The organism is Rhodococcus spongiicola, assembly GCF_004011835.1.
GTDB classification, from domain to species: Bacteria; Actinomycetota; Actinomycetes; order Mycobacteriales; family Mycobacteriaceae; genus Prescottella; species Prescottella spongiicola.
Genome location: NZ_RKLN01000005.1, coordinates 342908 through 400578 on the forward strand (window position 1 = coordinate 342908; position 57671 = coordinate 400578).

The 57671-nt window shown below is 67.9% G+C and carries 50 protein-coding genes, 1 tRNA gene and 1 pseudogene (2 of these 52 running past the window's edge); 28 read left to right on the plus strand and 24 right to left on the minus strand.

Features of this window, described 5'->3' with window-relative positions; translation table 11 throughout:
- Positions 1–878: the start of a dipeptidyl-peptidase 5 gene (locus tag EF834_RS15095; protein ID WP_127948142.1), read on the minus strand. 1072 nt of this gene lie to the left of the window's left edge; the window shows 878 of its 1950 coding nt (coding positions 1–878); it begins with the start codon at positions 876–878; its stop codon lies beyond the left edge, outside the window.
- A 37-nt stretch (positions 879–915) separates the two neighbouring features.
- Between EF834_RS15095 and EF834_RS15100 the strand changes: the two genes are divergently transcribed.
- The 4 genes from EF834_RS15100 (at position 916) to EF834_RS15115 (ending at position 4723) form a co-directional block, all read left to right on the plus strand.
- Positions 916–1329 carry a TIGR03668 family PPOX class F420-dependent oxidoreductase gene (locus tag EF834_RS15100; RefSeq protein WP_127948036.1) on the plus strand — a complete coding sequence of 138 codons (414 nt, stop codon included), beginning with the start codon at positions 916–918 and terminating at the stop codon, positions 1327–1329.
- 162 nt (positions 1330–1491) lie between these two features.
- Positions 1492–1671, plus strand: a complete 180-nt coding sequence (locus EF834_RS15105; RefSeq protein WP_127948037.1) for a hypothetical protein — start codon at positions 1492–1494, stop codon at positions 1669–1671.
- Positions 1672–1854: 183 nt separating this feature from the next.
- Entirely contained in the window at positions 1855–3117 is a 1263-nt protein-coding gene (locus EF834_RS15110) for a pyridoxal phosphate-dependent aminotransferase (protein ID WP_127948038.1), read from the plus strand.
- 283 nt (positions 3118–3400) lie between these two features.
- Complete coding sequence (locus EF834_RS15115; RefSeq protein ID WP_127948039.1) at positions 3401–4723, plus strand: YibE/F family protein; 1323 nt, start codon at positions 3401–3403, stop codon at positions 4721–4723.
- Positions 4724–4775: 52 nt separating this feature from the next.
- Here the strand turns inward: EF834_RS15115 and EF834_RS15120 are convergent, their stop codons facing one another.
- Together EF834_RS15120 and dcd are read right to left on the minus strand one after the other, a co-directional pair.
- Positions 4776–5681 carry a hypothetical protein gene (locus tag EF834_RS15120; RefSeq protein ID WP_127948040.1) on the minus strand — a complete coding sequence of 302 codons (906 nt, stop codon included), beginning with the start codon at positions 5679–5681 and terminating at the stop codon, positions 4776–4778.
- A gap of 161 nt (positions 5682–5842) precedes the next feature.
- A complete protein-coding gene (gene dcd, locus EF834_RS15125; protein WP_127948041.1) occupies positions 5843–6430 on the minus strand; it encodes a dCTP deaminase in 588 nt (195 codons plus the stop codon).
- Between the two features lie 171 nt (positions 6431–6601).
- Between dcd and EF834_RS15130 the strand changes: the two genes are divergently transcribed.
- Positions 6602–6672: transfer RNA gene (locus EF834_RS15130), tRNA-Gly, on the plus strand.
- A gap of 522 nt (positions 6673–7194) precedes the next feature.
- Entirely contained in the window at positions 7195–7617 is a 423-nt protein-coding gene (locus tag EF834_RS15140; protein ID WP_127948043.1) for a hypothetical protein, read from the plus strand.
- 24 nt (positions 7618–7641) lie between these two features.
- Here the strand turns inward: EF834_RS15140 and EF834_RS15145 are convergent, their stop codons facing one another.
- Complete coding sequence (locus EF834_RS15145; protein WP_127948044.1) at positions 7642–8610, minus strand: GmrSD restriction endonuclease domain-containing protein; 969 nt, start codon at positions 8608–8610, stop codon at positions 7642–7644.
- Positions 8611–8742: 132 nt separating this feature from the next.
- Positions 8743–9762 carry a beta-ketoacyl-ACP synthase III gene (locus EF834_RS15150; RefSeq protein WP_127948045.1) on the minus strand — a complete coding sequence of 340 codons (1020 nt, stop codon included), beginning with the start codon at positions 9760–9762 and terminating at the stop codon, positions 8743–8745.
- Between the two features lie 393 nt (positions 9763–10155).
- Here EF834_RS15150 and EF834_RS15155 point away from each other — a divergent pair, with 393 nt between their 5' ends.
- From EF834_RS15155 to EF834_RS15165, 3 genes and pseudogenes are all read left to right on the plus strand, one after another.
- Positions 10156–11286, plus strand: coding sequence for a DUF4185 domain-containing protein (locus tag EF834_RS15155; protein WP_127948046.1), 1131 nt, complete (start codon positions 10156–10158; stop codon positions 11284–11286).
- 25 nt (positions 11287–11311) lie between these two features.
- A pseudogene (locus EF834_RS15160) lies at positions 11312–11930 on the plus strand (class I SAM-dependent methyltransferase).
- 97 nt (positions 11931–12027) lie between these two features.
- Entirely contained in the window at positions 12028–13863 is a 1836-nt protein-coding gene (locus EF834_RS15165; RefSeq protein ID WP_127948047.1) for an acyl-CoA dehydrogenase, read from the plus strand.
- A gap of 130 nt (positions 13864–13993) precedes the next feature.
- On the opposite strand, the gene EF834_RS15170 is transcribed toward EF834_RS15165, so the two are convergent.
- The 3 genes from EF834_RS15170 to EF834_RS15180 form a co-directional block, all read right to left on the minus strand.
- Positions 13994–14668 carry an SGNH/GDSL hydrolase family protein gene (locus EF834_RS15170; protein ID WP_164874145.1) on the minus strand — a complete coding sequence of 225 codons (675 nt, stop codon included), beginning with the start codon at positions 14666–14668 and terminating at the stop codon, positions 13994–13996.
- A gap of 186 nt (positions 14669–14854) precedes the next feature.
- A complete protein-coding gene (locus tag EF834_RS15175; protein ID WP_456238938.1) occupies positions 14855–17020 on the minus strand; it encodes a VanW family protein in 2166 nt (721 codons plus the stop codon).
- 593 nt (positions 17021–17613) lie between these two features.
- On the minus strand, positions 17614–18951 hold the full coding sequence (locus EF834_RS15180) for an acetyl-CoA C-acetyltransferase (protein ID WP_127948049.1): 1338 nt from the start codon (positions 18949–18951) through the stop codon (positions 17614–17616).
- Between the two features lie 164 nt (positions 18952–19115).
- Here EF834_RS15180 and EF834_RS15185 point away from each other — a divergent pair, with 164 nt between their 5' ends.
- The 3 genes from EF834_RS15185 to EF834_RS15195 all read left to right on the plus strand — a co-directional run bounded on the left by EF834_RS15185 (position 19116) and on the right by EF834_RS15195 (position 21816).
- Positions 19116–20462: a 3-oxoacyl-ACP reductase gene (locus EF834_RS15185; protein ID WP_127948050.1), complete on the plus strand. Its 1347-nt coding sequence runs from the start codon at positions 19116–19118 to the stop codon at positions 20460–20462.
- Entirely contained in the window at positions 20462–21334 is an 873-nt protein-coding gene (locus EF834_RS15190; protein ID WP_127948051.1) for a MaoC/PaaZ C-terminal domain-containing protein, read from the plus strand. Before EF834_RS15185 ends, EF834_RS15190 begins: the two co-directional genes overlap by 1 nt.
- Before the next feature lie 191 nt (positions 21335–21525).
- A complete protein-coding gene (locus EF834_RS15195; RefSeq protein ID WP_127948052.1) occupies positions 21526–21816 on the plus strand; it encodes a WhiB family transcriptional regulator in 291 nt (96 codons plus the stop codon).
- A 40-nt stretch (positions 21817–21856) separates the two neighbouring features.
- Here EF834_RS15195 and EF834_RS15200 read toward each other — a convergent pair whose 3' ends face one another.
- Positions 21857–22453, minus strand: coding sequence for a TetR/AcrR family transcriptional regulator (locus EF834_RS15200; RefSeq protein ID WP_127948053.1), 597 nt, complete (start codon positions 22451–22453; stop codon positions 21857–21859).
- Between the two features lie 79 nt (positions 22454–22532).
- Positions 22533–23711 (minus strand): glycoside hydrolase family 3 N-terminal domain-containing protein, encoded by a 1179-nt coding sequence (locus EF834_RS15205; RefSeq protein WP_127948054.1) that lies wholly within the window; start codon positions 23709–23711, stop codon positions 22533–22535.
- A 130-nt stretch (positions 23712–23841) separates the two neighbouring features.
- On the opposite strand from EF834_RS15205, the gene EF834_RS15210 reads away from it, so the two are divergent.
- Genes EF834_RS15210 through EF834_RS15225 form a run of 4 tightly spaced genes read left to right on the plus strand, consistent with a single transcriptional unit; the run spans position 23842 to position 30054 of the window.
- Entirely contained in the window at positions 23842–24309 is a 468-nt protein-coding gene (locus EF834_RS15210) for a universal stress protein (protein WP_127948055.1), read from the plus strand.
- Between the two features lie 54 nt (positions 24310–24363).
- Complete coding sequence (locus tag EF834_RS15215; RefSeq protein ID WP_127948056.1) at positions 24364–25536, plus strand: isochorismate synthase; 1173 nt, start codon at positions 24364–24366, stop codon at positions 25534–25536.
- 17 nt (positions 25537–25553) lie between these two features.
- Entirely contained in the window at positions 25554–25727 is a 174-nt protein-coding gene (locus EF834_RS15220; protein ID WP_127948057.1) for a DUF2613 domain-containing protein, read from the plus strand.
- A 10-nt stretch (positions 25728–25737) separates the two neighbouring features.
- Complete coding sequence (locus EF834_RS15225; protein ID WP_408014522.1) at positions 25738–30054, plus strand: alpha-(1->3)-arabinofuranosyltransferase domain-containing protein; 4317 nt, start codon at positions 25738–25740, stop codon at positions 30052–30054.
- On the opposite strand, the gene EF834_RS15230 is transcribed toward EF834_RS15225, so the two are convergent.
- Complete coding sequence (locus EF834_RS15230; protein WP_206615294.1) at positions 29961–31160, minus strand: acyltransferase family protein; 1200 nt, start codon at positions 31158–31160, stop codon at positions 29961–29963. The two genes, EF834_RS15225 and EF834_RS15230, sit on opposite strands and share 94 nt — an antisense overlap.
- Before the next feature lie 205 nt (positions 31161–31365).
- Here EF834_RS15230 and EF834_RS15235 point away from each other — a divergent pair, with 205 nt between their 5' ends.
- Positions 31366–32523 (plus strand): DUF3068 domain-containing protein, encoded by a 1158-nt coding sequence (locus tag EF834_RS15235; protein WP_127948058.1) that lies wholly within the window; start codon positions 31366–31368, stop codon positions 32521–32523.
- A gap of 109 nt (positions 32524–32632) precedes the next feature.
- Here EF834_RS15235 and EF834_RS15240 read toward each other — a convergent pair whose 3' ends face one another.
- A complete protein-coding gene (locus tag EF834_RS15240; RefSeq protein ID WP_127948059.1) occupies positions 32633–33292 on the minus strand; it encodes an MIP/aquaporin family protein in 660 nt (219 codons plus the stop codon).
- Between the two features lie 187 nt (positions 33293–33479).
- A complete protein-coding gene (locus EF834_RS15245) occupies positions 33480–34691 on the minus strand; it encodes a polysaccharide biosynthesis protein (RefSeq protein WP_127948060.1) in 1212 nt (403 codons plus the stop codon).
- 32 nt (positions 34692–34723) lie between these two features.
- Between EF834_RS15245 and EF834_RS15250 the strand changes: the two genes are divergently transcribed.
- Positions 34724–36499: a hypothetical protein gene (locus EF834_RS15250; RefSeq protein ID WP_127948061.1), complete on the plus strand. Its 1776-nt coding sequence runs from the start codon at positions 34724–34726 to the stop codon at positions 36497–36499.
- On the opposite strand, the gene EF834_RS15255 is transcribed toward EF834_RS15250, so the two are convergent.
- On the minus strand, positions 36404–37651 hold the full coding sequence (locus EF834_RS15255) for a glycosyltransferase family 4 protein (protein ID WP_127948062.1): 1248 nt from the start codon (positions 37649–37651) through the stop codon (positions 36404–36406). The genes EF834_RS15250 and EF834_RS15255 overlap by 96 nt on opposite strands.
- Positions 37652–37811: 160 nt before the next feature.
- Between EF834_RS15255 and EF834_RS15260 the strand changes: the two genes are divergently transcribed.
- The 3 genes from EF834_RS15260 (at position 37812) to EF834_RS15270 (ending at position 41098) form a co-directional block, all read left to right on the plus strand.
- Positions 37812–38567, plus strand: coding sequence for a class I SAM-dependent methyltransferase (locus tag EF834_RS15260; protein WP_127948146.1), 756 nt, complete (start codon positions 37812–37814; stop codon positions 38565–38567).
- Positions 38568–38674: 107 nt separating this feature from the next.
- On the plus strand, positions 38675–39586 hold the full coding sequence (locus tag EF834_RS15265; RefSeq protein ID WP_127948063.1) for an ROK family protein: 912 nt from the start codon (positions 38675–38677) through the stop codon (positions 39584–39586).
- A gap of 63 nt (positions 39587–39649) precedes the next feature.
- Positions 39650–41098 carry an aldehyde dehydrogenase gene (locus tag EF834_RS15270; protein WP_127948064.1) on the plus strand — a complete coding sequence of 483 codons (1449 nt, stop codon included), beginning with the start codon at positions 39650–39652 and terminating at the stop codon, positions 41096–41098.
- A gap of 96 nt (positions 41099–41194) precedes the next feature.
- Here the strand turns inward: EF834_RS15270 and EF834_RS15275 are convergent, their stop codons facing one another.
- A complete protein-coding gene (locus EF834_RS15275; RefSeq protein ID WP_127948065.1) occupies positions 41195–42079 on the minus strand; it encodes a sigma-70 family RNA polymerase sigma factor in 885 nt (294 codons plus the stop codon).
- A 90-nt stretch (positions 42080–42169) separates the two neighbouring features.
- On the opposite strand from EF834_RS15275, the gene EF834_RS15280 reads away from it, so the two are divergent.
- Positions 42170–42466 carry a hypothetical protein gene (locus EF834_RS15280; protein ID WP_127948066.1) on the plus strand — a complete coding sequence of 99 codons (297 nt, stop codon included), beginning with the start codon at positions 42170–42172 and terminating at the stop codon, positions 42464–42466.
- The gene (locus EF834_RS15285) at positions 42463–42822 is read left to right on the plus strand and encodes a DoxX family protein (protein WP_127948067.1); all 360 of its coding nucleotides are present in this window, start codon (positions 42463–42465) and stop codon (positions 42820–42822) included. Before EF834_RS15280 ends, EF834_RS15285 begins: the two co-directional genes overlap by 4 nt.
- A gap of 137 nt (positions 42823–42959) precedes the next feature.
- Here EF834_RS15285 and EF834_RS15290 read toward each other — a convergent pair whose 3' ends face one another.
- The 7 genes from EF834_RS15290 to EF834_RS15320 form a co-directional block, all read right to left on the minus strand.
- Positions 42960–43283 carry a hypothetical protein gene (locus tag EF834_RS15290; protein WP_127948068.1) on the minus strand — a complete coding sequence of 108 codons (324 nt, stop codon included), beginning with the start codon at positions 43281–43283 and terminating at the stop codon, positions 42960–42962.
- 71 nt (positions 43284–43354) lie between these two features.
- Positions 43355–43933 carry a serine O-acetyltransferase EpsC gene (gene epsC, locus EF834_RS15295; RefSeq protein WP_127948069.1) on the minus strand — a complete coding sequence of 193 codons (579 nt, stop codon included), beginning with the start codon at positions 43931–43933 and terminating at the stop codon, positions 43355–43357.
- Positions 43934–43938: 5 nt separating this feature from the next.
- Positions 43939–44871 carry a cysteine synthase A gene (gene cysK, locus EF834_RS15300; protein WP_127948070.1) on the minus strand — a complete coding sequence of 311 codons (933 nt, stop codon included), beginning with the start codon at positions 44869–44871 and terminating at the stop codon, positions 43939–43941.
- A 231-nt stretch (positions 44872–45102) separates the two neighbouring features.
- Entirely contained in the window at positions 45103–46932 is a 1830-nt protein-coding gene (locus tag EF834_RS15305) for a phosphoenolpyruvate carboxykinase (GTP) (RefSeq protein WP_127948071.1), read from the minus strand.
- A gap of 236 nt (positions 46933–47168) precedes the next feature.
- A complete protein-coding gene (locus EF834_RS15310) occupies positions 47169–47549 on the minus strand; it encodes a DUF6802 family protein (RefSeq protein ID WP_408014515.1) in 381 nt (126 codons plus the stop codon).
- Positions 47550–47652: 103 nt separating this feature from the next.
- Complete coding sequence (locus EF834_RS15315) at positions 47653–49077, minus strand: hypothetical protein (RefSeq protein ID WP_235871229.1); 1425 nt, start codon at positions 49075–49077, stop codon at positions 47653–47655.
- On the minus strand, positions 49074–49778 hold the full coding sequence (locus tag EF834_RS15320) for a hypothetical protein (protein ID WP_127948072.1): 705 nt from the start codon (positions 49776–49778) through the stop codon (positions 49074–49076). The genes EF834_RS15315 and EF834_RS15320 overlap by 4 nt, the downstream gene beginning before the upstream one ends.
- 171 nt (positions 49779–49949) lie before the next feature.
- Here EF834_RS15320 and trmB point away from each other — a divergent pair, with 171 nt between their 5' ends.
- The 3 genes from trmB to EF834_RS15335 are packed head-to-tail and all read left to right on the plus strand — an operon-like array spanning position 49950 to position 54000.
- Positions 49950–50735, plus strand: coding sequence for a tRNA (guanosine(46)-N7)-methyltransferase TrmB (gene trmB, locus EF834_RS15325; RefSeq protein WP_235871242.1), 786 nt, complete (start codon positions 49950–49952; stop codon positions 50733–50735).
- A complete protein-coding gene (locus EF834_RS15330) occupies positions 50735–51427 on the plus strand; it encodes an NYN domain-containing protein (protein WP_127948074.1) in 693 nt (230 codons plus the stop codon). Before trmB ends, EF834_RS15330 begins: the two co-directional genes overlap by 1 nt.
- An 11-nt stretch (positions 51428–51438) precedes the next feature.
- On the plus strand, positions 51439–54000 hold the full coding sequence (locus tag EF834_RS15335; RefSeq protein ID WP_127948075.1) for an MMPL family transporter: 2562 nt from the start codon (positions 51439–51441) through the stop codon (positions 53998–54000).
- A gap of 17 nt (positions 54001–54017) precedes the next feature.
- Here EF834_RS15335 and EF834_RS15340 read toward each other — a convergent pair whose 3' ends face one another.
- Both EF834_RS15340 and EF834_RS15345 read right to left on the minus strand, forming a co-directional pair.
- Positions 54018–54701: a DUF1707 SHOCT-like domain-containing protein gene (locus EF834_RS15340; RefSeq protein ID WP_127948076.1), complete on the minus strand. Its 684-nt coding sequence runs from the start codon at positions 54699–54701 to the stop codon at positions 54018–54020.
- Between the two features lie 14 nt (positions 54702–54715).
- Positions 54716–55921, minus strand: a complete 1206-nt coding sequence (locus EF834_RS15345) for an AI-2E family transporter (protein ID WP_127948148.1) — start codon at positions 55919–55921, stop codon at positions 54716–54718.
- 198 nt (positions 55922–56119) lie between these two features.
- On the opposite strand from EF834_RS15345, the gene EF834_RS15350 reads away from it, so the two are divergent.
- Positions 56120–57577, plus strand: a complete 1458-nt coding sequence (locus EF834_RS15350; RefSeq protein WP_127948077.1) for an adenylate/guanylate cyclase domain-containing protein — start codon at positions 56120–56122, stop codon at positions 57575–57577.
- Between the two features lie 28 nt (positions 57578–57605).
- Positions 57606–57671: the beginning of a lysylphosphatidylglycerol synthase transmembrane domain-containing protein gene (locus EF834_RS15355; RefSeq protein ID WP_408014516.1), read on the plus strand. 1155 nt of this gene lie beyond the right edge of the window; only the first 66 of its 1221 coding nucleotides appear in the window; its start codon is at positions 57606–57608; the stop codon falls past the right edge of the window.

Here is a 57671-nt window from a genome sequence, read left to right on the forward strand (position 1 = left end):
CCATCGTCGAGCACCGTGTACCAGCGGGCACCGAGCTGCCAGAGCGGGGCGCCGAAGTCAGCATCGATCGGGCAGATCGGTTCCACGGCATCGCCGTTCGCCGCGACGCGGTAGAGGTTCCACCAGCCGGTGCGGTCGCTGATCACGTTCAGGGTGGACGCGTCGACCCATTCGGGCTGCAGCACCGATTCCTCCGGGCCACCGAGCAGGACGTCGACCTTGCCCGAAGCCAGCGTCAGCACGCGCAGTTCGGTCCCGTCCCAGGGCATCTGCGGATGCTTCCACGCGATCCAGGCGAGACGCTCGCCGTCCGGCGACAATCGCGGGTAGGCGAGGAAGTCGGAGCCGGCGACGATCGAACGCTGCGTTGCCGGGTTGTCCTCCGCGCGTCCGTCGAGTGGGATCGCGCAGATGTCGCGCTTCGGCGGCCCGTCGCGATAGGACTCGCGCACACACCACACCTCGTCGCCGACGATCGTGAGATCGCCGTAGCGATCCGCTGACGGGGTCGGAGGAATCGGCGTGATGGGCACGGGTGCGGCATCGATGGACGGGTCGAACCGGTACAGCCTCTGGTCACTGAACTCCGCGAATACCAGCACCCCGTCGGCGGTCACCGCCCACGCTCCGCCGCCGTACTCGTGGACGCGAGTTCGCGCGTTCCACGGCGCGGGCAGGACGTCGCCCGGCTCGCCGTCCGGGCCGATACGTCTGATGGCGGACCGACCGCCCTCGGTGGGACGCTGTTCCGACCACCACACGGCGTCGGCAGCGAAAAAACCTCCCTCGACCATGTGCCCGCTGGCGGCGACGTCGGCGGCGGTGATCGGTGAGATCCACGAACCGTAGCTGGCGACGGTTGATGCGTGATGCGCCATAAGGGACACAGTAGCGATCGGGACGTACTGTTCACCCATGTCCGCACATCTACCTCGGCGGTTCACCGACGCCCCCGTGGCGCGGATGGCGACGGTGTCGGCGGACGGCACTCCGCATGTGGTCCCGGTGGTGTTCGTGGTCGTGCGGGACACGGTCTACACCGCGGTGGACGACAAACCCAAGACAACCCGCCGACTGAGGCGTCTGGCGAACATCGCCGCGACGGGGCGCGTGAGTCTGCTCGTCGACCACTACGACGACGACTGGGCGCAGCTGTGGTGGGTGCGTGTCGACGGGACCGCGGAGGTGCTGGCGGCCGACGCCGACGAGTCGACCTCAGCCATCGACGCCCTGGTTGCGAAGTATCGGCAGTATCGGTCGATGCGGCCGTCCGGGCCGGTGGTCGCGATACGCGTGCTTAGGTGGCGTGAGTGGTCGGCGACGTCGTGAAAGTGGCGTCCCGAAAGTGCGGAACGCGGCGTTTGTCCCCGGCTGTAACACACCTGTTCGTTTGACGGTCTTGTGGCACAACGCACATCGGACGACCATGGATATAGTGCGCATCGCGCACAGGAAGCGAAGCGCATGTCATCGGAAGCGAAGGTTCCTCTCATGACACGCAGAATTTCCGCAGCATTGGCCGCTGTCGCGGTCACACTCTCCCTGGGCGCGTTCGGTGCGCCGGCCGCTTCGGCCGCGTCGTTGTCCGAGGCGCAGACTCCCGTTCAGGGTTCGGTGGGGCTCTGCCTCGTCATCCCGTTCGGATCGCTGGTGCTCCCGATCTGTCTCTGATCCAGTGCACGCTGCGAAACCCAGGCCCGTTCGGCGGAGCTCACGAGCTCCGCCGCTGACGGGCTGAGCGCGACGCTCGTTGTGACGCACGCAACACCAAGCCTCCGTCGGAACACCCTCCGGAGGTGGTATTGGCGCCGGGGGAACATGCCGTTCGATACCCGCTTGCACTCGAGTGCAATCATGGGGGCCGTGAGCATTCCAGATTCCCCTCGTCTACGTCGCCCGCAGCGCGCGCTGGAGCAGTCCACCAAACTGCAGAACGTGCTCTACGAGATCCGGGGTCCGGTGCACGCGCATGCGGCACGCCTGGAGGCCGAGGGGCATCGCATTCTCAAGCTCAACATCGGGAATCCTGCCCCGTTCGGATTCGAGGCACCCGATGTGATCATGCGAGACATGATCGCCGCGTTGCCCTACGCGCAGGGATACTCCGAGTCCAAGGGCATTCTGTCGGCCCGACGCGCGATCGTCACCCGCTACGAGCTGGTGCCCGGATTCCCGGAACTCGACGTCGACGACATCTTCCTGGGCAACGGCGTGTCCGAGCTCATCACGATGACGATGCAGGCGCTGCTCAACGACGGCGACGAGGTCCTCATCCCGGCGCCGGACTACCCGCTGTGGACGGCGATGACCAGCCTGTCGGGTGGCACGCCGGTGCACTACCTGTGCGACGAGCAGAACGACTGGAACCCCGACATCGCGGACATCGAGTCCAAGATCACGGACAAGACCAAGGCGCTGCTGGTCATCAATCCGAACAACCCGACGGGTGCGGTGTACTCGGCGGAGGTTCTCTCCCAGCTCGTCGACCTGGCACGCAGGCACCAACTACTGCTGCTGGCCGACGAGATCTACGACAAGATCCTCTACGACGACGTCAAGCACGTCTCGCTGGCCACACTCGCCCCCGATCTGCTGTGCCTCACCTTCAACGGCCTGTCGAAGGCCTACCGTGTCGCCGGCTACCGCGCGGGGTGGGTCGCGATCACCGGACCGAAGGACCACGCGTCCGGCTTCCTGGAGGGTCTCGATCTGCTCGCCTCCACCCGCCTGTGTCCCAACGTTCCCGGTCAGCACGCCATCCAGGTGGCGCTCGGTGGGCACCAGAGCATCGACGACCTCGTCCTGCCCGGCGGTCGGCTGCTCGAGCAGCGCGACATTGCATGGGAGCGGCTCAACATGATCCCGGGCGTCTCGTGCGTCAAGCCGCGCGGCGCCCTGTACGCGTTCCCCCGGCTGGATCCGAACGTCCACGAGATCTACGACGACGAGAAATTGGTCCAGGACCTGCTGCTGCAGGAGAAGATCCTCATGGTTCAGGGCACCGGCTTCAACTGGCCCAACCACGACCACCTGCGGATCGTGACGCTCCCGTGGGCGCGCGATCTGGCCGTCGCGATCGAACGGTTCGGCAACTTCCTGTCCACTTACAAGCAGTAGCCGCGGCCCCCTTGTGGCTGCGGCGCGGCTGAGGCGTGGCCCGCAACGCGCCGGCTCGAGATACGAGAAACGGACACAAGAAACAATTCTGTCCCACAAGATCCACATTCGCGGAAACTTAGGGTAGTCTCACCTCTCGGCCCTCCCTGGAGGGCTCGGAAGCGCCTCGTCTTGCCTCCCCCCTGGGCGGCGAGGTACCGGTGGCGGGGATGCCCCCCTGCTCCCCGTCACCGTCGCTTACCGCAACCTCCCGCTAGCCTGTCCAGGTGCACGGACGAAGCCGATGACAACACGCCTGTCGTCCAGCGGAGAGCACAGTCCAGGCCTCCCGCCTGGCAGCCACGGACACGGCCACGGACATTTCGAGGGACCGGCACCGGTCGGTCCGATCGCAGCCCGAGTCGTCGTAGCGATTCTCGTCGCGGTTGCCATCGCCGTCGTCGGTGCAGCCGTGATCCTGTGGCCGAGCAATGAGCACGTCAGGATCCAGTTACCGTTCCAGAACGCCGACGGCCCCGCCGTCACTACCGAAGCCGGGACGATTGTTGCGCAGGACCTGGCGCCGTGCGGCAGCCCGTCCGCTGGGCGGGCGTTCTCGGGCGATCCCGCACCACCCCCGGGGACGAGCGGCGGCATCGACTGCCAACGAAGCCTCGTCACCATCGAGTCCGGGCCCAATGAGGGAACCCGCACGCTGCTCGAGATCGTGCCGGGAGCCGGCCAACCGGATCTGCGGGTCGGCGATCACATTCGTCTTGTCCGCCAGACGGACGCGACCGGCACCCCGACCTATTCGTTCAACGACTACTCACGGGGACTACCGCTGGCACTCGTCGCCGCCGTGTTCGTGGTGGCGATCGTCGCCGTCGCTCGGTGGCGCGGGTTACGCGCACTGCTGGGACTCGGATTCGCGTTCGGCGTGCTGCTCGTCTTCACTCTGCCCGCACTCCTGGACGGCAAACCCGCGATACCCGTGGCCCTCGTGTCGGGTGCGGCGATCCTCTATATCGTGCTGTACCTGGCGCACGGGGTGAACCTACGGACGAGTTCCGCGTTGCTCGGGACATTGGCGTCGATGCTCGTCGCGGCAGTACTGTCCACCGCCGCGATCGGAATGACGCACCTGACCGGCCTGTCCGAGGAACAGAACGTCAATGTCCAGGCCTACATCCAACAGGTCAGCATCACCGGACTCCTGCTGGCCGGCTTCATCATCGGGTCGCTCGGTGTACTCAACGACGTCACGATCACCCAGGCGTCGGCCGCGTTCGAGATCGCGTCGATGGACGAATCGGCATCCCGTCGGACCATCTTCGCGGCTGCGATGCGGGTGGGACGCGATCACATCGCAAGTACGGTCTACACACTGGTACTCGCGTACGCCGGCGGTGCGCTTCCGCTGCTCCTCCTCTTCAGCGCCTCGGGCGACCCCGTTCGAGACGTCGTGACGGGCGAAGCGGTCGCCATCGAGGTCGCGCGATCCGCTGTGGGCGGTATCGCGCTCGCGCTGTCCGTTCCCCTCACAACTGTGATCGCCGTGCTGCTCGCGCGCCCGCGGTTCGCGACACCGATCGCTCGACGGCGCCGCGGTCGCCACACCCTCTGACCGGAGGCCGTCGGTGCGTCCAAAGGCCGTCAGAAGCGGCCGCAAATACCGCCTACCTCGGCCCCGAATCCACGACGGGCTGCGCGGGTTCCTCCGTCGACGCCACGGTCTCGGGCCCGAAGTACGCGCGGCCGTAGCCCAGGCCGAATCCGATGACCGCGATGGCTAGGAGTGTCGCGCCCGCTGCCACGGCTCCGGCCACCTGCCAACTCGTGCCCGGGCGCGGCTTCGAGGTGCGCGACGGCCGCCGAGGCTTTGCCGCGGGTTTGGCAACCGGAACCGCGAGGAGCGCCGCCCCAGTTGCCGCCGTGAACTCCGGGGCATCCGCGACCAGTATCGGGATGGTGGAGCGTTGCTCGAGTACCGACGGCACCTCGGCGACGTGTGCCCCGCCACCGAGAACCACAACAACGTCGGGCAACAAACCGGACTGCTCGGCGAGCTCCCCGATCAGATCAGCGGAGTCTGCGATCGCCTCGCTGGCGGGAACATTGGTGTTCAGGTCCTCGCCGCGCAGCTGTGTGCTGCGTTCGGAGGCGACGATCGAACCGGTGGACCGGTCGACGACGCTCACTGTGAGCCCCGAGCTTCCGAGATCGTAGAGCACGAGCGTCCGCCGGTCCGCCAGACGCTCGTCGCGGGTCAACCGTTCGAGCACCGCGGCGTGCTCGGGGACCAGCCGGAAATTCGTGACTTCCTGACGGCGCAGCGCTGCGTCCAGTGCGGCGGCCTGGGCCTCGTCACTGTAGGCGATGCTGACGCTGACCGTCGATCCCGACTCAGCGGCGTCCGCGAGGACGATGCCGATCGCTTCTGCGGCGAGTTCCTCGGGCGCCCAGGTGTCGACGACGATCGACCGGCGCTCGGGCCTCGCCGGCGCCCCCGATGACCCGGGCTCGGGGAGCTGCACCATCCGCACGAATCCGGCCCCGACCGACACCCCTAGAACCGCACTCATAATCGCCTTCGATCGATGGCACGCCCGGGCCGAACCTCTCATTCCGGGCGTGTCTGAACCAGTCGAGCTTATAGTGTCGTGCCTACGAGCGCAGACCTGAATCTACTGTCCTCGTGTGCGGAACCCCTCGAGGCCGCGTTCCAAGCTCGCGCGCGAAGGCCTCAGTGCGCACGGCTCCCCGGATGCGTCGCGAAGTTGAGGTACGCCCTCGACGGCGTCGGGCCGCGCTGGCCCTGATACTTCGATCCGACCGCGGAACTGCCGTAAGGGTTTTCAGCGGCGCTGGTCAGTTTGAGCAGGCACAGTTGGCCGATCTTCATGCCCGGCCACAGCGTGATCGGCAGGTTTGCGACATTCGAGAGTTCGAGCGTGATGTGACCACTGAACCCTGGGTCGATGAATCCGGCCGTGGAATGCGTCAACAGCCCGAGCCGACCAAGACTCGACTTACCTTCCAGTCGACCGGCGAGGTTGTCAGGAAGCGTGCACACCTCGAGAGTTGATCCGAGGACGAACTCCCCTGGGTGGAGCACAAACGGCTCACCGGCCGTGGGCTCAACCAGCGACGTCAACTCGTCCTGCCGGAGGGCAGGGTCGATATGCGTGTACTTGGTGTTGTCGAAGACCCGAAACAGGCTGTCGAGTCGGACGTCCACACTGGACGGCTGCACCATCTCTGGTTCGAACGGGTCGATACCCAGCCGTCCGGAGGAAATCTCGGCACGAAGGTCGCGGTCTGAGAGCAGCACAGGGAGAGGCTACCGGTGCCTTCGATGCCGATCGACGGGAACCTGGACAATCGCGCCCTCTACACGAATCCGCGTCGGCCCTGGAGCGCACGTCCTACGGCTTCTGCTACAGTTTGCGCTTGCGGGGGTGAGGTGCCCAAATGGATGGCAGCCGCAGCAAAAGCCCTGCGTGCCGATGTAGTTCAATGGTAGAACATCAGCTTCCCAAGCTGAGAACGCGGGTTCGATTCCCGTCATCGGCTCTCTTGCAGGACCTGGCCGGAGCGTTTTCTCGTCGGGCTTTGCCTGTTGTCGGGCCACCAGCACCTCAAGCGCACATCAGTTGTGGCGAGGCAGGTACGAGTCAGCCAGGATTGGTCCGCAGCCACCGTCACAGCGCTTGCTCCGATTCGCGGCGGGACGCATGGACGATCCAGCCGTCGCTCCTAGCGAAGCCGTTGCGGCACAGTGGTCGTCGGCGAACAGGTGTGCGTACACGCTTGGGGTAGTGGTCACCTTCGCGTCCTCCATGAACCCCGCGAGCTCCACGGGTGGAATGCCCGCCGCCACACATGGGCGTAGGCGCGCCGCACGGCCGTCCCAATCCAGCGCGTCAGGCGGGCTTCGGGCTCGTCCGCCACTCAACGCGGCCAGGGCCTCCCCCCGGCCTCATGCAGCGGCCTGCCGACAAGAAAGATTCCTCGTATCTACATCCATCGTGAGTAACGAAATCGGACGACACACCGAAAAGTAGACCAACCACTACGTACTTGGGGGATGGCCGGATGAAGCGTTCGAGGTTCGTTGTCGCTGCTGTTCTGTTGACAGTCGGGATGGGCATCATCTCCGCGCCGACAGCAGCCGCTGAGGATACGGGGACCGGAGGCCTCGAGTGGCAGCCGTGCAGTGACCGCTTCCGCCTCCCGTGGGAGCCGGCAACGCTTACAACGGATCCCGTACTCAGCCCGTTCGGAACGGCGGACATCTACTGCAAATCATGGCACGGCGTCACCGCGGTCTATCAGCTTGACCCGTCCGGCAACAGGCACGAACTTGTGCGGTCCTTGGGTGCGTTCGAGGGTGCCGGCAGCTTGGTCGACTTGGTCGGCACGGAGGGTGCTTTCGACCTGTACAGCCCAATGGGCAGCATCATGCTCCCGTTGACGCTGCCGCTGCCGTTCTACGTGTGGGATCCGGCAACGTACTGACTCGGTGTTGTCGACCCCGAGATCCTATTCGCAAGCCACCCCGTCGCCATCGCCGTCCATCCCCAAGCGGTATCCCGGCTGCCCGATCCGCAGCGGTGCCGCGCCCGCGGCGCGTGCGGCCGTGCAGTTGGGGTAGTAGACCTCGCCGGTCAGCGTGGACACGCCCATCGGCGAAGTGCCGCTCAGGGTCGGCTGCGACGTCGGGGCTTTGCTCCCAGCGCCTTCCGTGCTCGAAATCCCGGATCCCGCCCCGCCGCATGAGGCGAGCTCGCGCGCCATCGCGTCGTGCTCTGCCTGCGTGACCCATAGGCCGTAGGCAATCTTCACCTCGATCTGCCGCTCGACGTACGTGCAGCGGTACGCCGAATTGGGCGGCAGCCATTCCGACGCGTCGGAGTCGCTCTTGGCCTGATTGGTTGGGCCGTCGACGGCTTGCAGATTGCGCGGATCGTTCGCGAGGTTGCGGCGCGTCGCCTCGTCGAGTTCCTGCGCGCCCTTCTGCCATGCGTCGGACAGCGCGACGACGTGGTCGATCTGGACGGCACTGGGGGTGTCTGGACCGCGGACGAACCGGAGTTGCTTGCCCGTATAGGCGTCCTCGAGGGTGCCCGAGAGCACCGTGCAGTCGCGGGACATGGGATCGGTGGTGGTGTAGACGAGGTCGCGGCCAAGGATGTCGTTGCGGGTGTCGCAACCGTTGCGGCCACCGTCGACGGTGACGTCGTCGGTCCACGCCTGACCGAACTCGGCTCGGTCGTATCCGTCCTTGGAGGCGCGTGGCTTGATCGGCAGCGCAGCCAGACGCTCCATCGCACCATCGGCGCCCGAGTCACCGTCCGGGCGATCCGATGTCGTGTCGACCGCCGCGGAGTCGTCCGACGCGGGGGTCGGAGATCCCTCCGACAGCGTGTCCGCGCTGCAGCCTCCCGCGAACAGCACGGCGACGACTATCAAACCGGCTACCCAGGAGGTGTCGACTTTCACTGCACTCATCGCCGGCCGAACCCCCGCCCCTCATGCGAATTAATAGCGGCGGCAATGCTAGCTGTCGCGAACGACAGTGCCCCTGGGCGGCGACGGGCCCGCTCGCGGTGCGAGCGGGCCCGTCCAAGGTAATCGGGGACGTCAGTCCTGGGCGAGCGGCGGCAGCGTCACTACCTGACCGGCGTAGGACAGGCCGGCTCCGAAGCCGATCAGCAGCGCCAGGTCGCCGCTCTTCGCCTTACCCGTGCGGAGCACTTCCTCCATCCCCAGAGGAACCGACGCGGCCGAAGTGTTACCGGTCTCGGCGATGTCGTCGGACACCGCAACCGACTCGGGCAGCTTGATCTGGCGCGCGATGACCTCGTTGATACGACCGTTCGCCTGGTGCGGGATGAACGCGCCGAGATCCTCCAGCTCGACACCTGCGCGCTCGACGGCCTGCGTGGCGACCTTGCCCATTTCGAACGCCGCCCAGCGGAAGACGGTGGTGCCATCCATCCTGATCCACGGACCACCCTTCGACTGATCCACTCGGAACTCGGCCCAGTCCGGCTCCTGGCGGATCGCGTTCGCCTGCGAGCCGTCCGAGCCCCACACGACCGGACCGATCCCGGGGACGTCGCTCGGGCCGACGACGGCCGCGCCGGCACCGTCGGCGAAGATGAACCGCACGCTGCGATCCGTCGGCTCGGTGCTGTCGCTCATGCGCTCGGTGCCGATCACGAGCACGTAGTCCTCGGTTCCCACGCGGACCATGTCGGACGCGACAGCCAGCGCGTAGGAGAAGCCGGCACAACCGGCGGTCACGTCGAACGCCGCCGAGCCACCAGTGCCGAGCGCGTCCGCGACGAGCGACGCACACTGCGGCGTGAACAGCGGGTAGGTGGAAGAGGCGACGATCACGGCACCGATCTGCTCACCAGTGATGCCGCTGACCTCGAGAGCCTTCCGGGCGGAGGCGATGGCCATCGAGAGGACCGTTTCCTCGTCGCTGGCGAAGCGGCGGTTCTTGATGCCCGAACGGGACTGGATCCACTCGTCGCTGGAGTCGATGGTCTGACAGATCTCTTCGTTGCTGACGACCCGCTCCGGGCGGTAAACCCCCAGCCCGAGCATGGCGGACTGCCTGAGCACGGTGGAGTTCGAGATCTGCGCACCCATGTTCTGGTCTCCTCTGCATCCAAATTCTGCGGCGCCTAGCGCCTCGGGACAGAGCCCGCGCGGCTCTGTCTATCACAACACGGTACTTCGCAAATCGGGCCAGCAGTGTTACTTCGGCAACGAAGCCTCGCACAGCACGGGGTACTCCGGCCCGCACGATCGCGGGTCTACCACCAGCTACAGACCATGCGATGGATCGCGACAAATCACATTTTCGAGTATTTCCAAACTCATTTCGGACAATTTCAAAACGGAAAATGACGATCTCATAAATGCCTTCGTTCCCTCTCGTAGAAATCGCCGCCCCCGGCTAGCCTGTTACGCGCGCCAGAATGTGGTCGAAGCGCCCAGAATTCGGTCAAACCTCCAGCAACAAGCCGTTTTCCGACACCGATGGGAACATCCGTGAAACGAAACCGAGTTCAGTCCGCCATTGCAGTCCTGATATGCGCGTTCGCCCCCACTCTCGCCTTCTCCCCACCCGTCGGCGCCAATCCGAACTCGGTCAATCCGATTCCCGTCCTCAACGGCACGAACGGGGTTCCGATGCTGCCCGGGCGCAGTCAGGCCGTCGCCCAGGTGACCGGCCTGCTGAGCGCCAACCGGACCCAGGACTACAACGTGCTCGGCACCGACCTCGGCATCATGTGGGACAACGGAAACGGGCAAGTCCTCACCGCCTTCGGCGATACCGCCGGCCTCGGCATTCCCAACCTGCTGAACGGCAGCCTGTGGTCGTGGCGCAGCAGCATCCTCGTGCGTAGCTCGGATGGCTTCCTTGCCGACGGCATGACCTTCGACAGCACGCCGTTGGACATCGTCGGCCAGTCGAAGGAACTGATATTCAGCCCGAAGATTCCGTTCGTCGAAATCAGCCGCATTCCGACCGCCGGCATCGCTGTCGACGGGGTGCAGTACATGAGCATGATGTCGGTGAAGAACTGGGGCGAGCCCGGCAAGTGGGAGACGAACTACTCGAGCTTGGCCTTCTCGACCGACAACGGCGAGAACTGGGTCGAGGCCACCGAGACGCGCCGCCCCCAGGAGGGCGGCAACCGCAATTTCCAAATGGGCGCTTTCATCAAGGCCGGCGGATTCGTCTACCAGTACGGCACCCCCGCCGGCCGAGGCGGCCTCGTCTACCTCACGCGCGTTCCGGAGCACAAGATCCGCGACCTCGGGGCGTACGAGTACTGGGACGGCGGCAAGTGGGTGCCCAAGAACCCCGACGTGGCGGCGCCGATCGTCTTCGGCGGCGTGGGTGAGCTGTCCGTGCAGTACAACGAGTTCCTCGGGCAGTACCTGATGCTCACCACCGACGGGCGCAACTCGGTCGTGATGCGTCGCGCGCCGGAGCCCACCGGGCCGTGGAGCGCCCCCGAGGTGCTGATCGACGCCAACGAACTCCCGACCATGTACGGCGCATACATCCACCCGTGGTCGTCGGGCCCCGATCTCTACTTCCTCACCACCGTGCACAGCAACTACAACGTGCTGCTCATGCGCACGACGCTGCACCCGTGACTCGGGTCGCTATAGCGTCGTATCCATGGATGCGCGGGAGTGGGACGAACGGTATTCGCAGACCGACATGGCCTGGGGTGCGCCACCGAACCCGGTGGTCGTGGAGTTCGTGACATCACTGCCCGCCGGTCGGGCGCTGGACCTCGCGTGCGGGGAGGGCCGACATGCGCTGTGGCTGGCGACACGAGGGTGGCAGACCACCGGGGTCGACTTCTCGCCGGTGGCCGTGGAGAGGGCCCGGAAGATAGCGGCGCAGGCGCCGCGTTCGGTGCGCGAACGCCTCAGCTACGCGGTTCGACGACATCACCACGACGAACGCCCTGGACGCCAAATACGACCTGATCCTGATGCTCCACGTCCATGTCGAACCCTCTCGGCACCGCGCAATTGTGAGCCGGATCATCGACGCCCTCGAACCCGAGGGGATCCTCATGATTCTCGACCACGAGACGATGGACCACGCGCATGGCGCTGGTGGACTGCCTGATCCCGAATTACTCTACTCACCAGCAGATTTGAAGGATGAAGTCGGTGGGCGACTCGACGTGACGGTCGCCGAGAGGCGCCATCGGGACACCGATGGCGGACCAGCGGTCGACGCGCTCCTGGTCGCGCGCAGGCCCGTATCTTGGCAGCTAACTTAATCTTGAGTAACATCGGGTAAGTTACCGACGAGTAGCTACTTGGGCGGTACTAGCGGAAGACAGACCGCACCAACGCAGTGCACTTCAGGGAGAGAAGATGGGCCACTACAAGAGCAACGTCCGCGACCTCGAATTCAACCTCTTCGAGGTACTGGGCCTGGACAAGCCGCTGAGCGAGGGCGTGTGGGGTGACCTCGACACCGACACGGTCAGGGAGATGCTGTCCGAGGTCGCGCGTCTCGCGGAGGGCCCGCTCGGTGAGTCTTTCGCCGACGCCGACCGCAACCCGCCGGTCTACGACCCCGAGAAGTTCGAAGCGACCCTGCCGGAGTCGTTCAAGAAGTCGTTCAAGGCGATGTGGGACGCCGAGTGGTACCGGATGGGCCTGAGCGAGGAGATCGGCGGCGTGCCGGTCCCGCGCGCCATCGTGTGGGCCATCGCCGAGATGCTGCTCGGCGCACAGCCCGGCGCCTTCATGTTCGGCGCCGGCCCGTCGTTCGCGAACGTCCTCTACAACAACGGCACCGACGAGCAGAAGAAGTGGGCCGCAACCCTCGTCGAGCGCGGCTGGGGCGCCACGATGGTGCTCACCGAGCCCGACGCCGGCTCCGACGTCGGTGCGGGACGCACCAAGGCAATCCAGCAGGCGGACGGCACGTGGCACATCGAGGGCGTCAAGCGCTTCATCACCTCGGCCACTTCGGACGACCTGTTCGAGAACATCTTCCACCTCGTCCTCGCTCGCCCCGAGGGCGCCGGACCGGGTACCAAGGGCCTCTCCCTGTTCTTCGTCCCCAAGTTCCACTTCGACTTCGAGAAGAACGAACTCGGCGAGCGCAACGGTGTGTTCGTCACCAACGTCGAGCACAAGATGGGCCTGAAGGTCTCCACGACCTGCGAGCTCACCTTCGGTGGTCACGGCACCCCGGCCGTCGGCTGGCTCGTCGGCGAGGTCCACGACGGCATCGCGCAGATGTTCGACGTCATCGAGCACGCCCGCATGATGGTGGGCACCAAGGCCATCTCGACCCTGTCGACGGGCTACCTCAACGCGCTCGACTACGCCAAGCAGCGCGTTCAGGGCTCGGACCTGACGCAAATGACCGACAAGACCGCCCCGCGCGTCACCATCACCCACCACCCCGACGTGCGCCGCAGCCTGGCGCTACAGAAGGCCTACGCCGAGGGCCTGCGCGCGGTGTACCTGTACACCTCCGCGCACCAGGACCCGGAGATGGCGAAGCTGGTGTCGGGCGCCGACGAGCAGATGGCGCACCGGGTCAACGACCTGCTGCTCCCGATCGTGAAGGGTGTCGGCTCGGAGCGGGCCTACCAATACCTGGCCGAGAGCCTGCAGACCCTGGGTGGCTCTGGCTTCCTGCAGGACTACCCGATCGAGCAGTACATCCGCGACTCGAAGATCGACTCGCTCTACGAGGGCACCACCGCAATCCAGGCGCAGGACTTCTTCTTCCGCAAGATCGCCCGCGACCGCGGCGTCGCGCTCGCCCACGTGGCCGGCGAGGTCAAGAAGTTCGTCGACAGCGAGGCCGGCAACGGTCGCCTCAAGGCTGAGCGCGCCCTGCTCTCGACGGCGCTCGAGGACGTCCAGGCGATGGCCGCCACCCTCACCGGCCACCTCATGGGTGCGCAGGAGCAGCCCACCGAGCTGTACAAGGTCGGCCTCGGGTCAGTCCGCTTCCTGATGTCCGTCGGCGACCTGCTCATCGGCTGGCAGCTGCTGCGCCAGTCCGAGATCGCCATCAAGGCGCTCGACGAGGGCGCATCGGACAAGGACAAGGCGTTCTACGAGGGCAAGATCGCGACCGCCTCGTTCTTCGCGAAGAACGTCCTGCCCGAGCTGACCGCGACCCGCACCATCCTGTCGCACCTCGACAACGACATCATGGAGCTGGACGAGGCAGCGTTCTGAGCTGAGCTCCGACGTCGAAACCCCCGTGCGCAACCGCACGGGGGTTTCGACTGTCCACAGCGCCGTCGGCTGGCCTCCCGCAAGCAAGCTATTCAGGGTGCAGTGCCCGCCACCGACTACTAGATAGCCGCTATGGCACGGTGAGCGCGGGTACGACGGCGTCGATGCGTTCTGCCAGAACGTGCTGCCCGTCATCAGTGGGGTGCACCGAGTCGTCCTGTATCAGCTCCGGGCTGTCCAACCAACTCAGCTCGAGCGCGTCCACGAACGGCAGGCCGGCTGCTTCAGCGGCCAGGCGTGTCCCTTCGTTCGCAACTTCGACGGCATAGGACGGCTCGCTGGAATCCCACATCGGGCCGATCACGACGATGGTGGCGTTGGGGGCCTTCGCTTTCAGGTCCGAGAACATGGCGGAAGCGATGGGCTCGACGTCGCCGGGGATGGTCTGATCGTTCCGGCTTCCAGCCACGATGATGATGTCGGGACTGTTCGCAGTCGCTGCATCGACCTTGGTGGGAAACGCCGCCTCGCCATCAGGTCCACTGACCGTGTATCCAGTTCCTTCGGTGGCCACATTGTCGAGCTGCCAGCCGCGCTTCTCGGCCAGGAGTTGCGGCCACGCCACCGTGTTCCCTACACCTGCCGAGTACGAGCCCCCGATGACCGCAAGGCGTGCTGTCGGCGCTTCGGGGTCGTTGGGGCCGACCCCGGTGTTTGGGGTGTATGTGCCGGCGTAGGAGGTGGAAGGACCCCTCTCCCCAGCTGCCCAGTACATGCCGACCGCAGCGATCAGCGCGGCGGCCACGAACCCCCAGAAGATCTGGTTCTGACGGGAGGGCGATGGCTTCGGTCCCCGTCGGTGAAGTCGATTCCCCATAGGCGGACATCATGCAGCACGCCTGAAGTGTCACTGCGTGGGGTCCTCCCTGCCCGCGGGCCTACCGACGTCAACGCCCCTCGCACGGGAGGACCCGCTCCTTCGCTGGCGGGATCAGCCGCCCCGACGGGGCCGTGGCTGGTCCCTTTCGTCGTCGTCGTCCTTCGGTTTCGGCTCGTCCTTTTCCTCGTCCTCTTCCGAGACGCAGTTGACGATCGGTATCGGGTCGTACCGCACGGTCCGGGTGTTGCTGGAGATCTGGGCTCCGGTCTTGGCGTCGGTGATGATCCGGGTGTCACTGGTCGTGAACCCCTGTCCGCCACCGGACGGCACACAGTCCGGGCCCTCAGGGAGCGTGATGGTGTTCGGCGACGTGAAGTTGGTGCGGTCGCCCGTCACCGATTGGACGTTCACGGTCTTCGTCCCCCAGAGTCGCACCGTGATGTCCGAGTTGGTGCCGATGGTCTGGATCACCACGCCGGTGTCCGCGGTGTTGCGGAACTTCAGATCGATGACGCCGTCGAACACAGTCGCCTCGCGTGCCGCCGGATAGCGGGAGATGTAGTAGCTGTGCTCCGTGTGCTCGACGTCCTCCATGCCGGCGAAGTAGGCGGCGTTGTAGAGGGTGGTCGCGAGCTGGCTGATGCCCCCGCCGATCGCGGTATCGGGGCGACCGTAGTTGATGATGCCGGAGTCGATGTAGCCCTCCGCCGCGCCGCGTGGACCGGTGTAGCCGTTGAGCGAGAACGTCTCTCCCGGCTTGACGATCGCGCCGTCGATCTCACTGGCCGCCAGCCGGATATTGACGCCCGATGCCCACGAGAAGCCACCGGTGGTGTACTCGCTGATCACCTCGCGGATCCCGAGCGCCTCGGCGCCCTCGGTTGTCAGCTCCGGCTCGGCCGATTCGTAGATCGCGGGTGTGGTGCGGGCCTCGGGCGCGACGAGTAACGCCGGCAGAGGCTCGAGCGTCTCGAGCCACTGCACCTCTTCGCCGGAGACCGACGGAACCACCTGCGGTGAGCCGCTGGCGAGGCTGATCTGCGCATCCTTCGGTTCGGTCTCCGTGCTCGCCAGCTGCGGAGCGAGGATCTCGGTTGCCGCCTCCAGGTTGTACTGCGGTGACAGCCCGCCCTCGCCGTCGGGCACGAAGCTCAACACGGCGCCGATTTGATCGCGCGGCAGCGTCGCCGCCGCACCGTCCTTACCGGTGACCACGACATCCGACGCGGCGGCGGGAGTCGCGACGTCGCGGACCGCGGCGTCGACCCCCGACTGCGTGACCGTGACTTCGACGACGTCCACCGGCAGGTCGACGACTCCGCCGAAGAACCACTCATCGACGAAGGCGTCCTTGGCCTCGTCCACCCGCAGGTTCTGTCCAGCCTCCGGCGCGACGGGCACGACATTCGCGCCCCCGAATACGACGTCACCCTCGCGTGGCGCTCGGTCGCTCTCCCCCTGGACACCGGCGATCGCCGTCGACAGTGCGGCGTCGTCGACCGTCGACGCGACGCCGATCTCCCGGGTGGTGAACAGCGACGCCAGTCTCGTGAACGGATTGATCGGCTGGTCTCCCACCCGATCCAGGGTGGCCTGCCAATCGATCGTCACCCCGGCCTCAGCGGGCACGACCGATCCGTCGGTGGTTCCGGCACGCACCGGAACCGGACTGTCCACCCGCGGACCGACTTCGGCGCGCAGTACCTCCTCGGCGTCCGCGGGACTCGCGCCCCCGATCCCCACCCCGGCGACGGTTACCCCACGCGGCACCCGGTCGCCGGAGGCCACCCAGTCGACCGTGTACAAGATCGCACCGGCCGCCACGACACCGCCTGCGATGGCCGCGTACTTCACCCAACGCGGGCGCTTGGCAGCGGCATCGACCAGGGTGGCCTGGCCCGTGTCGCCGGGCGGCTCTGCGCCCACGTTCACTGTGGGTTCGGGCACGGCCCCCGATGCCCTGGGTATCCCAACTGTGGGGATCGCGACCGTGGGGATCGCCTCGGTAGGCGCGTCCGCGTCAAGATCGGCTACTGGATTCGTACCAGCGGGATCCGGGCTCTCGGACGGAACCACGGCCATGACCTCGGTCGCATCCTCGTTCGGCTCCGGATTCTCCAAACGGCGCTCTTCGTCTTCGGCGCCACCGCGCCCTTCGTCTTCGGCGCCACCGTGCTCGTCGCTATCGGCTTCTGGCTCAGGATCGTCTCCCGGGTCCGGATCGGCTACTGCATCCGTGCCGGCGGAATCCTGGCTCTCGGAGGGAACTACGGCCATCATCTTGGTCGTGTTCTCGTCCGGCTCCGGATTCTCCAAACGGCGCTCTTGGTCCTCAGCGCCGTCGCGCTCGTCGCTATCGGCTCCTGGGTCCGGATCGGCTCCGGGGTCAGGATCATCTCCCGGCTCCGGATCGGCTACTGGATCCGTGCCTGCGGGATCCGGACTCTCGGACGGGACCACGGCCATCTTCTTGGTCGTGTTCTCGTCCGGCTCCGGATTCTCCGGACGGCGCTCTTGGTCCTCGGCGCCGTCGCGCTCGTCACTCGTCAAGTAGGGCTCCTGCTGAATCGGCACCTTGCGGGACCGTCGCTAAGTGTTCGTCCCACTCGTTTCTCTGTTCGTCCCACTCAGGGTAATGGGGACGGACGACCATATCGGACGCCGGATCTCCGGCGCTGCGGGCCACCGAGCCGGGTTTGGACAACCTGGGCGGGGACACAGAGCGGCACCGTGCCGTTGCCAGGTCGGGGGTCCGGCAACGACACGGTGCCAACTGGAATATCACTCCCATACGGGCTGCGCGTTACAACTCGATTCAAGATCGGTCTGGTTTGTCCCGATTCGGCCCGTTTTGTCGGGACCGGGTGGGATCAAACCTCGACGATCGCGGTCACACCCTGGCCACCGGCCGCGCAGATCGAGATCAGGCCACGGCCCGAACCCTTCTCCGCCAGCATCTTCGCCAACGACGCGACGATCCGACCGCCAGTGGCCGCGAACGGATGCCCGGCCGCGAGCGACGAACCGTTGACGTTGAGCTTGGTGCGGTCGATCGAGCCGAGCGCACCGTCGAGTCCCAGTCGCTCCTTGCAGTACTCGTCGGACTCCCACGCCTGCAGGGTCGCCAGGACCACGGACGCGAACGCCTCGTGGATCTCGTAGAAGTCGAAATCCTGAAGCGTGAGGCCGTTGCGGGCCAGCAGGCGAGGCACCGCATACGTGGGCGCCATGAGCAGACCGTCGCCGCCGTGGATGTAGTCGACCGCGGCGGTCTCGGAATCGACCAGATGGGCGAGCACCGGCAGGTTCCGCTCGGCCGCCCACTCGTCGGTGGACAGCAGCACCGCGGACGCGCCGTCGGTGAGAGGGGTCGAGTTGCCGGCCGTCATCGTCGCGTCGCCCAGCTTGTTGCCGAAAACCGGCTTCAGTGTCGCCAGCTTGTCGACGCTCGAGCCGGGGCGCAGGTTGTCGTCGCGGGTCAGGCCGAGGAACGGCGTGACGAGGTCGTCGAAGAACCCGCGGTCGTAGGCCGCAGCCATGTTGCGGTGGCTCGCGACGGCCAACTCGTCCTGGTCCTCGCGGCGGATGCCGAACTCCTTGGCGGTGATCGCGGCGTGTTCACCCATCGACAGGCCGGTGCGGGGCTCGCCGTTGCGCGGGATCTCGATGCCGAGCATCGACGGGCGCACCTGGCCGAGCAGCTTGACCCGGTCGGCCGTCGAACGGGCCCGGTTGACCGACAGCAGGAACTCGCGCAGATCGTCGTTCACGCCGATCGGCGCGTCCGACGTCGTGTCGACACCACCGCCGACACCCGCCTCGATGCGACCGGACGCGATGGCGTCCCCGACTGCGACGATCGACTGCAGGCCGGTGCCGCACGCCTGCTGCAGGTCGTATGCCGGGGTGTAGGGGCTCAGTGCGCTGCCGAGCACGCACTCGCGCATCAGATTGAAGTCCCGGCTGTGCTTGAGCACCGCGCCACCGGCGACCATGCCCAGCCGCTCGTCCTGCAGACCGAACCGGCTCACCAGTCCGTCGAGGGTCGCGGTGAACATGTCCTGGTTGGATGCGCGCGCGTAGGCGCGGTCCGAGCGTGCGAACGGGATCCGGTTGCCGCCGACGATGGCGACGGGGCGAAGCTGCCGACCGCTGGACTTACGTGCGGGTGCCGGCTTCTTGGTGCGGGTACGGGCTTTGCTTGTCACGTCGGGTCTCCATGAGGAAGGGGCAGGGTTCAATCAGCTTTGTGCACTCGACATTGAACTTACTCCAGAGTAAGTTCAATGTCGATACCGCACCTGACGTAACGGGTGTCGGACCAGCGACAACGCAAGTAATAGAGAAGCCCAACCGACAAAGAAGGTGGACCGTGGCAGCCAGCAAGGGCGCTCCCGACCTCTACTCGCAGTTCCTCTCGTCCGTGCCGGGCGCATTCATCGCAAAACAGACCGGGTTGCCGCAGCCGGAAAAGCTGCGCCGGTACAAGGCGGGCGAGCCGCCGCTCGCCGGACCGATTCTCATCGGCGGCAAGGGCCGGCTCGTCGAGCCGATCCGGGAACTCCTGTCGGACTACCCGACCGCACAGCCGCACGACGATCGCTATGGCGCCCTGGTGTTCGACGCGACCGGCATCGGCCAGGTCACCGAACTGGAGCAGCTCTTCGAGTTCTTCCAGCCGGTCATCCGTAACCTCACCACGTGCGCGCGCGTCGTCGTGCTCGGCACCACTCCCGAGTCGGCGTCCGGTGTCGACGAGCAGATCGCCCAGCGCGCCCTCGAAGGCTTCACCCGCAGTGTCGGCAAGGAGGTCAAGCACGGGTCCACCGCGCAGCTTGTGTACGTCTCGCCCGACGCGGCGCCGGGCCTGTCCGGCCTCGAATCGACGCTGCGCTTCCTGCTGTCGGCCAAGTCGGCGTTCGTCGACGGCCAGGTCATCCGCGTCGGCGCCGAGGACGCTGCCGCCCCGGCCAGCTGGGATCGTCCGCTCGAAGGCAAGGTCGCCGTGGTGACCGGCGCGGCGCGCGGCATCGGGGCCACCATTGCCGAGGTACTCTCCCGTGACGGCGCCCAGGTCGTGTGCGCCGACATCCCGGCCGCCGGCCAGCCGCTGTCGGAGACCGCGAACAAGGTCGGCGGCACGTCGCTGGCCCTCGACGTCACCGCGCCCGACGCGGCCGACAAGCTCGCCGATCACCTCACCGAACGTCACGGCGGCGTCGACATCATCGTCCACAACGCCGGCATCACCCGCGACAAGACGCTCGCGAACATGGACGAGGGCCGCTGGAACAGCGTCATCGGTGTCAATCTCCTTGCCCCGCAGAAGATCACCGATGCTCTTGTCGCGAAGGGTGTCCTGCGTGAGGGCGGCCGGGTGATCGACGTGTCGTCCATCGCCGGTATCGCCGGTAACCGCGGGCAGACCAACTACGGCACCTCGAAGGCCGGCGTCATCGGGCTGGTCCAGGCCACGGCACCGGTCCTGGCCGAGAAGAAGATCACGATCAACGCGGTCGCACCCGGCTTCATCGAGACCGCCATGACCGCGGCCATCCCGTTCGCCACCCGCGAGGCCGGCCGTCGCATGAGCTCGCTGCTCCAGGGCGGAGAGACCGTCGACGTCGCCGAGACGGTCGCGTACTTCGCGAGCCCCGCGTCGAGCGCTGTCACCGGCCAGATCGTGCGGGTGTGCGGCCAGTCCCTCCTGGGCGCCTGATGTCCGGCCGTAAGGACACGGTGGTGCAGCTGCGCGAGCAGCCCGGCACCCTCGACAACTACGCCCGGGCGGCGTTCAGTGCGCTGCCGTTCGTGAAGCCGTCGGGCCGGAAGAGCCTGCCGAAGGACACGCTGGCGCTCTCGGGCCTGCGCGTCGACCACGACAACTTGGCCGCCTACGCGAAGGTGTGCGGGCTGCGGTTCGGCGATACCCTCCCGATCACGTACCCGTTCACGCTGGTGTTCCCGACCGTGATGCGGTTGCTCACCTTGCGCGAGTTCCCCTTCCCCGCAATCGGTTCCGTTCACATCGGCAACCTGATCGAGCAACATCGCCCGATCTCTGTGAGCGAACCGCTGGACGTGAAGGTCCGCGCCGAGAACCTGCGACCGCACCCGAAGGGCACCCAGGTGGACCTGGTCAGCGAGGTATCGGTGGGCCGCGAACTCGTGTGGCGTCAGGTCAGCTCGTTCCTGAAGATGCACCCCACGGGCGCACCGAAGGAGCCCAAGGCTGAACACGCCGAGGAGGTCCCACCGCCGCCCACCCGCACCCTGCGGGTGGATCAGAAGACCATCAGCCGGTATGCGGCAGTGTCGGGCGACCGCAACCCGATCCACATCTCGTCGCTCGGCGCCAGGGCGTTCGGGTTCCCCGGCACCATCGCGCACGGCATGTGGAGTGCCGCCGCGGTGCTGCAGCCGCTCGAGGGACGCCTGCCCGAGGCGGTGACCTACGCCGTCCGGTTCGGCAAGCCGATCCTGCTCCCGGCGACGGTGAACCTGTACGCCGACCGCACACCCGACGGGTGGGATCTGTCACTGAAGAATCCCAAGAAGGGGTACCCGCACCTGAACGCGACGGTGCGCTAGCAAACGGGCCGCGGCGGAACCCTGCCGCCGCGGCCCGCGGCGGCGCCCTTTCGGCGCGGGCCGCGCCCTCGTCGTCGCAGCCTCGGCCGGGTTCGGACACCCGGGCCGGGCGCTGAATGTCGTCCTCGTTAGACTCCGCGGGTGGCGCACATCGCGCGCCCGCGGTCCACGAACCTTACGAGGAGCATTCGATGACCGGCACCACACCGACCCTCGCCCCCCTCGCCGATACCTGGGAATGGCAGCAGCACGGTCTCTGCCAGGGCATGGACGCATCAGCCTTCTTCCCACCCACCGGCGAACGCGGTAGCGCCCGCATGGTGCGTGAACGGCGCGCCAAGGCGATCTGCAACGCGTGTCCGGTCATGGCCACGTGCCTCGCGCACTCGCTGGCAGTGCCGGAACCGTTCGGAGTGTGGGGCGGCATGAGCGAGTCCGAACGCGCGGGCTTGCTGCGCGGACGCCGGCGTGGGGTGGCCTGACTAGATTCCTCCTTCAAGGGCCGCTCGGTGAGGGTCGCGCCTACTTCTTCTTGCCGCCGGCCAGACCCCGCCAGGCGAGCTTGTCGAGCAGTTCGACAGCGGCATCGACGTCGATCTCGCCACCGGCCACCCGGTCTGCGACGGCCTCCCCCGCCCCGACCAGCGCCACCGCCATGATCGAGAAGTCGGTGCCCGGTTCGGGGTCCTTCGTGCTCGACTCGAGCAGCTTTTCCGTCAGTTCGATCAACCGGTCGCGGCTGTTGCCGACCTGAGAAGCGAACGCCTGCTGGCCGATCGCCTGCCGGTAGAGCACCATCCACGAACTCCGGTGCTGGTCGACGAACCCGAGGAAGCCGGTGAGTGCGGCGCGCAGCTGCTCGCGCGGGGGCAGGTCGGGATCACCCGCAGGGGAAATGGCCTCGACGAAACGTAGGCCCTCCCGGTGGATGCACGACGCGAACAACTCCTCCTTGGACCCGTAGTAGAGGTACAGCATCGGCTTGGAGATGCTCGCCTTCGCCGCGATCGAATCCATCGAGGCGTCGTGAAACCCGTTGTCGGAGAACACCTCGACGGCGGCGTCGAGCATCTGCTGCTCACGCACCGCCCTGGGCAGGCGCTTGGTGCCACCAGCCATAGTTCCTCCAACCAAGGGTAAGGATGGCTATCTTACTCGATAGTCAGAAGATCTGCGGTCGACCGAGGTGATCCGACCCTCAACACGTCACGGCCCCCTTCTCACGCGCCACCGTCAGCACCGATGAATCGACCTGCGACGACGGCAGACGGCCCGAAGCGACTGCCTCCTCGAGGTGGTCCAGAACCTGTGGGACCTCGTCGGTGCTGAGCCACAGCGCAACCGTCACCCCCGACGACAGCGCCTGCTCGACGGCCTGGGCGATGTCGAAGCGGTCCGTGATCGCCCGCATCCCGCTGAGGTCGTCGGTGAAGATCGGCCCGGTGAACGGCGGCGCGTCGTATCCGGTGCCGTCCCTGAGCAGCGAGACCGCCTCCGGGCTCAAGCTCGCCGGCAGATCGCCCGTTGTCAGGCCGGGGACGTTCAGGTGCCCCAGCATCACCCCGACGTCGGTGTTGACCAACGCCCGGTACGGGACCAGGTCGGACGTCTGCAGTTGGTCCAGGGGAGGTGTCGTCACCGCACCGGTGTGCGAATCGCCCGACGCCGAACCGTGGCCCGGGAAGTGCTTGAGCACCGGCAGGATTCCGGCCTCACGCATCCCTCGCGCGTAGGCCTCCGCGTAGGTTGTCACGACCTGCGGGTTGTCGGAGAAGGACCGGTCGCCGATGACCGCGTTGTCGGGCTGGCTGCTCACGTCGACGTCGGGCGCGAAGTTCACGGTGATTCCGATCCGCCGCAACTCGCGGCCCCGGTCGAGCGCCATCTCGTACGCCTGCTCGGGTGTCATCGTTCGCGCGACCTCGCGGGCCGACGGGTCCGCGCCGAAGAGTTGGCCGACGCGCGAGACCCGTCCGCCCTCCTCGTCGATGGACACCATGAGTGGCACGGCACTCGCGTCCGCGACCTGAGCGATCTCCCCGTTCCCGAGCATCGCCTCGTCGGTCCAGCTGCCGATGAAGATGCCGCCGATCTGTTCGGACCGGACGACGTCGAGCGCGTCCGCGGTTCCCGTGACCCCGACCATCAGAAGCTGCGCGAGCTTCTGCCGCTCGGTGAGCGACGAGAGGAACGCCGGTCCGCACACCGCCGACCCGAACGGCGATGCCGCCATCGGTGCGTTCGTGGCCTCGGTTGTTGTCTGCGTCGTCGTGGGCGAGGTCGATTGGGCAGCCGTCGTCTCGGTCCCGGTCCCCGACGCGCACCCGACGGCCAGTCCGGCACACAGTGCGACGGCGAACGCATGTCGAATTCGCATGGACCCGACGGTAGCCGAGATCGATCCGAGCCATTTCCGAACCGAGCGGGGCTGGTAACGGCAAGGTAATCTCGAAGACGGAACGCCGAAGTCCGCCGAAGCGCGTCGTCCCGGATTTCAGGAGGTCACAGTGCCGGCAGATCTCATGCTCATCGCCTATGACGGCTCCGAGAACTCCAAGCGGGCCATCGAGTACGCCGGCCGATTCCTCGCCGCGAAACGTGCCGTGGTCGTCACCGCGTGGGAGCCGATGGTGCGGCAGGCCGCCCGCATGTCCGGGCTCTCCGGGGTGATGCAGCCCGAATGGGTTCCCGACGAGACGTCCGAGGACATCGCACTCACCGACGCGAAGTCCACCAACGAGGAAGGTGTGGATCTCGCCCTCCTCGCGGGCCTCAACGCCGAGGGCCACTGCCGCGAGTCCACGACGGCGATCTGGGCGACGATCGTCGAGTGCGCGAACGAGCTCGACGCGGACATCATCGTCACCGGGACCCGCGGTACCACCGGGCTGCGGTCACTGCTGCAGAGCAGCGTCGCCGACCACGTACTCCGGCACAGCCATCGTCCGGTGCTGATCGTCCCTCCGGGCCATTAGCGGCTCGCACCTCGCGGCCACCGGTCCGGGCGCGCCGACTATCGTCGAAGCACCATGGACGGCTTCCTCCTCTCGCGCCCCACGCGCACACTTCGCACCGCCGGGGCGCGAGATCGATTCGACGACGCGAACGCCGCGGCCGACGCGCTCGCGGCCGGACGGGCCGACCTGATCGTGGGTGCACTGCCGTTCGATCCGAACGCGCCGGCCGCGCTCACCGCACCCGAGACGATGTCCTGGACGCCCGGACCGTGGCGGCCGCAGGCCGTCGCGGCATTGCCGACCGTCCGGGTCGCCAACGAAATCCCCAGTGCCACAGAACATGTCGCACGGATACATGGTCTCGTCGAGCGGTTGCGTCGCGGGGACCTCGAGAAGGTCGTCGCCGCGCGGGCCGTGCAACTCGTCGCCGACGCCCCGATCTCTCCCGAGGCGCTGGCGGCGCGCTTGATCGCCCGGCACGAGACCGCCAACGGGTACGCGGTCGATCTCACACCCGCCGGCGACGGGTATGTCGGACACACCCTCGTCGGTGCCAGCCCCGAGATCCTGCTCAGTCGGCGCGGCACCACCGTCACGTGTCATCCGCTGGCCGGATCGGCTCCCCGCCGCGACGATCCCGCCACCGACCGAGCCGAGGGTGAGGCACTTCTCACCTCATCGAAGAACCTCACCGAACACGCCTACGTCGTCGACTGGATCCGGGACGTGCTCGCGCCGCTGTGCACCGAGTTGGACGTCCCGTCGTCGCCGCAGCTGACCGGGACCCGGGAAGTGTGGCACCTGGACAGCCCCATCCGCGGGGAACTGCGTGACCCGTCCCTGCATTCGCTCGCCCTCGCCGGCCGACTCCATCCGACGCCGGCGGTGTGCGGGACCCCGACGGACCGCGCACTCGAGACCATCCACGAGATCGAGGGCGATCGTCGCTTCTACGGCGGCGCCGTCGGATGGTGCGACGCGGCCGGCGACGGCGACTGGGTGGTCGCGATCCGTTGCGCCGAGATCGACGCCGACGGCACCACCGCGCTGGCATGGGCCGGGGGCGGAATCGTCGCGGGATCCGATCCCGACGCCGAACTCGACGAGACGACCACCAAACTCGGGACTCTGCTCGGGACGCTCGGTGTGGACGTTCGCACCCGCGGCGCGGGCGGGTGGTACCTTGACCCGGATGTGACGAATGCACGAGTGGCCGGCGCCCGGCCACCGTGCCCGATGCCTTGAACCATGGGAGATCCGAGATGGCGAAGTTCCTTGTCCCCGGCATTGCCGCCGCAGCGATCGGTGCACTCGTCGGCGCCGGCGCCGTGCTCGGAGGCACCGCGGCCATGGAGGAGAACACCCTTCCGAACATCGACCGCTCCGAGAACGCCAGCTCCTCCCTCCTGAACCAGGTTGAGTACGGCAGCCGCTGAGCCCGCTCGAATCGCGCGTTCCCGCACTTCCCCCTCGGCCGGTGGCCCCACCGGCGGGGGCACTTCCGTCGAACCTTCGATCGAACCACTGACCCGGCGCTGGCTGATCGGCGCCGGGTTCATTGCGCTGGTCCTGTGCCTGCTCCAATCGCCGGGCCGGATCGTCGCCGACACGAAGTACGACCTCACCGAGAACCCGATCGGGTTCCTCTCGCGCGCCGCGCACCAATGGAGCAGTGTCGCGCCGCTCGGCCAGGTCCAGAACCAGGCCTACGGCTACTTCTTCCCGCACGGCGCTTTCTTCGCGCTGGGTGAGCTGCTGCGCGTTCCACCGTGGATCACGCAGCGCGTGTGGTGGGCACTGCTGATCGTCGCCGGTTTCTGGGGCGTCATCCGCGTCGCCGAGGCCCTCGGCATCGGCAGCCGCGGCTCCCGCATCGTCGCGGCCGTCGCGTTCGCGCTGTCGCCGCGAGTGCTCACCACGATCGGCTCGATCTCGTCGGAGTCGCTGCCGATGATGCTGGCCCCGTGGGTGCTGCTGCCGGTGATCCTGGCCACCTCGCCCACCTGGCGAGGGGGCCGCAGCCTCGGGCGTCTCGCGGCGCAGTCGGCGCTCGCCGTCGCACTCATGGGCGCCGTCAACGCGGTCGCCACCGCGGCGGCGTGCCTCGTCGCGGGCCTGTGGTGGATCGCGCACCGCCCCAATCGGCGCTGGTGGGTGTTCACCGCGTGGTGGATCCCCTGCCTGCTGCTGGCGACCGTGTGGTGGATCGTCCCGCTGCTGCTGCTCGGCCGGGTGAGCCCGCCATTCCTCGACTACATCGAATCGTCCGGCGTCACGACACAGTGGACGTCCCTGACCGAGGTTCTGCGCGGCACGGACAGCTGGACGCCGTTCGTCTCGCCCGAGCGGGTGGCGGGCACGGTCCTCGTCACCCAGCCCGTCGCCGTCGTCGCCACCGGCCTGATCGCAGCCGCCGGGCTGGCCGGGCTGTGCATGCGGAGGATGCCCGCCAAGGGCCGACTGACGCTGATTCTGTTCGTCGGCATCGCCGGACTCGCCGCCGGCTACGTCGGCGACCTCGGGTCCCCGATCGCCGAACAGGTCCGGGCGTTCCTCGACGGCACCGGCGCCCCGCTGCGCAACGTGCACAAGCTCGAGCCGCTCGTCAGGCTGCCGCTCGTCCTCGGCCTCGCGCACCTGCTCACGCGGGTGCCGCTGCCGGGATCGGTGCCGCTGAAACGGTGGCGGACTGCGTTCGCGCACCCCGAGCGCGAACCGATGGTCGCGGTCACCGCGCTGCTGCTCGTCGCGCTCACCCTCACGACGTCGCTCGCGTGGTCCGGCCGGCTCGCCCCCCGCGGCACGTACGAGGCGGTGCCGTCTTACTGGCACGACGCGGCGCAGTGGCTCGCCGACAACGCCTCCGGCTCCGGATCCGACGCGCACGACGAACGCGCACTCGTCGTGCCGGGCGCCCCGTTCGGCGCCCAGATCTGGGGCCTGACCCGCGACGAACCGCTGCAGGCGCTGGCGTCGACCCCATGGGCGGCGCGAGACGCCGTCCCGCTCGTGCCCCCCGGCGCGATCCGGGCGCTCGACTCCGTGCAGCGGCTGATCTCCGACGGCCGCCCGTCCGCCGGGCTCGCCGACACCCTCCTCGGGCAGGGGATCCGCTACGTCGTCGTCCGCAACGACCTGGACCCGCAAACGTCCCGGTCGGCGCGCCCGATCCTGGTGCACCAAGCGGTCGAGGGATCGCCCGGACTGGACAAGGTCGCCCAGTTCGGCGAGGACATCGCGCCCAGCAGCGCCGAGAATGGGGTGGACGAAGAGAACGTGGTGGTGGACGGTGACCTGCGGCCCGCCTACCCGGCGGTCGAGATCTACCGGGTCACCTCGCCGAGCGGCCCGACACCGCCCGCCGGGCCGTACACGGTGGACCTGGACGCGGTCCCCGTCGTGCAGGGCGGACCCGAATCGCTGCTGCGGCTCGCCGAGAACGGCACCATGACCGGCCCGGTGCTGCTCGCCAGCGACGCGCAGCGGGCCGGGCGGGACGTCGGAGAAGTCACCATCACCGACACCCCCACCGCCCGCGAGACCGACTTCGGCCAGGTCGACAACCACAGCTCCGGGCTGCGCGCCCCCGACGACCCGCGCCGCACGCACAACGCGGTCCCCGACTATCCGGTCCCGGGCGCACCGCTGGTGCAGGGCGAATGGTCGGGCGCGAAGATCACCGTGTCGAGTTCGGCCGCCGACGCCACCCAGCTCGGCGGCACCGCGCCGGGCAGCGGACCGGCCGCGACCGTCGACGGCGACCCGGCCACCGCATGGCTGAGCAACGGCCTCGAGACCGCGCGCGGCCAGTGGCTGCGTGTGGACCTGGACACCCCGATCACCCGCGGCATGCTGCACCTGACGACCAGCCCGGCCGCGTTCGGACCACCGGTGAAGTGGATCCGTGTCGAAACCCCCAACGCCTCCACGTCGATCAGGATCGACAGGCCAGGGGAGCCGGTGTCGGTGTCGCTGCCGCCGGGCACGACGCCGTGGCTGCGGATCCTCGCCACCTATACCGAGGACGGGTCCCCCGGATTCCAGTTCGGGATCAGCGAGCTGTCGATCGACGACTACTCGTCCGGCGACCCCGTCCCCGTTCCGATCGTTCACCGAACGGTGCTGCCCGCGACCCCGGAGAGCGCGCAGATCCGTGGCTGGGACCTCGGCCAGGAACTGCCCGGACGCTCAGGCTGTGCCGACGGCCCGGACCGCGTCCACTGCAGCCCGGCACTGGCCCTGCCGCCCGAGGAGCCGGGCACGTTCAGCCGGACGTTGTCGGTGCCCGACGCGACCGCAGTCACCCCGGAGCTGACGTTGCGGCCGCGGGCAGGGGGCCCGCTCGACGAGATCGTCGCCGACCCCTCGATGGTGTCCGCGCGCGGCCCCGCCGACGGTGTCGAAATGCGCGGCTCCGCGAGCGCGGCCGTCGACGGCAACCCCGCGACGTCATGGACGGCGCCCGCGGACAGCGCGCAGGGCAAGGGCGGACTGACGACGCTGACGATCACGCTCCCCCAGCCGACTGTCGTATCCGGGCTGCAGCTGACCGAGAGTGCCGGCGAACTGCCGGCCGCGCCGTCGCGGGTAGCGGTCAACCTCGGTAACGGCCCGCAGACCCGCGACCTCGACGGCCCCGAGGGGCCCGGCACCACCCACACCATCGAACTCGAACCGCACCTCACCGACACGATCGAACTCACGTTGGTGAAGTGGCACGGCGTGCTCGATCGCACCGGCCTCGGGTTCCTGCAGGCACAGCCACCGGGCCTGTCCGAAGTGGTCGCGCTCGGCGAGGACGGGCGACCGGTGCCGGGCACCGCGACCGAACCGCCGGAGCGCACCGTCACGGTCGGCTGCGACGCCGGCCCCACCATGTCGGTCGGCGGGGTGATGATGCGGATGTCGGTTACCGCGACCGTGCAGCAGCTGGCGACCGGACAGCCGGTCACCGCGACCCCGTGCACGCCCGGCCCGGTTCCGCTGCCGCAGGGCCGCCAGGACGTCGTCGTCGCGCCCGGTCCGGCGTTCACCGTCGACAGCCTGCAACTGAACGCGGCGCCGGCGCCGCCGACCCCGTCCGTCACCGCACCGCCGGTCGGAAGCTGGACCGAGAACCTGCGGGAACTCGACGTCGACGCGTCCAGCACCGACCAACTACTCGTTGTGCCCGAGAGCACCAACGTGGGCTGGGTGGCGACCGGACCCGACGGCACGCAGCTCGAGCCGATCGTCGTCGACGGGTGGCAGCAGGGCTGGATCGTGCCCGCCGGGACGGACGGCACCGTGACCCTGACCTTCCCGACCGACCGCTGGTACCGCGCCGGGATCGCCTTCGGTTTGCTGCTGCTGATCCCGCTCGCGCTGCTGGCGCTGGTTCCGCGTCGACGCGCAACGGAACCCGGGCCACCGCCACGACCGTGGCGCAGCACCTGGGCCGCAGCGGTCGGGGTGGTGGCGGTTGCTGCCGTCGTCGCGGGCCTCGTGGGCGCCGTCACCGCTCTCCTCGTCGCCGGCTGCGCGCTGGGGCTGTCGCGGTGGAGGGGCGCGGTATTCGCCGTCCGGGTGATGGCCGCCACCGCGGGCCTTTCAATGGTGACCGCGTCGGTGCTGCTGTCGACCGGCCCGTGGCGGGCCCCCGACGGCTACGTCGGGCATTCGTTCCTGATTCAGCTGTTGGCGCTGATCGGCGTCGTCTGCGTCGGGGTGGCTGCACTGCCGCTGTCACGTTCTCCGATCTGGCGCCGCCGCTCCCAGCGGTGAGTGGCGCGCCGCGCAGGATCCTCCACGAGCGCGTAGCTGGCCGACGCGACCGCGATCGACAGCACCGTGGTGACGGCGAGCACGAACCAGAAATTGCCGCTGAAGGGCGTGATCCCGAACATCGGAAAAACGATCGTCAGCACCGGGAGGTGCCAGATGAACACGCCGTAGGACCACCGGCCTACCGCCAGTGAGAGGGGACTGGCGAGAATGCGGTGCCGGTGATGAGCCAGCGCCAGCGGCGCAAGCAGCGCGAAGCCCATGACCGCACCGAGAGCGATCTTGGTCGCGTACTGCCACGGCTCCGGGCGCACGAGGCCCTCCGGGCCGGCCAGCCAGGTCGTCGACAACCCGAATGCGACCAGCGCGATCGCCGCCATCAGCACCCGACGCTCGGCGAGGCGGTGCACCCACGTCCCGCCGACCATTGCCAGTTCGGCGAGCAGCATGCCCGCCGCGAACCACGGGATGTAGCCGGGCAGCCAGTTGTCGTGGTGGATGCCCGCGGGGGTCGGCACCGGCAGGAACGCCCACACCAGGCTCACCAACGACACCGTGAGCAGCACCGGAACCCGGAACCGCGCAGCGGTCCCCCGCAGCCCGACCAGCGCCAAAGCGATGATCGGCAGAACGAGATAGAACGCCACCTCCACCGACAGCGACCACATCTGCGTCAGCCCCTCGGTGAGGGTGAGCGGGACGAAAACCTGGATCAACGCCAGGTTCGCCGTCCACACCTGCCACCCGCCACCGGCCGACGGCAGGAACGCCAGCACCAGGACAACTGCCACCCAGTACGCGGGCAGGATGCGGGCCGCGCGGGAGGTCCAGTACTTGACGATTCTCGGCGGGGCGCCCAGGCCTCGGGCCGCCCCGGCGTGCGGACGCCACAGCAGGAACCCCGACAGCGCGAAGAAGACCGCCACCGCCAGATCGAACCGCCCCCAGATCCGGCCGATGACCGGGTCCCCGACGGCGCCGGTCTGGAAGGCCACGTGCGTCACGAGCACCCCCAACGCCGCGAACCCGCGCATCCCGTCGAGGGCGGGTACGAAGGCGCGGGGGTCGCCGACCGGGGCGGTCTGGCGCAGGTGATTGCTATTCATCGTCGTTCAGTGTGCCTGCAGGTTGCTTACAGGCGAAAGAGCGATGCAATCACCCCGGAAATCCGGTGGGTGACGCAAACAAGACAGCGGGACTGTTAGTGTCTGGGCTCACGTGGTGTCCCAAAGTGGACACCGTGCGACCCGCGCAGCGCACGTGCTGTCGGTGGGGGTATCTCGATTCAACAGCATTGAGTTAGGAGAAAGCATGGCCGAGCGCTCAGGCCGGAGCCGGATACTTGCCAGCGTCCTGGTAGGCCTCGGGACCTTCCTACTGGCCGTCGCGATCCTCGTTCCGGCGTACAGCTTGGACAGGCTCAAGAAGACCCCCCTCGACCTCGAGGTCACCTCGATCGCCGCCGGCACCGGTAGCGTGCTCGACGCGTCGGCCCTGCTCGAGGGCAGGATTCAGGTCGACAACGACGTGCCGATCGTCGCGCAGCGCTACGTCATCGCCGAGCAGCCGTCCGACGCCGAGGTTGTTTCGATGCAGGCCGGCCAGGCGGTGATCCGCACCGACAAGCAGGGTGACACCGGTCTGCTCACGGCGAGCGTCGACCGGGTCACCGTCGACCGGGTGAGCGCGATGCCGGTGGAGCCGCCCGTGGGCACCATCCAGATATCGCTCGACGCGCCGGCCCAGGAGGTCTCCCACACCGGCCTGCAGTACAAGTGGCCGTTCGACGCGGAGCAGAAGAGCTACCCGTATTTCGACCTGAACATCCGCAAGAGCCAGGACATCAATTTCGTTGAGGAAACCGAGATCAACGGAATGAAGGTCTACCACTACAGCCAGGTGATCGAACCCACCGACATGTTCCAGGCGGTCGGCGACCCCACCTACAGGCTGGAGTTGCCCGCCGAGACGTTCGGCCTTGGCGGAGAAGAGCCGGTCACCATGATCCGCTGGTACCAGAACCAGCGCGACATTTGGGTCGACCCGATCACGGGCATCGTCATCAAGGGCCAGGAGCAGATGTACCAGTACTACGCCCGCGACAAGGACCAGCCCGACGTGACCGTCCTCCAGGCCACCCTGCCGTTCACCGAGGCCACCATCGAGAGCCAGATCAGCCAGGCCAAGGACGGCCAGGACCAGCTGGCGCTGGCCAGTCGGACGGTGCCTCTGGTCGCCGGCATCCTGGGCGCGATCGCACTGATCGCCGGTATCGTGATCGGCATCCGCGGTGGCCGTGGCGACAAGGGCGCCGTCGCCGGTGGTCCGGCGACCCCGCCCGCCGGGTCGGGGCAGGCCGGTAAGGACGAATGGGCGTCGTCCGACCAGACAGAGGAGTTCCCCACGGTGCAGATGGACAAGGGCGATTTCGACGAGCGTGGTTTCACGGAGCCGCCGCGCCAGCAGTAGCCCCAGCCACCCCTTGACCACCGGGCCCCGCACGGATCACCGTGCGGGGCCCGGCCGTATATGCGTCAACCTGCGCCACTGCCGCTGCGGTCACCGATCCAAGCCGCGATCACCGATCGTCGGGGTTCAGCGCAAGGAAGAGGGTTCCGGCAGCGACGGCAGCCGGGAGTTGGGCCAACAGGTACACCCACAGCGTCGACCAAGCGAACAATCCCATCGTGGCGGCGCCGACTGCAACCGCCGGGTTGAACGCGGCGCCTGAGATCGCTCCGACCGCGAATGCCCCCGCCACCACGGTGAATCCGATGGCCAGCCCGTAGAACGAGTTGTTCGGATGGTCCTTGCTGGTGGCGACATTGAGCACCACGAAGCACAGAGCGAACGCGAACAGCAGTTCCACCACGAAAGCGGCCAGCAGGGTGCGACCCTCCAGCGTCAGTGTCGCGGCAGTCTCGTCCTGCACCGGAAACACGACCGCACGTACCACTACAGCTGCGAGGAGCCCGGCCACTAGCTGGGCGATCCAGTACCCGACGGCGTCACGAAGTCCGATCCGGTGCCGTAGCAGCACGGCCAAGGTCACCGCCGGGTTGAAGTGTCCACCGGAGATATGCCCGCCGGCGTAGATCATCACCATCAGGGTCGCCCCGATCGCCAACGGGGCGAACGGGCTGCCGCTGCCTACAGCGGCTCCGACGGTGAGCACCAGGAAGAACGTACCGATCGCCTCGATCGTGTACCTCGCGCGAACATTGCGTTCACCGGTCATCTATCTACGTTCAGCCACATGGGTTGATCCCGTCAAGTTCCGGCTCTCAACGATCCACCAGGCGTGGTCCTGAATCCGAACACACCTCTCGTTTCGCCGGGAGACGGTGTTCCTCGCGCCGTTTGTCCTGATCAGCGGCCATCTTCGCGATGTTCGTGGTGTGGCCGGCCCGGCCGGTGGCGGCGGCCTAGCGTGTCGGGACGCCGGCGGACCGAGCGCTGCGCAGCACCAGCACCGCCACCGTAGCGGCCGTCACCGTCGCCACGCACATCGCGACCGCGACGAACTGGCGGACCGTGTCGGCGACGGTGAACATCAGCGCCGCCTCGACCGCGAGGCCCACCCACGCGACGATCGCGAGATGGGTGCGCTCCCCCGCGATCGCCGACAGCAGCACACCCTGCAGCACCGCGAGCGCCGCCCCGTTCCACGCGAACATCCACAGGATGCCTTGCACCGGCGCGTAGTCCTCGCCGAACAGGATCGGCGCGAGCGGGGCGGCCACGACGGCGCCGACGACTACGACGGCACCGAGCGCGACCAGGACCCCGACCGCCGATCGGACCGCCGACGCGGACTGCTTGGGGTTCGCCATCTTCGGGTAGAGCACCACCCCGATCGCCTGCGGCAGCCAGAACGCGGCCTTGGTCACAACGGCCCCGGCCGCATACAGGCCGGCGTCGTGGGAGTCGAGCACCGCACGGGCGATCACGAGGTCCATCGACGAGAGCGCGATCAGCGCCAGCTGCACCTGCGACGCCCGCAGCACCGTCGCGACGCCGATCACGGCCCCGCCACCCTGTTCACGCTCGCCGGACACGCGCGCCACGATCAGACGGGCCGCGAACGCCATCACCCCGGTACCGACCGCTCCGGCGAGCAGCGTCGGCCCCGGACCACCGCCGACCGCCATTACCGCGACCGCCGGAGCCACCCTCGCGACCCCGGCACCGGCCAGCACGACGCTCAGTTCCGCGAACCGGCCGGTGCCCTGCAGCAGCCCCTGTTCGGTGGCGAGCAGCACCAGTAGCGGCGCCGCAACGAGAGCCGCCGACGTCGCACCGAGGCTCGTGTCGAGCGCCCACGACATCAACGGCACCAGCGCGACCGCGACGGCGCCGACGATCGCTGCGCTGCGGTAACCGAGCGCCCGCAAAGCCGCCTCGGGCTTACCGTGCACCACTTCGCGGGCCACGACGGTCTGCAACCCCAGCGCCGGCACCGCGAGGACCAGTTGCGCAGCGAGCAGGCTCGCGAACTCCCCGTACCCGGCGGGGCCGAGCCAGCGCAGCCCGGCGAGCGCAAGCAGGTAGGCGGCGATGTTCGCCGTCATCGACCCGATCGTCACCATCGTCATCCCGGCGACGACGGTCGAGCCGGACAGGGATTGGCGTGGCATTCGCCCATGATCGCACCAGTACAGTGCGCGTCATGACGGCACGGCGCACAACACCCACCCGGGCGGTGCCGATCCTGTACAGCGCGGCCCTGGCCGTGCTGATCTTGGGCCCGCTGCTGGGCCCCGGCTACCTGCTGCTCCGCGACGCGGTGAGCACCCCGCGGTCGTATCTCACCGACTCGGCACTGGGCCTCACCGACGCCGCAGCCCGCGCCGTCCCGCAGGACTGGCTGGTCGCGGTGCTCAGTTCCGTCATCGACGGCGGCGTCGTGGTCAAGACGATCCTGTTCGCGGCGCTGTGGCTGGCCGGCTGGGGCGCCGCCCGCCTGGTGACGGTCCTGCTGCCCGGTGCTGGGCTGGGGCCGCAACTGGTGGCGTCGACGGTGATGCTGTGGAACCCGTACGTGGGCGAACGCCTGCTGCAGGGGCACTGGAGCCTGCTCACGGGCTACGCAGCGCTGCCGTGGATCGTGTGCGCGGCGGTCTGGATCCGGCGCGGACGCCGTGGCGGCTGGTGGGTGCTGACGCTGAGCCTCGCAGCCGCCGGCCTGACCCCGACCGGCGCGATCCTTGCGGCCGTCGTCGCGCTAGCCGTGCTGGGAGCCCCCGGCGGGCGCAGCGCGAGGGCGCCCCGCCTGCTGTGGACGGTGCTGGTCGTCGTGGCGGCGTCGGCGCCCTGGCTGGTGGCAACGGCCGTGTCCGGCGGCGGGGCGACGTCCGACCCGGCAGGTGTCGCGGCATTCGCCTCCCGTGCAGAGCCCGGCCTCGCCACGATCGGCAGCCTCGCGGGGCTGGGTGGGATCTGGAACGGCGACGCCGTGCCGACGTCGCGGACGTCACTGTGGGCGCTGGGAGGAACCATCCTGCTGCTCGCGGTGATCGCGTGCGGGCTGCCCGCGCTGTGGCGGCGCAGACGCAATCCGGTGGTCGTCGCGCTCGCGGTGCTGGCGCTGGCGGCGGTGCTGTTGCCCGCGCTGGCCGCCACCGGCTGGGGTCTGGCGGTCGGCGAGTGGGCCGTCGTGCACGTGCCAGGCGCCGGGCTGCTGCGCGACACCCAGAAGTGGGTGGCGCTCGCTGCGCCGCTGTACGTGCTGGCCGCGGCCGCCGGGGTGCGGTCGCTGAGCGCGCGGGTCTCGGTGCCCGCCGCGGTCCCGGTCGCCGCCGTTGTGGCCGTCGTCCTGGCGCTGCCCGACCTCGGGTGGGGCGTCGGAGGGGCGTTGAAGCCCGTGCAGTACCCCGCGTCGTGGCAGCAGGTCGTCGAGCGGCTGGAGGCGTCGCCGGAACGCGGCGACGTCGCTGTCCTACCGACCGGGATGTTCCGCATGTTCCCTTACAGCGGCGATGCGCCCGTTCTCGACCCGGCACCGCGGATGCTACCGGTGGACGTGCTGCAGACAGGGCAACTCGTGGTCGGGCGGGCGTCGACCGTCGAGGGCGAGGGAGCGCGGGCCGCACGCGTCGAGGAGCTGTTGCTGTCGGGGGCCGCGCCGGACGAACTCGTCGGCGAACAGGTGGGGTGGGTACTCGTCGAGCGCACCACTCCGGGTCCGCTGGGTGACTCGCAACGCACCCTGGACCGGCTCGAACCGGTGTGGTCGGACGACGAGCTGGCGCTGTACCGGGTTCCGGGGGCGGTCGCGGCACCGCCGGAAGATCGCTCACCCGCCGTCGCGGCGCATCTGGTGTGGGCGACGCTGCTGGTGGGGGGCGCGCTAGGCGCCCTGGGGTCCCGCCTGCGGTCCCGCCGACGCAACCGTCCCGGCTTCGGCACCCGCGATGAGACCCGACACGTGCCGTCCCGTAGCTGACGCCGCGAGCACCGTGTGCACACCGGCAGCGGTCTGCTCCCACGAGAACTCCCGTGCCCGCAGCCGGGCCTTGTCGCCGAGGTCGGCACGCAACTCAGCGTCGAGCAGCAGGGATTCGACGGCGGTCGTCAGCGCCGGAACCGCGCGGGCATCGGACCCGGGTTCGTCAGAGTGGCCACCGACGAGCAGGCCGGTGACTCCGTCGATGATCGAGTCGGTGAGCCCCTTGGAGCTGCGGTAGCCGACGGTCGGGACGCCGTGCTGCGCCGCCTCGATCACCGCGAGGCCCCACCCTTCCTTCCGGGACGGCATCACATGCACCCACGACTGCGCGAGCAGTTCGTGCTTGCGTTCCTCCGAGACGTGGCCGTGGAAGGTCACCGCGTCGGCAATGCCGAGTTCGACGGCACGCTCACGCAGGTTGTGCTCCCACCAGCCGTCGCCGATGACGTCGAGATGCAGAGCCGGGATGGTCCGTCGCAGCTGCGCGACGGCGGCGAGGGCGTCCTCGATCTGCTTGTGCGGTACCAGCCGCGACAGCACGCACACGCGCGGCTCGGCGGTGCGGGTGTGGCCGCCGCCGGGCTCGACCGCGGTCGGCATCGCATCGGCACCGTTGCGTACTACGGCAATACGGTCACGCTCGACGCCCAGATCGGTGAGTTCGTCGGCCGACGGCAGCGACACCGTCAGGTACTGGCTGTCGCGGTGTACACGCGGGGAGAGCCAGGACTCGATCCACCAGCCGACCCGTCCCATCAGTCGACCGGCGACAGGCCACTGCTCGCGGTGGCAGTGGTGGACGAGCACCGTAACCGGAGCACCGGCGACGGCGCGTGAGAAGAACGGGATGCCGTTCTGAGTGTCGATGACGGCGTCGGGGCGCAGACCGGCGAGCGGACCGAAACCGAGACGCCCGGCGACGATCGCACCCAGGGCCCGCGGATACACCGTCAGCCGACCGCCGCCGCGGCTGATCCGAACGCCGTCGACGATCTCCTCACGCGGGGCGCCTGGATAGCCGGCGGTGCGCAGGGTCACCTTGATGCCGCGGCGCGCGAGCCCGGCCCCGACCTCCTCGAGGTACCGCTCACTGCCGCCACCCTGGGGATGCCCGGTGTCGCGCCAGCAAAGCAGGAGAACCTCTCGCACGTGGTTGCCCCCTGTTCGGCTTGGCTAGACGGTCACCTGCGACACACCTTATCCGCTGGACCGGCGCACTCTACCGTCTGCAGCGAAACCCGGTGAGCGGGGGGCCACGATACGTCCGATCGCTAAGGTTCCTCCCGTGACCGCCGCCCGCGCACCCCGTGTGACCCGCTTCTTCGCCCGCCGCGCAACCCTGAAGCGGTCGGTGGGACTGCTCAGCGACTTCCGGTACGAACAGTCCGACCCCGACGTGTTCTACGGCGCACTCGCGCGGGACTCGGTCGAACTGATCGGTGACCTCCACCGCGGACTCACCGACGCGGATCTGACAGGCACGAAAGTTCTCGACGTCGGCGGCGGCCCCGGCTACTTCGCCGACGCCTTCGGGAAGGCCGGCGCCAGGTACATCCCCGTCGAACCGGACCCGTCGGAGATGCACGCGGCCGGTCTCACCGTCGGCGACTCGATCCGCGGCTCCGGGTTGGCCCTGCCGATCCGCACCGGTTCGGTGGACGTGTGCTTTTCGTCGAACGTCGCCGAACACGTCGCCCAGCCGTGGGTGATGGCCGAGGAGATGCTCCGGGTGACGCGCCCCGGCGGTCTGATGGTGCTGTCGTACACGCTCTGGTGGGGTCCGTTCGGCGGGCACGAGACCGGACCGTGGCACTACCTGGGCGGCGAATACGCGGCCCGCCGCTACAAGCGCAAGCAAGGCAAGGAGCCCAAGAACCGGTTCGGTGTCTCGCTGTTCGACATCGGCGCGAAGGACGGGCTCGAGTGGGCGAAAGCCCAGACCGGTGGTGATGTCCTCGCCGCCTTCCCGCGCTACCACCCGCGCTGGGCCTGGTGGATGGTGAAAGTCCCCGTTCTGCGCGAGGTGTTGGTGAGCAACCTGGTCCTGGTTGTCCGCAAGCGCTGAGGTTGTCCGCATGTACTGGGGCTGTTCGCAGGCAGTGACGCTGTTTCGCAGGCACTGAGATCGAATCTCGGCCACCCGACATCGCGCGGGTAACTAGCCTCGAAGGCATGACCGCACTCGCACTCGACGTCGGCGGCACCAAGATGGCAGCGGCTCGGGTGGTGTCCGGCGGCTCGCTCGAACACCCGGTGACCGTCCCGACACCCAAGTCCCGGGTGTGGGATGCGTGCGCCTCGCTGCTGCGCAAGATCGCCGGCGACGCCACGGTCACCTCTGTCGGCATCGCATCCGCGGGCCCGGTCGACACCGGTGCCGGCACGGTTGCACCGGTCAACGTCGCGGAGTGGCGCGATGGTTTCCCCTTGGTGGACGCCGTCCGGAGCCTGTTCCCGTCGGCGACGGTCGCCCTGGCTCTCGACGGCGCCGCGGCCGCGCTCGGCGAGCACCGCCGCGGTGCGGGCCGGGGCACCGCAGATCTGCTGGGCGTCGTGGTGTCGACGGGAGTCGGCGGCGGGCTGATCCGCGGCGGCCGGATCGACGGCGGGCGAACCGGAAACGCTGGTCACATCGGCCACATGGCGGTGTCGGGCGGCAAGGAGCTCTGCGGATGCGGAGCCGTCGGCTGCCTCGAGACCATCGCGAGCGGGTCGGCGGCACTGCGCTGGGCCCGCGCGAACGGGTGGGTCGGCGCGACCGGCGCCGACCTGGCCGTCGACGCCGAACTCGGCGAACCGACGGCGGTCGCCGCCCTCGAGCGGGCCGCGACCGCTCTCGGCGAGGCCTTCGCGTCCGCCGCGGCGCTGCTCGACGTCGACCTCATCGTCGTCGGCGGCGGCTTCGCCCAGGCGGGACCCGTGCTGTGGGACCCGATGACCGCGACCGCGACCGCTCACGCGCGGCTGTCGTTCCTGCGTGAGTTGCGGCTCGCCCCTGCCGAACTCGGCGTTCTCGGCACCCTCACCGGCGCCGGCCTGCTCGCGATCGACAACCTGACTGATGGCTCGTGCCGCACCCCCTGACAACTCGTTGTAACGTGTTCTAGTCTGTGATCTGCGGCACTCCACGAGACCAAGGATGATCTAATGACCGACTACGACAAACTCTTCATCGGCGGACGATGGGTCGCGCCGGCCACTGACCAGAGGCTGGAGGTGTTCTCCCCCGCGACCGAGGAGCGTGTCGGAAGTGTTCCCGTCGCGGCACCGGCCGATATCGACGCCGCCGTCGCGTCCGCGCGTGCGGCGCTCGAGTCCGGCACGTGGGCCGAGACCACACCCGCGCAACGCGGCGAGATCCTCGCCAAGGCCGCCAAGCTCATCGAGGAGCGGGCCGCCGAACTCGTCTCCACCATCTCCAACGAGATGGGCGCGCCGCCGTCGGGCGTGGAGATGATGCAGAAGATCCCGACGCTCGCGACGCTCAACTACTACGCGGGCCTCGCCAACGACTTCTCGTGGGAGGACGTCCGGACGGGCCCGTTCGGCCAGACCCGCGTCTACCGGGAGCCGGTCGGCGTCGTCGGCGCCGTCATCGCCTGGAACGTCCCGCTGTTCCTCGCGATCAACAAACTTGCCCCGGCTCTGCTGGCCGGCTGCACCGTCGTGCTCAAGCCGGCGCCGGAGACACCGCTCAACGCGAACATGGTCGCCGAGATCTTCACCGAGGCAGGCGTTCCCGAGGGCGTGCTGTCGATCGTGCCGGGCGGCGCCGAGACCGGCGAATACCTCGTCTCGCACCCCGACGTCGACAAGGTCACCTTCACCGGTAGCACCGCCGTCGGACGCAAGATCGGTGCCATCGCCGCCGACCAGCTCAAGAGTTGCTCACTCGAGCTCGGCGGCAAGTCCGCCGCAATCCTCCTCGAGGACATGGACGTTCAGTCCACCATGCCGATGCTGATGATGTCCGGCCTGATGAACTCCGGTCAGGCTTGCGTCGGCCAGACCCGGATTCTCGCGCCGCGCTCGCGCTACGACGAGATCATCGACGCCATGGTGCAGTTCTCCGGTTTCATGCCGATGGGCATGCCCGACGACCCGGCCGCGCAGCTCGGCCCGATCATCACCGAGAAGCAGCGCGACAAGGTCCTCGGCTACATCGAGAAGGGCAAGGAAGAGGGCGCCCGCCTCGTCGTCGGCGGCGGAATCCCGGCCGGCTTGGAGAAGGGCTGGTTCGTCGAGCCGACCATCTTCGCCGACGTCGACAACTCGATGACGATCGCCCGCGAGGAGATCTTCGGCCCGGTCCTGTCGGTGATCCCCTACGACACCGTCGACGACGCGATCAAGATCGCCAACGACTCGGACTACGGCCTGGCCGGTTCGGTGTTCACCACCGACATCGACAAGGGCATCGAGATCGCCAAGAAGATTCGCACCGGCACCTACGCGATCAACTGGTACGCAGTCGATCCGACTTCTCCGTTCGGCGGCTACAAGAAGTCCGGCATCGGTCGTGAGTTCGGCCCCGAGGGACTCGAGGAGTACTGCGAGACCAAGTCCGTCCTGATGCCGCCCGGCTACACCGGCTAGGCTTCACGGATCTTCCTCAGGCGCGGCCCCGCTCGTTGCGGGGCCGCGCCTGACGTGTTTCCCGGTACGGGCGACTGCGGACGTTGGGCCGGCGGGTCAGTTCGTCGGCGACGAGTCCATCGCGAACAAGCTGGACTCGGGCGCCCGGGTGATGGTGATGTGGTCGATTCGGCCGTTCCGGGTTTGGATGTCGATGATCGCGAGCAGGTGACCCCCGGGCGCGATGACGTGCGCGGGGAGGCCGTTGACGAGCATCGGAGTGCTCGCGAGGATGCGATCGGCGAACAGTGTCGTCTCCTCGGCAATCGCCTGCGCACCGGTGACGGTGGTTGCGGTGCCGGGAGGCACGAGCGCCGGATCGACTGTTCGTGTGCAGTCGTCGGTCATGAGGGCGATCATCTGGTTGATGTCGCCGCCGGCGGCGGCCATGAGGAACGCGTTCACTACGGCACTGTCGGCCGGGACGTCTGAGACATTCGGGCCGGGGACGTTCGGGCCGGGGACGTTCGGGCCGGGCTGGCCCACTCGCTGTCGTGCTCGACTTGCGTGCTTCTTGGCATTGGCGGCGGTGGTGTCGAGCGTGTCCGCGATCTCCCTGAACGGGACGCCGAAGAGGTCGTGGAGGACGTAGGCGACACGTTGTGTGGGTGTCAGGCGGTCGAGGAGCACCATCAGTGCGCGAGAGACGTTCTCACGTTGCAGGTACTGTTCGTCCGCAGCCACGGCCTCCGCGGGGATCATGTCGGAAAGCAACGGCTCCTCGCGGCGCCGGCCTCGCGCCCGCAAGTGGTCGAGACAGACCCTGGTGACCACCGTCGTCAACCATGCCGGACTGTTCCGGACCTCGCTGGAGTCAGCAGCGTCCGCCCGCAGCCACGTCGTCTGCACGGCGTCTTCGGCGTCCGGTATCGAGCCGAGCAACCGAAACGCGACCGCGGTCAACTGCGGCCGCGCCGCTTCGAAATCCGCAACCGATACCACCAGGTGTCACCTTTCCGGGGCGCGAGACGTCGGGACGGACGAGAGCACCATCTCTCGACCCAACTGATCGCACCAAGGAGAAACCCAGACATGAGCCTACAGATAGTCCGGTTCCGCACCGCACCGGAGCAAATCCCCGAGGTCACACAGCAGATCGAGGCCATCTTCACGGCGGTTCATGAGACCGCTCCCCCCGCAATGCGGTACCTGGCGTTGCGGGAAGCCGACGAACCGGTGTTCACCTTGATTCTCGAACTACCCGATGGCGCCGACAACCCACTGTTGTCGATACCCGCGGCCCTCGAGTACCGCAGCCACCTGCCCAGCTGGACCGACGACGACGTGACTCCGAGGCCGCACACCATTGTCGGCAGGTACTCGGCATGATCGGCGCACTGTTCATCGCCACGCTGCTGTGCATCGTCGCGAACGCCTTCATCGCGGTCGCCGACTACCTCGAGGCCGACTTCGTGCTGAAGAACTCCGCCGACGTGGGGGTCCCGGTCGCCGCTTTGCCGCATCTCGGTACGGCGAAGCTCGTCGGCGCGATCGGACTCGTCGTCGGGCTCCTTGCACTGCCGTGGGTCGGGGTCGCGGCCGGTATTGGTTTGACGGTGTATTTCGTCGGAGCCGTCGCCGTCTGCATCAGAGCCCGGGTCTACAACGTCGCCTTCCCGGGCCTTTACTTGCTTCTCGCGGGCGCCTCCACCGCCTACTTCATCCTTGTCATGGGTGGCGCATGAACTGAGCCAACTCGCCACTAGCGCGCGAAGGACGGCGGCGACTCGTCCTCAAACACCTGATACGTAAAGAGGTTTGCCGAGAAGGCAGATGGATGAGGCGTCGCCGCGGACCTACCGCAGCGGCGCCTCGCCCTCGCCTAGAAGTCTGGGCCCGGCAAGGACGCAACCACGACGGCCTGGAACCACGCGTAGAAGGCGAAGGCAGCAACGCCTGCCGTCCACGCCAAGGCCCTGAAGCGGGGGTACCGCCCGTGCGCAATCCCCACTAGGCTTCCGGCAACAACCACCCCGGTGCCGGAGTAAAGCGGGCCGCCCCATCCCCCGAGAGTCTCCCAAAGCCGGCCCGCTATTTGATAGAAGCCGACGATGAACAATGGGCCGGCGATAATGCCGATCATGATCTGGCCGGCGATCTCCATGTGGGAGAGGTGAGCGGCCCGGGGTTCGGGATCCTGTTCCATCGCTAGAGCATCGCACCATGTGCGCCGGTCAGTGTGCATCCGCCGCGATTGACCGTGCGGCCCAACGCAGCTCAGATATAGATCGCCGGGTCGATATACGACGTCGGATCGACAAGATCCTCGTGCTGCTTGCGCGGCCGCACCGATGCCGGAATTCCGGTCGCGATGTGGTCGACGGGTACGTCGCGGGTGACGACGGCGTTGGCGCCGATCGCGCTGTCGGCACCGATCACCAGCGGTCCGAGGAGCTTGGCGCCGGCGCCGATCGTGACGCGGTCGCCGATCGTCGGGTGCCGCTTGGTCTTCGCGTTCGCGCGGCCACCGAGCGTGACGCCGTGGTAGATCATCACGTCGTCGCCGATCTCGGTGGTCTCCCCGATCACGACGCCCATACCGTGGTCGATGAAGAACCGTCGTCCGATCGTGGCACCAGGGTGAATCTCGATGCCGGTGAGGAATCGAGTGAACTGCGCCAGTACCCGGGCCGGACCGCGCAGCGCGGGCTTGGCCCACATGCGATGCGCGATCCGATGCGACCAGATGGCGTGCAGGCCCGAGTACACGACGGCGTTCTCGACGTCGCCCCGCGCGGCCGGATCATGTCCCCGTGCTGCCTGGAGATCCTCCCTGATCGTGCGCAGGACGCTCACAACGCTCAGCCTCGGATGTGCTCGAAGAGCGGGGTGGAGATGTAGCGCTCGCCGAAGTCCGGCACCACCACGACGATCTGCTTGCCCGCATTCTCCGGGCGCTTGGCCAGTTCCAGCGCCGCCCAGACGTTCGCTCCGGCGGAGATGCCACCGAGGATGCCCTCGTCGGTGCCCAGACTGCGGGCCACGCGGACCGCGTCGTCGAACTCGACGTCGATGATTTCGTCGTAGATCTCGCGGTCGAGGACCTCGGGCACGAAGTTCGCGCCGATGCCCTGGATCTTGTGCGGTCCGGGCTCACCGCCGGTGAGGATCGGCGAATCGGCCGGCTCGACGCCGACGATCGTCACCTCCGGCTTGTACTTGCGCAACGTGCGCCCGGCGCCGGTCAGCGTGCCTCCGGTACCGATACCGGCGACGAAGATGTCGATGTCACCGTCGGTGTCCGCCCAGATCTCCTCGCCGGTGGTGCGGGCGTGAATCTCCGGGTTCGCGGCGTTCGCGAACTGCCGTGCCAGTACCGCGTTGTCGGTCTGCGCGACGATCTCATCGGCCTTCTTCACGGCACCGGCCATGCCCTCGGCACCCGGCGTCAGGACGATCTCGGCACCGAAGGCGCGCAGCATGACACGGCGCTCGGTGGACATCGTCTCGGGCATCGTGAGGATGACCTTGTAGCCGCGGGCCGCGCCGACCATCGCGAGCGCGATACCGGTGTTGCCCGAGGTGCCCTCGACGATGGTGCCGCCCGGCTTCAGCTCACCGGCCTGCTCGGCGGCGTCGATGATCGCGACACCGATGCGGTCCTTGACGCTGTTGGCCGGGTTGTAGAACTCGAGCTTCGCCACAACCTGGGCACCGAGGCCCTCGGTGAGACTGTTCAGGCGCACCAGCGGGGTGCGTCCGACCAGTTCGGTCACGTTGTTGTAGATCCCCATGCCGGATCCTCCTCGTGGCCACGCCGGGCAGCCGGGTCGATTTCAAGTCGGTGCTATTGCACCATTCTGTCGTGAACGGCACGGAATCGGGTCCGCGGACGTACGAACGTATACGCATGTAAGCGAAATCGGTGGGTGGAACATTCCACAACCGTCCCTGAGACGACGAATGTCACATCGGTTCAGTAGGTCCTGAACCGATGTGACATTCGGTCACTCACGGGGCGGGGATCAGCCCAGTCGCTGCTTGAGCGCCTCGAGCTCGTCACGGACGCCCGCAGGCACCTTGTCGCCGAGGAACTCGAGCCACTCCTCGATGAGCGGGATCTCGGCCTTCCACTCGTCGACGTTGACCGCGAGGGCCTCGTCGACGTCGGCCAGTTCGACATCGAGGCCGTCGAGGGTGAGATCGGAGGCGGACGGGACGAAGCCGATCGGGGTGCTGGTGGCGTCGGCCTTGTGCTCGATGCGGTTGATGATCCACTCGAGCACCCGAGAGTTCTCACCGAAGCCGGGCCACAGGAAGCGGCCGTCCTCGCCCCGGCGGAACCAGTTCACGTAGAAGATCTTCGGCAGCTTCTCCGAGTCGGCGTTCTTGCCCAGGTCGAGCCAGTGGTTCAGGTAGTCACCGGCGTTGTAACCGAGGAACGGCAGCATCGCCATCGGGTCGCGCCGGACCGAGCCGACCTTGCCCTCGGCGGCGGCGGTCTGCTCGGACGACAGCGTCGCGCCGAGGAAGGTGCCGTGCTGCCAGTCGAAGGACTCGCTGACCAGCGGAACGGTGGTCTTGCGACGTCCGCCGAACAGGATCGCCGAGATCGGCACGCCCTGCGGGTCGTCCCATTCGGGGGCCAGGATCGGGCACTGCGACATCGGGGTGCAGTAGCGCGAGTTCGGGTGGGCGGCGTTGGTGCCGGACTCGGGGGTCCAGTCGTTGCCCTTCCAATCGATCAGGTGCTCGGGCTTCCCCTCCAGGCCCTCCCACCACACGTCGCCGTCGTCGGTGAGCGCCACGTTGGTGTACAGCGTGTTGCCGGCATCGACGGTCTTCATCGCGTTGGGGTTGGAGCCGTGGTTGGTGCCCGGCGCCACACCGAAGAAACCGAACTCGGGGTTGACCGCGTACAGGCGGCCGTCCTCGCCGAAACGCATCCATGCGATGTCGTCACCGAGGGTCTCGGCGCGCCAGCCCGGGATGGTCGGCTGGATCATCGCGAGGTTGGTCTTGCCGCACGCCGACGGGAAGGCGGCCACGACGTAGTAGTTCTTGTTCTCCGGCGAGATGAGCTTGAGGATCAGCATGTGCTCGGCCAGCCAGCCCTCGTCGTGGGCCATCGCCGACGCGATGCGCAGCGAGTAGCACTTCTTGCCGAGCAGGGCGTTGCCGCCGTAGCCGGAGCCGTAGCTCCAGATCTCGCGGTCCTCCGGGAAGTGGGTGATGTACTTCGTGTCGTTGCAGGGCCACGGCACGTCCTTCTCGCCCGGCTCGAGCGGCGCACCCACCGAGTGCAGGGCCTTCACGAACGGGCGATCGGTGCCCATCTTCTCGAGGGCGGCCTTGCCCATGCGGGTCATGATGCGCATCGACACGACGACGTACTCGGAGTCGGTGATCTCGACACCCAGCTTCGGATCATCGGCACCGAGCGGACCCATGCAGAACGGCACCACGTACATGGTCCGACCGCGCATGCTGCCGCGGTACAGGTCCGTCATGATGGCCCGCATCTCGGTCGGGTCCATCCAGTTGTTGGTCGGTCCGGCATCGACCTGCTCGCGAGAGCAGATGAAGGTGCGGGACTCGACTCGGGCGACGTCGGACGGATCGGAGTTACCGAGGAACGAGTTCGGCTTCTTGTCCTCGTTGAGTCGGGTGAACGTGCCGGCCTCGACGAGCTGATCGGTCAGGCGTTCCCACTCCTCGTCGGAGCCGTCCGCGAAGACGACCCGGTCAGGCTGGGTCAGCTCGGCAACCTCACGAACCCAGGCGAGCAACTCGGAGTGCTCAGTGGGGGGATTGCCGTCAGTTCCGTTCAGACCGGGGATGGTCGCTGAGGTCATCAAACTCTCCTGGGGTGGGGCCGGGAACCGGAAGTACCACATCAGCCCCGCTCGGGGCGGGGCTGAGACGAGGCAGATCCGATTTCCCCCTCTCGGCGGGGTGCAACCCGCCCACTCCGTCTGTCACCCGCCTCGGCATCGAGGGCAACAAACGAAGGACACGGGTGCCGGGTGTCCTAGTTATAGAGGTTAACGCCGAGAGAAGATCTTGGGGGAACCGGGTGTCGTCGGTTAGGTCACAGGAACGATTCAGACGACGGAACGACCGGGTCGCGACCGTCTTCGCCGGGCTGCTCCCGGTCCAGGCCACCTTCGTCGATCTGCTCCCACCGCTCCCGACCGGCGGCATCGCGGTGGAACTCCCAGGCCGAGTACTCGCCGCCGGAATCGACAATCGTCAGGTGGTCGGCGTCGCCGTCCCCATCGGTGTCGGTCGCGACGATCATCGCGTCGTCCAACTCGTAGGTCTGTGTGTCGAGGATGCCGTCACCGTCGACGTCGTACACCGCACTGGTCAGGTCGAAACTGTCCAGGTCGACGGCGCCCGACTCGGTCCCGAAGTCGTCGGGGTCGATCTCCGGCCCATCGGCCGCCAACTCGTCCGTGGTGATCATCATTCCTCCCGCTCGATTCCGGGCAACTGCTGTTCGACCACCGTGCCCAACTGCGGTCACCGGGCCCAACCCGTCGTCCCCAACCCGCCGTCACCGAATTGACCTGTCACGGGGTTGGACGCGAGGCGGCAACGTCCGGTTCCCTCGAGGTCCCGAGCGCATCGAGCACCTTCGCCAGCACGGCGCGGTCCCGCTCGCACGACGCGATCCGGCCTTTCCGCTCCGCCGCCAACAGTCGGGCCTCGGCGTCGATGCGGGCCAACTCCTCGTCGACGGCTAGGGCCGCGGTACGGCTGTCTGCGAGTATCTGGTCACTGACCTGCGCCTCGATCTCGAGGATCCGTCGGTGCACGCGCTGCTCGAGCTGCGATCTCAGGTGTCCCGCCGTGTCCGACGCCCACTGCCGCACGTGGGCACGCTCGGCGACCAGCCGCCGTGTCCGCGCGATCCACCACGCAGCCGCCCCGCCGAGCGCGAGGGTGATCGGGATGGTGGCGATGTCGAGCGCGGGCATCATCGAGATCGGGGAGATCGCGAGCCGACCGATACCCGCTCCGGCCGACGCCCCGACGACCACCATGAGCCGGTCCTCGACGCCGCGGTGCCGCGGCTGCGGACCGGCAGGTCCATCCTCAGGTGCCGCGGAAGCGGCTGGAGGCAGGCCGTGCACTCCTGCTCGGTCGACGAGTTCCTCGAGTTGCCGGGCAACGATCTCGTCGAGTTCGGTCGTCGTCTGCTTCGCGAGGTCGCCCATCCGTTCGGGAAACGCCGGCAGGTCTCCGCGTCCGGCGCGGTCGATCTCGGACCGGGCGGCAGCGGACACCGAACGGGCCCGGTTGGCGGCCTCGTGCAGGAGTTCGACGCGTACCTGTTGGACGTCGCCGCGCAACCGGGCGAGCCGTTCGGCGCGGCCGCCGTCACGCTCGAGCGCAAGACGCCCCTTGCGGGTCCGCAACTCCGCAGCCGCAACTTCGCTGCCGTCGCGCATCACCTGGGCGGTCTCGGTGATCCGGTGGCGCGTCCTCTCGACGAGCGAGTGCGCCGCGCGACGCGCATTGCGGCGGGCGGTCGCCTCGGGATCGGCGGCAAGCACCTCCTCTACCGCGGAGGGCAAGGCGTCGGTCGTGGTCAGCACGCAAACGTCGGCGAAGCGCGCCGCGTGTGCCCGGAGCAGCGCCTCGTTTCGTTCCCGCACCGTGTCCCGGCCCGCGGCACCCGCGCCGGTGAGCACGAAGACCACCCGCTCGACGTCCGCGGCGGCCGCGTCGAGAGCGGACAGCTCGTCGCGTCCGAGAACCGAGGCCGCGTCGAGGGCCATGACCACGACGGCCGCGCATCCGGGCACGGCGGTCACCGGCTCGTGCGGGGCCAGCGCATCGAGCACCGGCCCCGGGTCGATGCCCCGCACCGCCACGACGTGGACGGCCCGTCCGACCCAGTCCTGGTTCCGCCAATCGTGCAGGCCTCGAGGATCCCACCGTTCGACGATCCGCTGAGCGTCGGGTGGAAACCCCGACAGGTGGGGCGTCACCGCACGTCCGTAGATGTGCGCACCCGCCAACGCCGACGCAGGAGGGCAAGTCGGCGCCGATCGGCGGCGCCGTCACCGAACGCATCCACCGCCTGGGAAGCCAGCCGGACCGCCTCGTCACTGCGCAGATAGCCTTCGAGGACATCCCTGTCCGGCCCCCGCGCCGCGGCCTCGGCCAAAGTCGCCAGCGCCGCCCGACAGCGGCGCGCCCTCGCTACCCGTTCGGCGGCAGCCACTGCCGCGATCACGTCGTCTTGACCGTCCGGGGCTTCGGGCCGCGATTGGGCACCGACGATCGGCAGCGCCCGCACTCCGGTTTCGGCCTCGGTTTCGGCGGCGACCCGCATCGCCGACGCCCACTCGGGCTGTAGGTCCGCCTTGTTCACGAGCGCCACCGTGGTCCCATGCGGCGCCCGCTGCAGCGCCTCCACATCGGGGGTACGCGGCGCCCCGGACAGCACATAAACGACCACGTCCCCGTCGAGATCTGGATCGGCGAGGCCGGGAGCATCCACCGCAGACGACTCGGTTACGGTCCCGAACCCCGCGCGCAGGAGTACATCGGCCACGGCGCTGCGCCCGACACCTGCACGCCCGACGACCTGGATCCGGATCGGTTCACTCAACTGAACCGAGACCTGCAGGGCTGTGCCGCCGATATCGGCTGCGATTCGGTCGAGCAGCTCACATCCGCTCTCCACTGTGTTCTCCCCCTCCCCCGTGACCGCGGCGCCGATTCTCTCAGTGCGGCGAACGGGGGATCAAGAACAGCTACTACCAGCACGAACACCGAGAACCTCGAGATAGGAATGATCTCACCCGCCCGAAAGGACCGCCTTGTCTGTCAACCGAAACGGCCCGCACCGGTGCACATACGTGACAATGGTCCGGTGAACCAAGCCGATCAGGACGCACCCGAGACCTCACGCGACGACCGCTCGCCTTCCGACGCGGCGGCCGACGAGCATGCCGGCGCCGGCAGGGGTTCACGTCTCTACCCACGGGTGACCAGTTTCCGTTCCCGCCGCGGTTCACTGACCGGACCGCAGCAGAGTGCGTGGGACCGGATGTGGCCGAAGATCGGCCGGGACGTGGGCGACGACCTGCTCGACACGGCTTCATGGTTCGGCCGTGAGGCTCCCCTGATCATCGAGATCGGCTCCGGCACGGGCACCGCGACGGCCGCGATGGCCAAGGCTGAGCCGCACGTCAACCTCATCGCCGTCGAGGTCTATCGACCTGGTTTGGCGCAGCTGCTCCAACTCGTGGAGCGGGAGCAAATACCGAACGTCCGCGTGCTGCGGGGCGACGCCGTCGAGGTCCTCGAGCACATGGTGGCCCCGGAATCGCTGACGGGCGTCCGCGTCTTCTTCCCCGATCCGTGGCCCAAGGCCCGCCACCACAAGCGCCGCCTGCTGCAGGCTCCGACGTTCGCGCTGATCGCCAGCCGGTTGAAGCCCGGTGGTGTGCTGCACGTCGCAACCGACCACGCCGAGTACGCCGAGGCCATCCGCGAGGCCGGGGATGCCGAACCGCTGCTCACCGAACTCGACTGGGAGTCGCCGATAACACATGAGCGGCCCGTGACGAAGTTCGAAGACAAGGCACACCAGGTCGGAAGCACCATCACGGACCTCATCTGGGGGAAGATCAAGTAATGAGTCTCAGCGAAGACACACAGGGCACTGACCTGGCTCGCGATTCCCTCGACGGCAACGGCCACGACGTCCGACAGCACAAGCGGGTGCTGTTGGTATGGGACGCACCCAACCTCGACATGGGTCTGGGTGCGATCCTCGGGGGCCGCCCGACCGCCGCGTACCGGCCGCGATTCGACGCGCTGGGCCGCTGGCTGCTGTCCCGTACCGCGGAGTTGTCCACCGCCGAGACGGCGACTCTCGAACCCGAGGCCACGGTGTTCACGAACATCGCCCCCGGTAGCGCCGATGTTGTCCGACCCTGGGTCGAGGCGTTACGTAACGTGGGGTTTGCGGTGTTCGCCAAGCCCAAGGTCGAGGAGGACAGCGACGTCGATGCCGACATGCTCCACCACATCGAGCTGCGCCATGGTGAGGGTTTGGCCGGTGTCATCGTTGCGTCGGCCGACGGGCAAGCTTTCCGTGAGCCCCTGGAGGGCATCGCAGCAACCGGCGTACCGGTGCAGGTTCTCGGGTTCCGTGAGCACGCCAGCTGGGCGGTCTCGTCCGAGATCCTGGACTTCGTCGATCTGGAGGACATTCCCGGCGTCTTCCGTGAGCCGCTGCCACGGGTGAGCCTGGAGTCCCTGCCCGAGGAGGGTGCCTGGTTGCAGCCTTTCCGTCCGTTGTCTGCCCTGCTCGTCGGGCGCTGAGGAGTCGCACCGTGTTCGATCGCTGGGGAGATCTCGTCTACCGAGCCCGCTTCACCGTCATCGCGGTGATGGTCGCCGGGCTGTTGGCACTTGGTGCCTACGGTTCCAGTCTCGCTGATCACCTCAGCCAGAGCGGTTGGGACGACCCCGGCTCGGAATCGGTGGCGGCCGCCCAGCTCGCGGACAGCACGTTCGGCCGGGACACCACGGGTGACGTGGTAGCCATGTACACCGCCCCCGAGGGCAAGACCGTCGACGATCCGGAGTTCAGCGCGACGGTCTCCGAGAGCCTGCAACGCCTGGTACGAGAGCACCCCGACCAGGTCGACAGGATCAACCTCAGCTACTTCCCGCTCCCGAACACCCCACGGCTGGCCGCGCTGGCAACCCCGGACCGCAGCCACGGGATTGCGAGCATCGCGCTCAAGGGCGACAACGACACCGCGATCACCAACAACTTCCGCGCCATCAAGGACGCGTTCGACATCGACGGCGTCGAGGTGCAACTCGCCGGCATGCAGCCGGTCGCGAGCGCAATCAACGACACCATGGCCAACGACATCAAACGGATGGAGTTGCTCGCGATCCCGGCAGTCGGGGTGCTGTTGTTCTTCGTGTTCGGCGGTGTCGTCGCCGCAGCGCTGCCGCTGATCGTCGGCGGTCTGACGATCCTCGGTGCCAACGGCATCGTGCGAGTGCTCACGCACTTCACGGAGGTGAACTCGTTCGTCGCATCGGTGGTCTCGCTGATCGGTCTGGGCCTGGCGATCGACTACGGGCTGTTCATCGTCAGCCGGTTCCGTGAGGAACTCGGCGACGGCCACGACACCCGCGCGGCTGTGCGCCGCAGTGTCATGACCGCGGGCCGGACGGTGTTGTTCTCCGCGACGATGATCGCGGTCAGCCTCGGCGGGCTGATCCTGTTCCCGCAGGGCTTCCTCAAATCGGTCGCCTACGGTGCCATCGCGACCGTGCTGCTGGCGGCGTTCACCTCCGTCACGATCCTGCCCGCGATCCTCAGCATCCTGGGCCGGCGAATCGACAAATTCGGACTCAAACGGTTCGGCCAGATCAAGTCGACCGAACAGATCGAGGCGAGCATGTGGGGTCGGCTCACCCAGTGGGTGATGCGCAACCCGCTGAAGGTGACGATCCCGATCGTGGTCGGACTGCTGCTCCTCATCCTCCCGATGAGCGGCATCAAGTTCGGTGGCATCAACGAGACCTACCTGCCGCCGGACAATCCGACGCGGATCGCGCAGGAGCAGTTCGACGAACTGTTCCCGGGCCAGCGCACCGAACCCGTGAAGCTCGTCATCAGCGGAGCTGAGGGCATGCAGGTGGGCGAGATCCTCCAGACCGCGAGCGCGGCGCCGGGGCTGGTCGAGAAGTTCACGATCACCGGCCCCTCGAAGGACGGCGTTCAGGTCCTCAAGGCCGGGCTGGTGGATCGCAACGACTCTGCTCCGACGATCGACTACCTGCGGTCGATGCCGATCCCGGACGGCGTCCAAGTCCTCGTCGGCGGCACCCCGGCGATCGAGCAGGACAGTATCAACGCCCTGCTCGACAACCTGCCGCTCATGATCGTCACGGTCCTGTTCCTGACGACGCTGCTGATGTTCCTCGCCTTCGGCTCGATCGTGCTGCCGATCAAGGCCGTCCTGATGAGCGCGCTCGGATTGGGCTCGACGCTCGGCATCCTGACGTGGATCTTCATCGACGGGCACGGGTCGGGCCTGCTGAACTTCACTCCTGGGCCGATCACGTCGCCGGTCCTGGTGCTGATCGTCGCGATCATCTACGGCCTGTCGATCGACTACGAGGTGTTCCTGCTCTCGCGCATGGTGGAGGCCCGCTCGCAGGGTGCGAGTACGACGGAAGCCATCCGAATCGGCACCGCGCACACGGGCCGGATCATCACCGCGGCCGCGCTGATCCTGATCGTGGTCACCGGCGCGTTCGGGTTCTCCGAATTGGTGATGATGAAGTACATCGCGTACGGCATGATCTCGGCACTGATCATCGACGCGACGCTGATCCGCATGTTCCTGGTGCCCGCGGTGATGAAGCTGCTCGGCGACGACAGCTGGTGGGCGCCCGCGTGGATGAAGCGCATCCAGCAGAAGGCCGGACTCAGCGAGCCGATCCTCGAGAGCGAACTGGCCTCGGCGAACGTACCTCAAATCGCTCCGGCGAACGCGGCGGCGGCCGAACCGATGACGCAGCCCCTCCCCCAGATAATGGACGCTCCACGGGCTCGCTCCGCGTCCCCGCGACCGGGCACGCCTCGCCCGGAACTCCGGTCCCGCCCGGCGCCCGGCCCACGGCCGCCCCACCCCGACGAGGAAGAAGATCTGGCGTGGCTCGCTTCATTGAAGGCACCGGACCCGGGGGCGCGGCCGACGATGAGGCCGACACCGGAGCCGCAGCAGGAGCCCGACCCGGAGCCGCAGGCGCGACGCGGCCGGGCAGCGGGGAGCTCGAATCCGGAGCACCCGGGCCGGCACCGCCGCGGCGACGGTGTCGCGGTGAGCGTGAGCGAACTCCTCGCCCGGAACAGGGACGACTGAGCCGGGCGAGCGATCCGTCAGCCGAACATCTTGCGCAGGATCCCGAGCGGGTACCGCGCGGTGATCGACCCGAAGCGCACACGACCCCGGACGACGAGGTGCAGCGGACCGTACGGCGGCCCGGTGCGGGCCTTGTTCGACACCGAACTGGCAATGGTGTTGATGTCGTTCAGGTCGGCGGTCGCTTCGGGCGGAAGGATGAGCACGATCGATCCGCAGTTGTCCTCCACGGTCAGGTGGACCACCTGCGTCTGCATGACGGCTTCGGTGAAGTCGAGGGTCGTGCTGCCCATCCGTGTGTCCAGGAACAGGGCCGGTGGCACATGCCAACGTCCCTTGCGGGTGATCGTCGACATGCGCCCGCGGATGACCTGAGGCTGCTGCCCCGGGTGCCCGCCGGCCACTGCGGGACCCGGCGCGGGCGCGGGGCCAGGTGCGGGCGCGGGAGCCGGTGCAGCGGCGGGGGCCGGTGCGGGCGCGGGTGGCGGGTTCTGGCCGTTCACATAAGCGGGATTCAGCTGTATGCCCGGCAGATCCACGAGGACGGCGTTGAGTTCGCCTCGGGTCTTCGAAGCCAGGACGGTGTCCATCCGTTCGGTGAACTCGCCGAGCGAGAGCATGCCCTGCCCCACGGCACGTTGAAGCAGCTCGCCAACGTGTTCACGCTCGGCATCGGACACTCGCAGATCTCTTGCCTCCATGCGGGCAAGAATAATCAGTCGCGGGTCGCTGCCAGCCCACCACTCGTCGATTCGTCGGGTTCGTCGGGTGTCGCGGGGTACATCGGCGTGGAGGGGTCGACGCTGACCAGGGACTCATAGGCTTCCTCCTGGTCCTCAGCGCACAACGACCGGACAGCGGTCTTGAGGAACGCGACGATCGGCACTGCCAGCAGGGCGCCCACTATGCCGACCAGTACGAGTCCCGTCGTGATCGCGAGGACCACGGCGAGCGGGTGCAGCCGGACCGCGCGGCCGAGCAGTAGTGGCTGCAGAACGTGGCCCTCCAGTTGCATGACGACGATGATGATGCCGAGCACGATCACAGCGGTCAGTAGCCCCTTCGTCACCAGGGCGACGAGGACTGCGAGGAATCCCGTGACGAACGCACCGATGATCGGAACGAACGCACCGATGAAGACGAGTGACGCCAGCGGCAGCGCGAGCGGCACGCCGAGGATCGCGAGCCCGGTGCCGATGCCGATCGCGTCGACCGCGGCCACCCCAACCGTCGCGCGGGTGTATCCGACGAGTGAGTAGAAACCCTGTCGTCCGGCCAACCGGACCCTGCTACGTGTGTTCTTCGGGATGACCCTGGTGACGAACTCCCAGATCTGGTCGCCGCCGTACAGAAAGAACACCAGGGTGAACAGCGTGAGGAAAGCTCCCGCAAAGATCTCTCCGAGGACCGTTGCGGTCGTCAATGCCCCGCTGGTGAGCGCTTCCTGATTGGACTGAATGGCCCTGACGACACTGTCTCCCGCGCTGTGGATCTGATCCTGGCTGAAGTGCAGGGGCCCTTCGGTGAGCCACTGCTGCACCTTCGTGATGCTGGCGGTGAACTGATCGCTCAACGCAGGCAGGCCCTCGACGAACTGCTCTACGACGAACGACAGGATCGCGCCGACGACGCCAACCATCGCGACGATGGCGATGATGACCGCCGCAGCCCGTGGTACACCGCGACGGTTCATCCAATCCACGCTGGGCACCAGGAATGCTGCCAGCAGCAACGCGAGCGCGACGGGTATCACGACTGCCTCGAGCTTCGAGATGGCGTACCCGAGCGCGAGGAGGCCGACGAAAAGAACCAGCAGACGCCAGGTCCAAGCGGCGCCGACACGGACGAGCGGGTGTACGGACTCCGCCGCCGGCCGACTCCGCCCGGTTTCGGGCGCGACCGCCGACCGTGATTTCGCCAGCGTGGGGCTCTCGCCAGGTTCCTTGTCGCTCACTGCGCGGGCCTATCGAGCGGGATTTTCCCAAGCGGATCGCGGACCGGCCGGCGCGGTAACCGCGTGCGCTGCCGAGCTGCGAAGCTTCTCCAGCTAAATTATGGGATCGTGTTGGCATCGTATCGAGCAGTGACGCTAACGATTCGTAGTCGTTGGCCTCTCTACATGCTTTCGATGCTCGGTGCGAACCTGATCGGCGCGCTGCTGGTCTTCGCGTTTATTCGCTACGGCCTACCGATCCGAGAGACCGCTGGGCTCATCGCCCAGGAAGGTCGCAACGCTGCGATCTTCGGGGCTTATCTGCTGTTCGCGGGTGTCGTGAGCCTGACGGCCGCAGCGACGATGTTGCATGTGGTGATCCGTTGGCAAGTGCGCGGCGGCCCTCCCACTCGCGCCGAGCAGATGGCGGCGCTGCACGCGCCGCTGCGTCAGGCCATCGTGCATCTGGGGCTGTGGATTCTCGGCGGCGTGCTGTTCGTCGCCCTCACGGTTGGCGAGATGCCGGAACTGGCGGTGGCGGTGGTCGTCACCGTGTGTATGGCGGCGACGACGACATTCGGTTTCACCTACATGCTCGGTGAGCGGATCCTGCGGCCGGTCGCCGCGCAGGCGCTGAGCGAGGGCCAGTTCGACCGGACGATGGCGCCCGGCGTCGGCACCCGCATGGCGATGACGTGGGGACTGGGCACACTGATGCCGGTCATCGGGATCATCCTGCTGTGCGTCGTACAGCTGAGCACGAACCTCGAGTTCTCGCCGGGTGCTCTCGCGTGGTCGATCCTGTTGCTGTCGATCATGACGATCGGACAGGCGTTCGCGCTGTCGATGCTGACCGCGAGTCAGATCTCCGACCCGGTCCGACAGCTGCGCCGGGCGATCGAGCGCGTGCAGCGGGGCGACACGGACGTCCGGGTCGCGGTGTTCGACGGCTCGGAGATCGGCCGCCTGCAGGTCGGCTTCAACCGGATGATGCGCGAGTCCGACGAGCGGAAGCTGCTGCGTGAGCTGTTCGGTCAGCACGTCGGTGAGGACGTCGCTCGACGGGCGCTCCAGTTCGGTACCGAGCTGGGCGGCGAGACGCGCTTCGTCGCGGTCCTGTTCGTCGACATGGTCGGCTCCACCGGCGCGGCGGCCGAACGCCCGCCGGGTGAGGTCGTCGAACTGCTCAACGAGTTCTTTCGGGTGGTTGTCGACGTCGTCGACAGGCATCACGGTTTCGTCAACAAGTTCATGGGTGACGCCGCGCTCGCGATCTTCGGCGCACCGCTGGACCGCCCGGACGCACCGACGGCCGCACTGGCTGCTGCTCGGGAACTGCGTTTCGCCCTCGACGAGATCACGGGCCTGGACGTCGGCATCGGCGTCTCGGCCGGTCTCGCGGTCGCGGGCAACATCGGCGCCTCCGAGCGATTCGAATACACCGTGATCGGGGATCCGGTGAACGAAGCTTCGCGGCTGACCGAACTCGCGAAGTTGCGGCCGAGCCGCGTCCTCGCGTCGACCAGCGCGCTGTACTTCGCCGACGACGACGAACAAGCCCGCTGGGAGCTGGGCGACCACGTGCAGTTGCGCGGCCGTCGCCGCAACACGCACCTGGCGTGGCCGGTGGAGTATCCCGAGTGACATGAGTGATCTTGGTTACCCTGGGCCGGTGGCACTGCCGGAGCCCGAGCCTCGAGGCGAACCGGATCGACCTCGCGGTCGGTTCTGGTGGCTC

Excerpts from the sequence above, each read along its gene's own strand:
- EF834_RS15100 (WP_127948036.1), top strand. The coding sequence starts at position 916 with ATGTCCGCACATCTACCTCGGCGGTTCACCGACGCCCCCGTGGCGCGG.
- EF834_RS15105 (WP_127948037.1), top strand. The coding sequence starts at position 1,492 with ATGACACGCAGAATTTCCGCAGCATTGGCCGCTGTCGCGGTCACACTC.
- EF834_RS15110 (WP_127948038.1), top strand. The coding sequence starts at position 1,855 with ATGGGGGCCGTGAGCATTCCAGATTCCCCTCGTCTACGTCGCCCGCAG.
- EF834_RS15115 (WP_127948039.1), top strand. The coding sequence starts at position 3,401 with ATGACAACACGCCTGTCGTCCAGCGGAGAGCACAGTCCAGGCCTCCCG.
- EF834_RS15120 (WP_127948040.1), bottom strand. The coding sequence starts at position 5,681 with ATGAGTGCGGTTCTAGGGGTGTCGGTCGGGGCCGGATTCGTGCGGATG.
- EF834_RS15140 (WP_127948043.1), top strand. The coding sequence starts at position 7,195 with ATGAAGCGTTCGAGGTTCGTTGTCGCTGCTGTTCTGTTGACAGTCGGG.
- EF834_RS15145 (WP_127948044.1), bottom strand. The coding sequence starts at position 8,610 with ATGAGTGCAGTGAAAGTCGACACCTCCTGGGTAGCCGGTTTGATAGTC.
- EF834_RS15150 (WP_127948045.1), bottom strand. The coding sequence starts at position 9,762 with ATGGGTGCGCAGATCTCGAACTCCACCGTGCTCAGGCAGTCCGCCATG.
- EF834_RS15155 (WP_127948046.1), top strand. The coding sequence starts at position 10,156 with ATGGGAACATCCGTGAAACGAAACCGAGTTCAGTCCGCCATTGCAGTC.
- EF834_RS15165 (WP_127948047.1), top strand. The coding sequence starts at position 12,028 with ATGGGCCACTACAAGAGCAACGTCCGCGACCTCGAATTCAACCTCTTC.
- EF834_RS15175 (WP_456238938.1), bottom strand. The coding sequence starts at position 17,020 with ATGGCCGTAGTTCCCTCCGAGAGCCAGGATTCCGCCGGCACGGATGCA.
- EF834_RS15190 (WP_127948051.1), top strand. The coding sequence starts at position 20,462 with ATGTCCGGCCGTAAGGACACGGTGGTGCAGCTGCGCGAGCAGCCCGGC.
- EF834_RS15195 (WP_127948052.1), top strand. The coding sequence starts at position 21,526 with ATGACCGGCACCACACCGACCCTCGCCCCCCTCGCCGATACCTGGGAA.
- EF834_RS15200 (WP_127948053.1), bottom strand. The coding sequence starts at position 22,453 with ATGGCTGGTGGCACCAAGCGCCTGCCCAGGGCGGTGCGTGAGCAGCAG.
- EF834_RS15205 (WP_127948054.1), bottom strand. The coding sequence starts at position 23,711 with ATGCGAATTCGACATGCGTTCGCCGTCGCACTGTGTGCCGGACTGGCC.
- EF834_RS15215 (WP_127948056.1), top strand. The coding sequence starts at position 24,364 with ATGGACGGCTTCCTCCTCTCGCGCCCCACGCGCACACTTCGCACCGCC.
- EF834_RS15220 (WP_127948057.1), top strand. The coding sequence starts at position 25,554 with ATGGCGAAGTTCCTTGTCCCCGGCATTGCCGCCGCAGCGATCGGTGCA.
- EF834_RS15230 (WP_206615294.1), bottom strand. The coding sequence starts at position 31,160 with ATGAATAGCAATCACCTGCGCCAGACCGCCCCGGTCGGCGACCCCCGC.
- EF834_RS15235 (WP_127948058.1), top strand. The coding sequence starts at position 31,366 with ATGGCCGAGCGCTCAGGCCGGAGCCGGATACTTGCCAGCGTCCTGGTA.
- EF834_RS15240 (WP_127948059.1), bottom strand. The coding sequence starts at position 33,292 with ATGACCGGTGAACGCAATGTTCGCGCGAGGTACACGATCGAGGCGATC.
- EF834_RS15245 (WP_127948060.1), bottom strand. The coding sequence starts at position 34,691 with ATGCCACGCCAATCCCTGTCCGGCTCGACCGTCGTCGCCGGGATGACG.
- EF834_RS15250 (WP_127948061.1), top strand. The coding sequence starts at position 34,724 with ATGACGGCACGGCGCACAACACCCACCCGGGCGGTGCCGATCCTGTAC.
- EF834_RS15265 (WP_127948063.1), top strand. The coding sequence starts at position 38,675 with ATGACCGCACTCGCACTCGACGTCGGCGGCACCAAGATGGCAGCGGCT.
- EF834_RS15270 (WP_127948064.1), top strand. The coding sequence starts at position 39,650 with ATGACCGACTACGACAAACTCTTCATCGGCGGACGATGGGTCGCGCCG.
- EF834_RS15280 (WP_127948066.1), top strand. The coding sequence starts at position 42,170 with ATGAGCCTACAGATAGTCCGGTTCCGCACCGCACCGGAGCAAATCCCC.
- EF834_RS15285 (WP_127948067.1), top strand. The coding sequence starts at position 42,463 with ATGATCGGCGCACTGTTCATCGCCACGCTGCTGTGCATCGTCGCGAAC.
- EF834_RS15290 (WP_127948068.1), bottom strand. The coding sequence starts at position 43,283 with ATGGAACAGGATCCCGAACCCCGGGCCGCTCACCTCTCCCACATGGAG.
- cysK (WP_127948070.1), bottom strand. The coding sequence starts at position 44,871 with ATGGGGATCTACAACAACGTGACCGAACTGGTCGGACGCACCCCGCTG.
- EF834_RS15305 (WP_127948071.1), bottom strand. The coding sequence starts at position 46,932 with ATGACCTCAGCGACCATCCCCGGTCTGAACGGAACTGACGGCAATCCC.
- EF834_RS15310 (WP_408014515.1), bottom strand. The coding sequence starts at position 47,549 with ATGATGATCACCACGGACGAGTTGGCGGCCGATGGGCCGGAGATCGAC.
- EF834_RS15330 (WP_127948074.1), top strand. The coding sequence starts at position 50,735 with ATGAGTCTCAGCGAAGACACACAGGGCACTGACCTGGCTCGCGATTCC.
- EF834_RS15340 (WP_127948076.1), bottom strand. The coding sequence starts at position 54,701 with ATGGAGGCAAGAGATCTGCGAGTGTCCGATGCCGAGCGTGAACACGTT.
- EF834_RS15350 (WP_127948077.1), top strand. The coding sequence starts at position 56,120 with ATGCTTTCGATGCTCGGTGCGAACCTGATCGGCGCGCTGCTGGTCTTC.